This is a genomic window from Micromonospora antibiotica (assembly GCF_017599305.1).
GTDB lineage: Bacteria > Actinomycetota > Actinomycetes > Mycobacteriales > Micromonosporaceae > Micromonospora > Micromonospora antibiotica.
Window position 1 is genome coordinate 172,136 of record NZ_JAGFWR010000008.1, and the last position, 57,671, is coordinate 229,806.

The 57,671-nt window shown below is 74.4% G+C and carries 44 protein-coding genes and 2 tRNA genes (1 of these 46 cut by a window edge); 29 read left to right on the top strand and 17 right to left on the bottom strand.

Annotated elements, in window-relative coordinates:
• Positions 1-291: 291 nt before the first annotated feature.
• Positions 292-822: a M48 metallopeptidase family protein gene (locus JQN83_RS16700; RefSeq protein WP_208568143.1), complete on the top strand. Its 531-nt coding sequence runs from the start codon at positions 292-294 to the stop codon at positions 820-822.
• A 157-nt stretch (positions 823-979) separates the two neighbouring features.
• Positions 980-1,582, top strand: a complete 603-nt coding sequence (locus JQN83_RS16705; RefSeq protein WP_208568073.1) for a hypothetical protein — start codon at positions 980-982, stop codon at positions 1,580-1,582.
• A 108-nt stretch (positions 1,583-1,690) separates the two neighbouring features.
• Here the strand turns inward: JQN83_RS16705 and JQN83_RS16710 are convergent, their stop codons facing one another.
• Entirely contained in the window at positions 1,691-2,920 is a 1,230-nt protein-coding gene (locus JQN83_RS16710; RefSeq protein WP_504739805.1) for a zinc-dependent metalloprotease, read from the bottom strand.
• Positions 2,921-3,102: 182 nt separating this feature from the next.
• Between JQN83_RS16710 and JQN83_RS16715 the strand changes: the two genes are divergently transcribed.
• The 5 genes from JQN83_RS16715 to JQN83_RS16735 all read left to right on the top strand — a co-directional run bounded on the left by JQN83_RS16715 (position 3,103) and on the right by JQN83_RS16735 (position 8,539).
• The gene (locus tag JQN83_RS16715; RefSeq protein WP_208568075.1) at positions 3,103-4,116 is read left to right on the top strand and encodes a YlbL family protein; all 1,014 of its coding nucleotides are present in this window, start codon (positions 3,103-3,105) and stop codon (positions 4,114-4,116) included.
• Positions 4,117-4,233: 117 nt separating this feature from the next.
• Entirely contained in the window at positions 4,234-7,230 is a 2,997-nt protein-coding gene (locus JQN83_RS16720) for a UPF0182 family membrane protein (protein ID WP_208568076.1), read from the top strand.
• Between the two features lie 245 nt (positions 7,231-7,475).
• Positions 7,476-7,549 (top strand) — tRNA-Met (locus tag JQN83_RS16725).
• A 392-nt stretch (positions 7,550-7,941) separates the two neighbouring features.
• A tRNA-Met gene (locus tag JQN83_RS16730) sits at positions 7,942-8,015 on the top strand.
• Between the two features lie 254 nt (positions 8,016-8,269).
• Positions 8,270-8,539: a hypothetical protein gene (locus JQN83_RS16735; RefSeq protein ID WP_208568077.1), complete on the top strand. Its 270-nt coding sequence runs from the start codon at positions 8,270-8,272 to the stop codon at positions 8,537-8,539.
• Positions 8,540-8,570: 31 nt separating this feature from the next.
• Here the strand turns inward: JQN83_RS16735 and JQN83_RS16740 are convergent, their stop codons facing one another.
• The gene (locus JQN83_RS16740) at positions 8,571-9,893 is read right to left on the bottom strand and encodes an ABC transporter substrate-binding protein (protein ID WP_208568144.1); all 1,323 of its coding nucleotides are present in this window, start codon (positions 9,891-9,893) and stop codon (positions 8,571-8,573) included.
• A 154-nt stretch (positions 9,894-10,047) separates the two neighbouring features.
• Here JQN83_RS16740 and JQN83_RS16745 point away from each other — a divergent pair, with 154 nt between their 5' ends.
• Positions 10,048-10,881, top strand: a complete 834-nt coding sequence (locus JQN83_RS16745) for a phosphoribosylaminoimidazolesuccinocarboxamide synthase (RefSeq protein WP_208568078.1) — start codon at positions 10,048-10,050, stop codon at positions 10,879-10,881.
• A gap of 45 nt (positions 10,882-10,926) precedes the next feature.
• On the opposite strand, the gene JQN83_RS16750 is transcribed toward JQN83_RS16745, so the two are convergent.
• Both JQN83_RS16750 and JQN83_RS16755 read right to left on the bottom strand, forming a co-directional pair.
• Positions 10,927-12,960, bottom strand: coding sequence for a WXG100 family type VII secretion target (locus JQN83_RS16750; protein ID WP_208568079.1), 2,034 nt, complete (start codon positions 12,958-12,960; stop codon positions 10,927-10,929).
• Positions 12,961-12,976: 16 nt separating this feature from the next.
• A complete protein-coding gene (locus tag JQN83_RS16755; RefSeq protein ID WP_208568080.1) occupies positions 12,977-14,032 on the bottom strand; it encodes a WXG100 family type VII secretion target in 1,056 nt (351 codons plus the stop codon).
• A 248-nt stretch (positions 14,033-14,280) separates the two neighbouring features.
• Between JQN83_RS16755 and JQN83_RS16760 the strand changes: the two genes are divergently transcribed.
• The 13 genes from JQN83_RS16760 (at position 14,281) to JQN83_RS16820 (ending at position 29,972) form a co-directional block, all read left to right on the top strand.
• Positions 14,281-14,640: a WXG100 family type VII secretion target gene (locus JQN83_RS16760; protein ID WP_244252578.1), complete on the top strand. Its 360-nt coding sequence runs from the start codon at positions 14,281-14,283 to the stop codon at positions 14,638-14,640.
• A 79-nt stretch (positions 14,641-14,719) separates the two neighbouring features.
• A complete protein-coding gene (locus JQN83_RS16765) occupies positions 14,720-15,010 on the top strand; it encodes a WXG100 family type VII secretion target (protein WP_088644222.1) in 291 nt (96 codons plus the stop codon).
• Positions 15,011-15,119: 109 nt separating this feature from the next.
• A complete protein-coding gene (locus tag JQN83_RS16770) occupies positions 15,120-15,521 on the top strand; it encodes a YbaB/EbfC family nucleoid-associated protein (protein WP_208568081.1) in 402 nt (133 codons plus the stop codon).
• Positions 15,514-15,885, top strand: a complete 372-nt coding sequence (locus JQN83_RS16775) for a hypothetical protein (RefSeq protein WP_208568082.1) — start codon at positions 15,514-15,516, stop codon at positions 15,883-15,885. The genes JQN83_RS16770 and JQN83_RS16775 overlap by 8 nt, the downstream gene beginning before the upstream one ends.
• Before the next feature lie 48 nt (positions 15,886-15,933).
• Positions 15,934-25,581, top strand: coding sequence for a glycosyltransferase (locus JQN83_RS16780; protein ID WP_208568083.1), 9,648 nt, complete (start codon positions 15,934-15,936; stop codon positions 25,579-25,581).
• Positions 25,582-25,641: 60 nt separating this feature from the next.
• The gene (locus JQN83_RS16785) at positions 25,642-26,001 is read left to right on the top strand and encodes a hypothetical protein (RefSeq protein ID WP_208568084.1); all 360 of its coding nucleotides are present in this window, start codon (positions 25,642-25,644) and stop codon (positions 25,999-26,001) included.
• Positions 26,002-26,013: 12 nt separating this feature from the next.
• The gene (locus JQN83_RS16790; RefSeq protein WP_208568085.1) at positions 26,014-26,382 is read left to right on the top strand and encodes a hypothetical protein; all 369 of its coding nucleotides are present in this window, start codon (positions 26,014-26,016) and stop codon (positions 26,380-26,382) included.
• An 83-nt stretch (positions 26,383-26,465) separates the two neighbouring features.
• Positions 26,466-27,026 carry a hypothetical protein gene (locus tag JQN83_RS16795; RefSeq protein ID WP_307799352.1) on the top strand — a complete coding sequence of 187 codons (561 nt, stop codon included), beginning with the start codon at positions 26,466-26,468 and terminating at the stop codon, positions 27,024-27,026.
• A gap of 64 nt (positions 27,027-27,090) precedes the next feature.
• A complete protein-coding gene (locus JQN83_RS16800) occupies positions 27,091-27,750 on the top strand; it encodes a hypothetical protein (RefSeq protein WP_208568086.1) in 660 nt (219 codons plus the stop codon).
• Positions 27,751-27,873: 123 nt separating this feature from the next.
• Complete coding sequence (locus JQN83_RS16805) at positions 27,874-28,536, top strand: hypothetical protein (RefSeq protein ID WP_208568087.1); 663 nt, start codon at positions 27,874-27,876, stop codon at positions 28,534-28,536.
• Positions 28,537-28,639: 103 nt separating this feature from the next.
• Positions 28,640-28,870 (top strand): hypothetical protein, encoded by a 231-nt coding sequence (locus tag JQN83_RS16810; RefSeq protein WP_208568088.1) that lies wholly within the window; start codon positions 28,640-28,642, stop codon positions 28,868-28,870.
• Positions 28,867-29,427, top strand: coding sequence for a hypothetical protein (locus tag JQN83_RS16815; protein WP_208568089.1), 561 nt, complete (start codon positions 28,867-28,869; stop codon positions 29,425-29,427). The genes JQN83_RS16810 and JQN83_RS16815 overlap by 4 nt, the downstream gene beginning before the upstream one ends.
• The gene (locus JQN83_RS16820; RefSeq protein ID WP_307799354.1) at positions 29,424-29,972 is read left to right on the top strand and encodes a hypothetical protein; all 549 of its coding nucleotides are present in this window, start codon (positions 29,424-29,426) and stop codon (positions 29,970-29,972) included. The genes JQN83_RS16815 and JQN83_RS16820 overlap by 4 nt, the downstream gene beginning before the upstream one ends.
• Before the next feature lie 20 nt (positions 29,973-29,992).
• On the opposite strand, the gene JQN83_RS16825 is transcribed toward JQN83_RS16820, so the two are convergent.
• Positions 29,993-30,463, bottom strand: a complete 471-nt coding sequence (locus tag JQN83_RS16825) for a hypothetical protein (protein WP_208568090.1) — start codon at positions 30,461-30,463, stop codon at positions 29,993-29,995.
• A 127-nt stretch (positions 30,464-30,590) separates the two neighbouring features.
• Between JQN83_RS16825 and JQN83_RS16830 the strand changes: the two genes are divergently transcribed.
• The 3 genes from JQN83_RS16830 to JQN83_RS16840 are packed head-to-tail and all read left to right on the top strand — an operon-like array spanning position 30,591 to position 34,028.
• Positions 30,591-31,625 carry an SseB family protein gene (locus tag JQN83_RS16830; RefSeq protein ID WP_208568091.1) on the top strand — a complete coding sequence of 345 codons (1,035 nt, stop codon included), beginning with the start codon at positions 30,591-30,593 and terminating at the stop codon, positions 31,623-31,625.
• Positions 31,622-32,602: an SMI1/KNR4 family protein gene (locus tag JQN83_RS16835; protein WP_208568092.1), complete on the top strand. Its 981-nt coding sequence runs from the start codon at positions 31,622-31,624 to the stop codon at positions 32,600-32,602. The genes JQN83_RS16830 and JQN83_RS16835 overlap by 4 nt, the downstream gene beginning before the upstream one ends.
• Before the next feature lie 19 nt (positions 32,603-32,621).
• Positions 32,622-34,028, top strand: coding sequence for a S8 family serine peptidase (locus JQN83_RS16840; RefSeq protein WP_208568093.1), 1,407 nt, complete (start codon positions 32,622-32,624; stop codon positions 34,026-34,028).
• Positions 34,029-34,115: 87 nt separating this feature from the next.
• Here JQN83_RS16840 and eccB read toward each other — a convergent pair whose 3' ends face one another.
• Positions 34,116-35,510, bottom strand: a complete 1,395-nt coding sequence (gene eccB / locus JQN83_RS16845) for a type VII secretion protein EccB (RefSeq protein ID WP_208568094.1) — start codon at positions 35,508-35,510, stop codon at positions 34,116-34,118.
• A 7-nt stretch (positions 35,511-35,517) separates the two neighbouring features.
• Complete coding sequence (gene eccD, locus JQN83_RS16850; protein WP_208568095.1) at positions 35,518-36,927, bottom strand: type VII secretion integral membrane protein EccD; 1,410 nt, start codon at positions 36,925-36,927, stop codon at positions 35,518-35,520.
• Positions 36,928-37,115: 188 nt separating this feature from the next.
• Between eccD and eccCa the strand changes: the two genes are divergently transcribed.
• Positions 37,116-41,069, top strand: coding sequence for a type VII secretion protein EccCa (gene eccCa, locus JQN83_RS16855; protein ID WP_208568148.1), 3,954 nt, complete (start codon positions 37,116-37,118; stop codon positions 41,067-41,069).
• Positions 41,070-41,198: 129 nt separating this feature from the next.
• A complete protein-coding gene (locus tag JQN83_RS16860) occupies positions 41,199-41,951 on the top strand; it encodes a HEAT repeat domain-containing protein (protein ID WP_208568096.1) in 753 nt (250 codons plus the stop codon).
• Here the strand turns inward: JQN83_RS16860 and JQN83_RS16865 are convergent.
• The 8 genes from JQN83_RS16865 to glpK form a co-directional block, all read right to left on the bottom strand.
• Positions 41,902-43,164 (bottom strand): hypothetical protein, encoded by a 1,263-nt coding sequence (locus tag JQN83_RS16865; RefSeq protein WP_208568097.1) that lies wholly within the window; start codon positions 43,162-43,164, stop codon positions 41,902-41,904. The genes JQN83_RS16860 and JQN83_RS16865 overlap by 50 nt on opposite strands.
• Positions 43,161-44,396 carry a type VII secretion protein EccE gene (locus JQN83_RS16870; protein WP_208568098.1) on the bottom strand — a complete coding sequence of 412 codons (1,236 nt, stop codon included), beginning with the start codon at positions 44,394-44,396 and terminating at the stop codon, positions 43,161-43,163. Before JQN83_RS16870 ends, JQN83_RS16865 begins: the two co-directional genes overlap by 4 nt.
• A gap of 257 nt (positions 44,397-44,653) precedes the next feature.
• Positions 44,654-45,652, bottom strand: a complete 999-nt coding sequence (locus tag JQN83_RS33150) for a glycoside hydrolase family 26 protein (RefSeq protein WP_208568099.1) — start codon at positions 45,650-45,652, stop codon at positions 44,654-44,656.
• Positions 45,649-47,523, bottom strand: a complete 1,875-nt coding sequence (locus JQN83_RS16880; RefSeq protein ID WP_208568100.1) for a glycosyltransferase family 2 protein — start codon at positions 47,521-47,523, stop codon at positions 45,649-45,651. Before JQN83_RS16880 ends, JQN83_RS33150 begins: the two co-directional genes overlap by 4 nt.
• Positions 47,520-49,085: a glycosyltransferase family 39 protein gene (locus JQN83_RS16885; RefSeq protein ID WP_208568101.1), complete on the bottom strand. Its 1,566-nt coding sequence runs from the start codon at positions 49,083-49,085 to the stop codon at positions 47,520-47,522. The genes JQN83_RS16880 and JQN83_RS16885 overlap by 4 nt, the downstream gene beginning before the upstream one ends.
• Positions 49,086-49,090: 5 nt before the next feature.
• A complete protein-coding gene (locus JQN83_RS16890) occupies positions 49,091-50,767 on the bottom strand; it encodes a right-handed parallel beta-helix repeat-containing protein (RefSeq protein ID WP_208568102.1) in 1,677 nt (558 codons plus the stop codon).
• A 90-nt stretch (positions 50,768-50,857) separates the two neighbouring features.
• Entirely contained in the window at positions 50,858-52,270 is a 1,413-nt protein-coding gene (locus JQN83_RS16895) for a hypothetical protein (RefSeq protein ID WP_208568103.1), read from the bottom strand.
• Between the two features lie 71 nt (positions 52,271-52,341).
• Complete coding sequence (gene glpK / locus JQN83_RS16900; protein ID WP_208568104.1) at positions 52,342-53,826, bottom strand: glycerol kinase GlpK; 1,485 nt, start codon at positions 53,824-53,826, stop codon at positions 52,342-52,344.
• A 63-nt stretch (positions 53,827-53,889) separates the two neighbouring features.
• On the opposite strand from glpK, the gene JQN83_RS16905 reads away from it, so the two are divergent.
• Positions 53,890-54,828 (top strand): ribose-phosphate diphosphokinase, encoded by a 939-nt coding sequence (locus JQN83_RS16905; RefSeq protein WP_208568105.1) that lies wholly within the window; start codon positions 53,890-53,892, stop codon positions 54,826-54,828.
• A 78-nt stretch (positions 54,829-54,906) separates the two neighbouring features.
• Here the strand turns inward: JQN83_RS16905 and JQN83_RS16910 are convergent, their stop codons facing one another.
• Positions 54,907-55,341 (bottom strand): ATP-binding protein, encoded by a 435-nt coding sequence (locus JQN83_RS16910; protein ID WP_208568106.1) that lies wholly within the window; start codon positions 55,339-55,341, stop codon positions 54,907-54,909.
• Positions 55,342-55,462: 121 nt separating this feature from the next.
• Here JQN83_RS16910 and macS point away from each other — a divergent pair, with 121 nt between their 5' ends.
• Complete coding sequence (gene macS, locus JQN83_RS16915; RefSeq protein WP_208568107.1) at positions 55,463-56,593, top strand: MacS family sensor histidine kinase; 1,131 nt, start codon at positions 55,463-55,465, stop codon at positions 56,591-56,593.
• Entirely contained in the window at positions 56,590-57,261 is a 672-nt protein-coding gene (locus JQN83_RS16920; protein WP_208568108.1) for a response regulator, read from the top strand. The genes macS and JQN83_RS16920 overlap by 4 nt, the downstream gene beginning before the upstream one ends.
• 97 nt (positions 57,262-57,358) lie before the next feature.
• Here the strand turns inward: JQN83_RS16920 and JQN83_RS16925 are convergent, their stop codons facing one another.
• Positions 57,359-57,671 carry the 3' portion of a DUF5709 domain-containing protein gene (locus JQN83_RS16925; RefSeq protein WP_208568109.1) on the bottom strand. 260 nt of this gene lie beyond the right edge of the window, so only the last 313 of its 573 coding nucleotides appear in the window; the start codon falls outside the window, past its right edge; the stop codon is at positions 57,359-57,361.

A 57,671-nucleotide genomic window follows, 5' to 3' on the forward strand; every position in this document is an offset into this window, starting at 1 on the left:
AGTTTGCCGGGGACACGCCGTGTGGAGTGCCAGGGGAGGTCCCCCGGACGGGGGTGCGGCGACGCTACCGGAGCTGATCAACTACGGTGGAGGTCGCGCCCGGTGGGGGGTGGTCGGTCTCGCCACGAAGGGTGACGAGGGTCCAGCCTCATGGTCACCACCAGTTTTTTTCGGACTCCTTACTACTAACCCCCATTTTCTGGGCGCGTGTCGGGGTGTTGACCCTTGCGGACCCCTGGTCAGTACGCATTAGCTTTCCCTCGTGGCAGGAAACCACGGCTGCGCGGCCCACTGATGGCGGCGCGGAAGCCAGTCGTCGAGGTACGGCGCAGTCAGCGCCGGCGACGGACGGTGTCCGCCTACCGGGACGGCGAACGGGTCGTGGTGCTCATCCCGGACCAGTTCTCCCGCGCCGAGGAGAGCGAGTGGGTCGACCGGATGCTCGCCCGGCTCGCCGCCCGGGAGGGCCGGTTGGCCCGCAACGACAACGAGCTGCTCGACCGGGCCCTCCGCCTGATCAACCTGTACCTGTCCGACCAGGGCGGAGAGACCCTGCCGGCCAGCGTCCGGTGGGTCACCAACCAGAACGGCCGATGGGGGTCCTGCACCCCCGCCGACCGGACCATCCGGATCTCGCACCGGCTCCAGGACATGCCCGAGTGGGTGCTCGACTACGTGCTGCTGCACGAGTTGGCGCACCTCATCGTGCCGAGCCACAACGCCCGCTTCTGGGCCCTGGTCGGCCGGTACGCCAAGACCGAACGGGCCCGGGGCTACCTGGAGGGCGTGGCCGCCGCCTCGGCCGTCCCGGTGGCCGGCTGACCGCCACCCCCGTCGACCGTCCGGCCGTGGGTCGATCGACTCCTCCAGGTGCAGATCGACTCGTCCAGGTGCAGGTAGCGGGGTCCGCCGGGCGTCGACGCCACCACTTCGGCCCACAGGAGTCGATCACCCACAGGGTGCCCACTACAGTCGGGGAATGCTCCGACGGGTGGTGGTGGCGTTGCTCGCTCCGGTCGCCTGGTCGCCGCCCGGCGTCGAGCTGACGCGCTGGCGTACCGCGCTGGCCGAGGACGTGGTGGACCTGTTCGCCACCCTCGCCGAGGTGGAGACCGCGCTCGCGGTCACCCCGGCCGACCGCTGGCTGGCCGACGCGGTGCGCTGGCCCGACACCCCCGTGTACGAGGTGCCCGAGCCGACCGTCGACGCCGTGCTGGCCGCCCTCGACGGGTACGACCAGGCTGCCGTGGTCGCCGCCGACGCCCCCGACCTGCCGGGGCTCACCCTCGGCAAGCTGCTCCGACCGCTGACCAGTCGACCCGTCGCCGTCGCCCCGGTCGAGGGCGGCGGCCCCGGGCTGCTCGGCGTGGCGTGCCGGTTACCCGTACCCGGCTGGCTGCCGGCGCTGGACCTGGACGCCGCCGGGCCGGCGGACCTGCGGCGCGCGGCGCCCGCCCCGACCGACGTGGCGGTCACCCCCGGCTGGCACCGGCTGCGCGGCCCGGCCGACCTGGCCGCCCTCGACCCGGCCGTCGAGGGCTGGGAGGCGACCCGCGCCCTGCTCTCCGGCCACCGCACCTGACCGGCCACCGCACCTGACCGGCCACCGCACCTGACGGCCAACGGCGACCGGCCGGGCCTGCCCGGGGATCGGGCGGGTCCGGCCGGTGTCGCGGCTGGTCCGCAGCGGTCAGGGCCGGTCGGTGTCGCCGTCGGTGTCGTCGGGGCGGGGACGGTTGCCCGGCGCCTGCTCCTCGGGGCCGCCGGGGGCGGTGAAGTCGAAGGTGGCCAGCTCGTCGTCGAGATCCGTCGAGGTGGTCGCGAAGGCCACCGGGTCGGCGAAGTCCGCGTCCGACGGGAGCAGGTCGGGGTGGCCCCAGACCGCGTCCCGGCCGGCGATGCCCCGGTGCTCGGTCAGCGCCGCCCAGAGCGCCGACGCCTCCCGCAGCCGGCGCGGCCGCAGCTCCAGGCCGACCAGCGCGGCGAAGGTCTGCTCGGCCGGCCCGCCGGCCGCCCGGCGGCGACGGAACGCCTCGCCGAGGCGGACCACGTTGGGCAGCCGGTCGGCCGCCGCGCTGTCCACCACGTGGCAGACCCAGCCCTCGACCAGCGCGAGCGCCGTCTCCAACCGGGCCAGGGACGCCTTCTGCGCCGGGGTGTCCTCCGGGGTGAAGATCCCCTCCAGGGCGATCGCCTGCATCGACTCCGGGTCGGTCGGGTCGACCCGGCCCATCGCCTCCTCGATCGCCTCCCGGTTGACCCGGATGCCCGACGCGTAGTTCTCCACCGCGGTCAGCACGTGCCCGCGCAGCCACGGGACGTGCTCGAAGAGCCGCTGGTGGGCCGCCTCCCGCAGGGCCACGTAGAGGCGTACCTCGTCCTCGGGCAGCTCCAGGCCCTCGCCGTACACCCGGATGTTGGCCGGGATCAGCGCGGCGGTGCCGGCCGGGCCGAGCGGCAGGCCGATGTCACCGGCGGAGAGCACCTCGGCGGCGAGCTGCCCGAGGGCCTGACCGAGCTGGCCGCCGAAGAGCGCGCCACCCAGGGTGGCGACCATCGACTGCATCGGGCCGAGCTGGGCGCGGGCCTCCGGCGGGACCAGGTCACCCATCGCGCCGACCATCCGGCTGGCGACCGGGTCGCAGAGCTTGCGCCAGACGTCGAGCGTCTTGTAGATCCACTCGTTGCGGTTCCACGCCACGGAGAGGCGGATGCCGGTCGGCCAGGCCGACGCCGGCTCCAGCCAGAGGTCGGCCAGCCGCAGCGCCTCCTCCACCGCGTGCCGCTCGTAGGGTGAGGCCATCGGGTCACCCGTGGCCGCGAGCTGGCTGGCGGCCACCTGGCGGGCCAGGTCCCAGTTGACCGGCCCGCTGCCCGGCGCGGAGAGCAGGTGCTGCAACTGCGACATGAACTGCTGTATCTGCGCGGGATCGTTGGGGTCTGGTGGTTGCCCACCCGGGAGCGCGAAACCGAACGGAATATCAGGCACGACGTCTACGGTACGCGCGCCGCGCCCCTGGTAGCCGCCGTCGGCGTTGCGCTGAGGGCGAAGTCCGCCGTAGCCTGCCGGACCCGCCGCCCCCGGTCGGTACGCTCTGCCGCATGAGACGTCGTGGCGTGACCGTCCTCCTCGGTGCTCTGCTCACCACCCTGCTGAGCATCGGCGTGCTCGGAGCGCCCATCCCGTACGTGGTGCTCGGCCCCGGGCCGACGGTGAACACCCTCGGCACCTCCGACGGCCGGGAGGTCATCCAGGTCACCGGCCGGGAGACGTCCACCTCCGCCGGTCAGCTCCGGATGACCACGGTCGGCGTGCAGCCGACGGTGAAGCTGCGTGCCGCGATCGTCGGTTGGCTGTCGAAGGACGAGGCGGTGGTCCCCCGGGAACTGGTCTACCCGCCGGGCGAGTCGCAGGAGGAGGTCGAGAAGCGCAACGCCGAGGACTTCCAGAACTCGCAGAGCAGCGCCGAGACCGCCGCGCTGGTCAAGCTCGGCTACCCGGTCGAGGTGGTGGCGAAGGAGGTCGCCGCGGACGGGCCGGCGGCCGGCGCGCTCAAGGCCGGCGACGTGGTCACCACCGTCGACGGCGCGAAGGTCACCTCGGCGTCCCGGCTGGTCGAGCTGGTCCGGGGCAAGCCCGCCGGCACCGCGCTGACCATCGGGTACGTCCGCGACGGCGCCCCCGGCACCGCCACCGTGACCAGCCGGGAGTCCGACGGCCGACCCCGGATCGGGGTGGTCCCCGACCAGCGGCAGCCGCACCCGTTCACCCTGAAGATCGACCTGAAGGACATCGGTGGTCCGAGCGCCGGACTGATGTTCGCCCTCGGCATCATCGACAAGCTCAAGCCCGAGGACCTGACCGGTGGGAAGGTCATCGCCGGCACCGGCACCATCGACGACGAGGGTCGGGTCGGCCCGATCGGCGGCATCGCCCAGAAGCTGGTCGGGGCGAAGAAGGCCGGGGCCAAGGCGTTCCTGGTGCCCGCCGACAACTGTGCCGAGGCGGTCCGCAACCCGCAGCCCGGCCTGCCCATGCTCAAGGTCGGTTCGCTGGACGAGGCATTGACCGCGTTGGACGCCCTGCGCGCCGGTGCGGAGCCGGCCCGCTGCTGAGGGCGGGCACGCCGGACCGGCCGGGCACGACCTGACCCGTGACGTTCAGGAACACCCCGTACTCTGGGTGCCTGTCCGGAGCCGATCACATCGAGCGTGCGGAGCCAAACAGTGGCCATGCGTAGCAGCCCCCTGCCGAGGATGAGTCGGCGCGGACGCGTCACCATCGGCGTCCTGGTCGGGGTGTTCCTCCTGTTCACCCTTCTGGGCTGGGGGGTGCAGGCGTGGACCGACTGGCTCTGGTTCGACGAGGTCCGCTACACCCAGGTCTTCACCGGTGTGCTGCTGACCCGGACGCTGCTCTTCCTGACCGTCGGGCTGGGCCTGGCCGCGTTCGTCGGCGGCAACCTGTGGTTGGCGTACCGGCTGCGGCCGACGTTGCGCCCACACTCGCTGGAGCAGGCCACCCTCGAGCGGTACCGGATGCTGCTCGCCCCCCGGATCGGCACCTGGATCAGCCTGACCGCCGTGGTGCTCGGCCTGTTCGCCGGGCTCTCCGCGCAGGGCCGCTGGACCCAGTGGCTGCTGTTCCGTAACGGTGGCGACTTCGGCGTCAAGGACCCGGAGTTCGGCATCGACGTCGGCTTCTACGTCTTCCAGTTGCCGTTCTGGCGTTACCTGCTCGGGGTCGGCTTCACCGCCGTGGTGCTGGCCCTGATCGGCGCGCTGGCGGTGCACTACATCTTCGGCGGGGTGCGCCTGCAGGGCGTCGGCGACCGGATGACCAACGCCGCGCGGGCCCACCTGAGCACGCTGGTCGCGGTCTTCGTCCTGCTCAAGGCCATCGCGTACGTGCTGGACCGGCGGGCCATGCTGCTGGAGTACAACGAGGGCGCCAAGCTGTACGGCGCGGGCTACGCCGACGTCAACGCGTTGCTGCCGGCGAAGGAGATCCTGGCGTACATCTCGGTGGTGGTGGCGATCGCCATCATCGTCTTCTCCAACGCGGTGATGCGGAACCTGGTCTGGCCGGGCATCTCGCTGGCCCTGCTCGGGGTCTCCGCCGTCGCGATCGGCGGCATCTACCCATGGGCGGTGCAGACCTTCGAGGTCAAGCCGAGCGCCCGGGACAAGGAGGCCCCGTACATCCAGCGCAGCATCGACGCCACCCGGGCCGCGTTCGACATATCCGAGGTGCAGACCAAGGGGTACGCGGCCAGCAACCTGGTGCCCCCGCCCAGCCTCGCCACGGACACCTCGGTGGTGCCGAACGTCCGGCTGCTCGACCCGCAGCTGGTCTCCGAGACGTACACCCAGCTCCAGCAGGTCCGGGGGTTCTACGACTTCGGTCCCAAGCTGGACATCGACCGCTACTCGGTGGAGAACAAGACCTCCGACTACGTGGTCGGGGTCCGGGAGATCAACTACGGCGAGCTGACCGACCAGCAGAACAACTGGATCAACCGGCACACCGTCTACACCCACGGCTACGGCCTGGTCGCGGCCCCGGCCAACCAGGTGGTCTGCGGCGGGCAGCCGTACTTCGTCTCCGGCTTCCTCGGCGAGAAGGCCCAGGAGGCGTGCTCCTCGCAGGCCGAGCAGATCCCGGCCAGCCAGCCGCGGATCTACTACGGCGAGCGGATGCAGGCCGACGACTACGCCATCGTCGGGCAGACCGAGAAGGGCAAGAACGCCGAGTTCGACCGGCCCACCCCGACCACCGGCGGCGAGCAGTACTACACCTACACCGGTGAGGGCGGCGTCGAGATCGGCTCGTTCACCAGGCGGCTGCTCTACTCGATCAAGGAGCAGGAGACGAACTTCCTGCTCTCCGAGGCGGTCAACGACAACTCCAAGCTGCTGTACGTGCGTAACCCCCGGGACCGGGTGGAGAAGGTCGCCCCGTTCCTCACCCTGGACGGCGACCCGTACCCGGCGGTGGTGGGCGGCAAGGTCCAGTGGATCATCGACGGTTACACCACGGCGGCGACCTACCCGTACGCCGAGCGGATCAACCTCCAGCAGGAGACCACCGACGAGCTGACCAACCGGGGCACCTTCCAGCTGGCCCGGGAGAACGTCAACTACATGCGCAACTCGGTGAAGGCCACCGTCGACGCGTACGACGGCACGGTCCGCCTCTACGAGTTCGACGACGGCGACCCGGTGCTCAAGGCGTGGAACAAGGCGTTCGGCGGGGACCTGGTGCTGCCCAAGAGCGCCATCCCGGCCGACCTGGCCGCGCACTTCCGCTATCCGGCTGACATGTTCAAGGTGCAGCGCAACCTGCTCACCAAGTTCCACGTCACCAACCCCGGCGACTTCTACTCCGGCCAGGACTTCTGGCAGGTGCCCAACGTGCCGGACGCGCCGGACAGCGGGCAGAAGCAGCCGCCGTACTACCTGTTCACCCAGTTCCCCAACCAGGACGCCCCCCGGTTCCAGCTGACCTCGGCGGTCACCCCGAACGGCCGGCAGAACCTCGCCGCGCTGATCTCCGGGTCGTACGTCGACGGGCAGCCGAAGCTGGAGGTGCTGGAGCTACCGGACCAGACCCGGATCTCCGGCCCGGTGCAGGTGCACCAGCAGATGACCAACAACGCGACCATCCGGACCGAGCTGAACCTGCTCTCCTCCAACCAGGCGCAGGTGCAGTACGGCAACCTGCTGTCGTTGCCGTTCGCCGACGGGATGCTCTACGTCGAGCCGGTCTACGTCAAGAGCAACCAGCAGGACGCGTACCCGCTGCTGCAGAAGGTGCTCCTGTCCTACGGCGACGGCGGCTCGTACGTGGTCCTGGCCAACAACGTCAGCGACGGCATCAAACAGCTCGTCGAACAGGGCAAACGGGCCGGGCAGGGGAGCACCCCGCCGCCGAGCGGCGAGACGCCACCCCCGCCGACCTCCCCTTCGGCGTCGCCGTCGGCCTCACCCTCGGCCGGGGCGGGCAGCCCACCGCCCAGCGGTGACCTGGCTGCCGCCGCCCAGCGGGTCCAGACGGCGATCGCCGAGGTCAAGGCCGCGCAGGCGTCCGGTGACTTCGAGCGGTACGGCCGGGCGTTGAAGGCGCTGGACGAGGCGATCACCGCTTTCCAGCAGGCTCAGCAGGGCAACCCGGCGGCTCCGTCCGGCGGCAACCCACCCGCCACGCCGGCACCGTCCTCCGGCGGCTGACCCACCCGCTCCCGCGTCGACGGGCCCCACGATCCGAGTCGGGATCGGGGGCCCGTCGCCGTTGCGGCCGGTCGCCCCGCCACCGGCGACGCCGCTGCCCGTCCCCGGCGCAGGTGGTACGCGACGCGGAGGGCGACGGCCGGTGTCGGTCGAGCTGCGCCGGGCCTGATCCGCAGGGCCCACGGTGACCCGTCCGGGGCCGTTTTGCGGGCCCGGGGGTCGGTGCGCTACGGTTAACCAGGCGACGCGGGGTGGAGCAGCTCGGTAGCTCGCTGGGCTCATAACCCAGAGGTCGCAGGTTCAAATCCTGTCCCCGCTACTGTTCGACAGGCCCCGGAGTTTCTTCTCCGGGGCCTGTCGTTTTCTCTCTGCGGGTTCCCTCGTCGACCCACCGGTCTGTGGGTCTTCCACCGGTTCTGCGGGGCCGTTGCCGGCTCCCCTCGTTCGTTGCCGGCTCCCCTCGTTCGTTTCCGGGTTCACGAAGTTGCCCGTCGGGGGTGGGCAGCCCGATCAGATTGCGTTTACGCGCATCCTCATGGGCCTGTCGACTCTCCAACGGCAATCTGATCCCGCTGCCCGGTGACCGTGCCCCGACACCCTGGAGCCGTGGAGCCGTGGTGCGGCGTGGTGGGCGGGGGTGAGCTGGGCGGATGGCGGATTGGGGGGCCGGCTGATCTCCGCCTGGCGGGTGGGTTAAGCTTATCCAGCCGACGCGGGGTGGAGCAGCTCGGTAGCTCGCTGGGCTCATAACCCAGAGGTCGCAGGTTCAAATCCTGTCCCCGCTACTGTTACGACAGGCTCCGGAGTTTACCCTCCGGGGCCTGTCGTCGTCTGTGGCCCGTCTCCGGCGACCCGCCCGTCGCCTCCGGCACCCCGGCCCAGCCCCCAGGCCCAGCTCCGCCCGGGCGGAGCGGGCAGCGGTGGGCGGAGCTCAGCCCGGGCAGCGGCGGGCGGAGCTCAGCCCGGGCGGTGCTGGCAGCGGCCGGGTGGGCGGGTGCTTCGGGGTGCCGGACTTGCTCTCCTCGGTCAGGATGAGGGCATGTCTACTGGGATCAACAAGTCAACTGCCGTGACGTGGTGGGGCCGGCTGAGCGCGGTGTTCGGCGCGGTCGTCCTCTCGGTCTTCGTGCCGGTGGCCGCGTGGGCGTCCACAGGCACCGGCGAACTGGTGGTGGAGGCCGCCCGTCGCCGGTCGAGGGGCGGTGGATTCGGCGTCATCGGGCTGCTCTGCTGCCTGGTGGTGGTCGGCGGCATCGTCCTGCTGGTGGTCCTGCTGATGCGCAACCGCCGCAGCCGTCCGCCGCGCTGATCCGTCACCGGGCCCAGGCGGCCCTGACCCGTCACCGGGCCAGGGCCGCCTGGGCCCGGGCCATGAACTGGGTCGTCGCCGCCCGCGCCCCGGAGCGCCCCGCGCGGATGCTCCGGGCCGCCTCGGTGAGCAGGTCACGCACCTCGCCGTGCCCCTTCGGCGGCGGTTCGGGTGCCGGGCCCACCTGCTGGCGCAGCGCCTCACCGAGGGCGGCGACCTGCTCGGCCAGCGGATCGTCGATGGTCTGGACCACCGCCTGCCGCACCGTCAGGCTGGCCGGCAGCCCCCGTTCCACGCCGAGCAGCCGGCCCACCTCCACGCTGCTGGTCAGGAAGTCGACCACGTCCGCCACCACCTGCGGATGACGGGTGCCCCGGAATCCGGCCCAGTACATCGACGCCCGGTCCCACTGGGCGGCCCGGGGGCCGGGGAAGCCGACCAGGGCCAACTCGTCGTCGCAGTAGCGCTGAAGCTCGGGAAACTGGTGGGACCAGGCGAACGACGCGGCGGTGTGCCCGGTGACGACCAGTTGCCGGGCCGGCTCGCCGCCGTCGGCCCGGTCGACCAGCGCTGCCGCCGGAGTGGCCTGCTGGCTGCGGGCCCGTTCCCAGAATTCGAACCAGTCCAGCAGCGCCGCCGAGCCGAAACCCAACTGGCGTCCCTGGTAGAACTTGGTGCCCAGGCCACGCAGCCAGAGCCACAGTGCGCGGTGGTCGCCCGACGGGTCCATCGAGCCGGCGACCCGGCCGCCGCCGGCCCGGGTCACCCGGGCCGCCCAGCTCAGGTAGTCGGCCCAGGTCATCGCGGCGGTCGGCGCGGGCTCCCCGAGCCGGCGGAGCAGAGCGCGGTTGAACACCACGGCGGCGTGGGTCTGCGCGGCCGGCACGCCGTAGACCCGGTCGTCGATCTTCCCGTAGTCCACCAGGCCGGGCGGCAGGGTGTTCAGGTTGATCCGGCCGTCGTCGACGTAGCCGCCGAGGTCCAGGAGGATGCCGCGCTGGGCGTACTCGCCGAGCATCGAGTCGTCGATCTGGAACAGGTCGGGCACGTTACCGCCGCCGGCCTGGGTGGCGAGCCGGTCGTAGTAGCCGCCCTGCCCCTGCCAGGTCACCCGGAAGGTGACCAGCGGGTTGCGGGCCGAATAGAGCCGCAGGGCCCGTTCGGTGGCCTCCGCCCGCTTGGTGCCGCCGTACCAGAAGACGGACAGCTCCACCGGGCCGTCCTGCACCGGTGACTCCTCCTCGACGCCGCACCCGCTGAGTCCGCCGGTGGCCAGCACCGGCAGCCCGAGCAGTGCACCGAGCAGCCGCCGGCGGGCCGGGTCGATGCCGGGTCGGGGCAGCGGGGGACGCACAGCGGGCAACGGGTGCTCCTGGGAAGGGGTGGGCCGGTAGCCGGATCATTCACGCAGGTGGCGCAGGTGGGTGTCAACGGGCCGCGGCCTGCTGGCCGCCCTGGCTCCGGGTGGGCGCACCGGCGGGCCGGGCACCCGTGGTGTACTAGGGCGCGTGGAACTTCTGCACTCGGGCAAGGTCCGGGACGTCTACACCGACGGCGACGACCTGATCCTGGTCGCCTCCGACCGGATCTCCGTCTACGACGTGGTGCTACCCACCCCGATCCCGGACAAGGGTCGGCTGCTCACCGCCCTGTCGCTCTGGTGGTTCGAGCAACTCGCCGACCTGGTGCCGAACCACGTCATCTCCGCCACCGAGGTGCCCGCCGAGTTCGCCGGTCGGGCGATCCGCTGCCGCCGGCTGGACATGGTGCCCGTCGAGTGCGTCGCCCGGGGCTACCTGACCGGCGGTGGCCGCACGGAGTACGAGCGCACCGGCGCGGTCTCCGGCGTGCCGCTGCCGCGTGGCCTGGTCGAGGCGTCGATCCTGCCGGAGCCGATCTTCACCCCGTCGACCAAAGCGCCGGCCGGGGAGCACGACGAGCCGATCACCTTCGCCGAGGTGGTGGACAAGGTGGGTGCCGAGACCGCCGAGCGGCTGCGCCAGATCACCCTCGACGTCTACCGGCGGGGCGCGGAACTCGCCGCCGACCGGGGCATCCTGGTCGCCGACACCAAGATCGAACTGGGCTGGGCGGCGGACGGCACCCTGGTCCTCGGCGACGAGGTGCTCACCTCCGACTCGTCCCGCTACTGGCCGGCCGAGTCGTACCAGCCGGGTCGCACCCAGTTCTCCTACGACAAGCAGTACGTCCGGGACTGGGCGACCGGCAGCGGCTGGAACAAGCAGCCCCCCGCGCCCGAGGTCCCGGCCGACGTGGTCGAGGCGACCCGGGCCCGCTACGTCGACGTCTACGAGCGGCTCACCGGCGAACGCTGGTCCTGACCCACCGTTCCCGGCCGGCGCTGCACGGGCCGGCCGGGAACAGGGTCAGTTGCCGCCCAGGGCGGTCTTCGGCTCGGCCCGGTAGGAACGGTCCTCGGCCTGCTTGCCGAGCACACCGCCACCCGGGGTCTCCACGCTGAACGCCTGCTCGTCGGTGACGATCCCCGGGCCGTCGCGGCCCTCGTCCCGGTCGTCGTGCCGCGCGGCGGTGGCCCGCCGGGGAGCCAGCTCCGGCGGCACCGGCTGCCCGCCCCGTGCCGGTCGGGGTGCCGGCCCGGCCGACGGGCGACCCCGCAACGCGCCCGGCACCTCCTCCAGCCGGGACACCCGCCCGCCGGACGGTGGCGCGGCCGGCGCGTCCAGCACCGGTGCGGTCGCCTCCGACCGGCCGTCGGCCAGCCACTCGCCGCCCGAGGCCGCCGGGCGTGCCGCGTCGCCCCGGTCACGTCGCTTCGACCGGGGCGTCCCCGGCACCGCGACACTCCTGGCCGGGCTGCCCAGCACGGACGGGGTGGTGCCCGGCCGGGTCGCCGCAGCGGCGTCGCCGGCCCGCTCCCCGGTGGCGCGGCCACCGCCGGCCGTCCGTCGACCCTCCGGACGACGGCTGTGCAACACCGGTGCGGTGGTCTCACCGGCCGGCCGGCCGAACAGGTCGGCGTCGCCGGCACCCGGGCGGACGGACCCGTGTCGCGCCTCGTCCTCCCCCTGCTCGGTGCCCGGCCGGCGGGTGCCCGGCGAGTGCGGCGCCCCCGTCGTCGAAGGGCCGCCGGCACCCCGTACCCCCGGCGGTGGGGTCGCCGCCGACGGGGCACCGGGCCGGCGAAGCCCGCCCGGCGGCGCGGCCCGGCCGCCCGTCGGTGGCGGGGTGGCGTTCGCGCCGGGGGAACGCAACGACGCCTGGGGCGGCTCGGTGACTCCCGGCGCTCCGGCACCACCGCGCAGCACCCCGCTGCGCAACCCACCCCGCTCACCGGTGAGCCCGTCCAGACCCGGCGGCCGGGCCAGCCCGGCCCGGCCCACCCCGGCGGCGTTGGCATTGGCGTTCACGCCGCTCAACCCGGGTGAACCGGTGGGCAGGCCGGGTGGCGGCGCGACCAGCGGCGGCGCCACCACCGGCGGCGGCGTCACGGCGGGACCCGCCCGCCCGTCGGTGCCGGGCGTCGGGACCGGCGCCCCGGTCTCCGGCGGCGGCCTGAGGGTGTCCAGCACCTGCCGGGCCAACTGATCCGGATCGGTCGGGGTGGGTCGGGGCACCGCCCGCACCGGAGTCGGGGGCTGGTTCGTCCCGCCGGGCGGACGCACACCGGGCGGCCCCACCGGTGGCGGCACGCCGACCGGCCCGCGCCACGGCGGGTGACCGACCGGGTTGAGCACCGCGTCCATCGGGAAGAACGGCGGACCGTGCCCGCCGCTGACCTTGCTCAACGTCCCGACGTAGTCGTCGGCGGTACGTCGGGCCAACTCCTGCGCCCGGCGGTTGAACTCCTGCTGTTTCTCCTGGACCGCCTCGGCCTCGGCCGCCTGGATGCCCTTCTCGCCGTCGTACAGGCCCAGGGTGAAGCCCTGCTTGAAACCCTCGGAGAACTGCGTCCAGCCGTCGGAGTTCTTCGCGTCGTCGAGGGCCTCCCGGTATTCCGTCCAGAGCCGCTCCATCTCCGCCCGGGAGTCGCGGGCGATGCCGACCATCGCCCGCAGCGCGGTCACGTTGTGCTGGGCCGCGTCCATCCACTCGTCGAGGTACGCCAGCGTCTTGCCCGGCCCCGCCTTGAGGAACGCGTCACGGGCCTGCGGGGACTTCCAGTGCTCGTCGTGCAGGGTCCGGCTGGCCGACAACAACTGCTGGTGGATGCTCTGCAACAGGTTGTAGGCGTTCTGCCACTGGTCGGCCAGCGCCGAGATGTCCTCCGGGTGCTGCCCCAGCACCTGCTGGCGGACCGCCTCGATGGTGGCCCCGCCCTCGCCGCCCGGTGCCGGGGTGAACTTCAGGTCCGGGTTCTCCGGCGGCATGACGTACCGGGTGCCCTCGCCCCGCGGGCCACCGTGCGCGTACGTGGCCTGGGCACCCCAGTAGTCGGCCATGGTGTCCTCCCCGGGCTCAGATGCCGTAGTCGTGCTGCTTGATCTCGTCCAGCGCCCGCTTGGCGGGGGATTCGGTCAGCTCGGCCGGGTCCACGCCCTCGGTGTCCTGACCGATGTGCAGCTCCTGCGTGACGGTGCCCTTGCCGTCGGTCGTGGTGACCGTGCGCGTGCCGTCGGCGTGCTGCGCGTCTACCCGGGTGGCGGTCGGCTTGTCTGCGGCGTCGAGCTGCTCGCTGGTCACCGTGTGACCGCCGTCGACGCCGTACGACGTGGTCTCCCGACTGCCGCCGGTGCGCCGGCCCTCGGCGTCGGTGTTGGTGGTGGTGACCACCGTCGAGTTGCCGGTGACGACCGTGGTCGTCCGGCTGGTGCTGCTGTCGAGCACCTTGCCGGTGGCGTCGGCCGTGGTGGTGACCGTCTCGGTGCCCACGCCACCGGGCAACGACCGCTGCACGATGGTGCGCACCACGCCGCCGGGGCCGAGCGCGGTGAAGGTGATGCTGCCGTCCGGGGCGACCCGGGGCTGGCCCTGGTCGACGAACTGCTCGGGGGTCGGCGCGGCGTTGGCCTGACCGCTCGACACCGTTTCGAGGTACTGGTCCCACCAGGTCTTGCCGGAGACGAACGGCGGTAGCCCGGCCGGACGTGGCGCGTCGGCCTCGCCGAAAGCGAACCGGACCGCGTCCAGCGAGGCCGCCGACCAGCCGTCGGTGTTGGCGTAGGCGTCCGCCACCGTCTGCGCGGCCATGCCGATGTTAGTCAGCGCCGTACCCAGGTAGGTCAGGTACTGCTGGAACTCGGCGTAGTTCAGGGTGAGCTGGGTGCGGACGTAGACGCCCTCGGGTAGCGCGGCGCCCTCCCAGGCGCGGTGCGGCAACTGGCCGAGCTGGCTCAACCGGCCACCGTGGCTCTGCAGGTTCTCCTGGATGACGACCATGTTCTTGCCGTAGTCGACCAGCCCGTCCGGATCGACGTCGACGGGTTTCTGATCGCCCAGCCAGTCGGTCCGGGTGTTCTGTTCGGTCTCGTACTGGTACGGGTTGCTGCCGCCCGTGCCGTCGTCCTCGGCCACCGAACCTCCCCTGGTGCGGCGGGCCCCCGCCCGAGTGTCACCGGAAAACGCCCCGAGCGTAACCGCTGCCGACCACCGCCGGGACCCGGTATCGCCGCTGTCACCACCCCGACCAGCCACTCTGGACGTAGTGAGGTAGCCCGATTCGTTACGGGGCGCTACCGTCAGGGTCGGCCACGACGGCCACCACCATCAAGGGGACGCTTCCCTGACCGGGGGGCGCAAGCAGAGGAGCGGGTGAGTCCACCTTGACCGACACTCCTGGACTGGGTCAGGTTCACGCCACCCAGGATCAGCTGAACCAGATGGCGACGCGCTGCAACGACACCGGAGAGGGCCTCGCGCTGGGCATGGCACGGCTCATCGAGCGGGTGCAGGCCCTGGGCGGCAGCGGCATGCGCGGCTCGGCCAACAACGCGCTTCAGGACGTCTCCGTGCAGCTCAACGACGGCCTCAAGAAGATCATCTCGGCGCTCGACGAGCTGTCCGGCAAGATGACCAGCGCCGCCACCCAGTACGGCATGAACGACGAGGACGCCGCGACCGAGATCCGCCAGGCCGCCGCCGAGACCGGCGACGCCAGCGTGATGAGCATCCTGCGCGGCTGACGCCGCCGGTATCCGCCGCGGCCGAGTCGACCCTCCCGGGCGGCCCGTGCCGCTGTGACCAGCGAAAGGTGACCTTCCAGTGAGCAGTCCCATCACCTACAACTTCGCCCAGATCTCCGACGTGGCCACCGCCATCGGCACCTACCAGGGCCAGATGGACGGCAGCCTCCAGGACCTCTACACCCAGTTCACCCAGCTCTTCGCGCAGGACTGGCAGGGGCCGGCGGGGCAGGCGTGCGACGAGGCCCGGCAGAAGTGGAACCAGGGCGCCACCGAGATCAAGGAGGCGCTGACCCGGGTCGGCGTGAAGCTCGGCGCGTCGGCCGAGCGGATGCAGCAGGTCGACCAGCAGATCGCCGCCGGCATGTGACCGCCCGGTCCGACGCCCTCCCGGCCGGAGGGCGTCGGACCGGCGGGGCGGCCGGGGCCGGGTCGGCCCGGTTAGGCTGCCCGGCGGAAGGGACCTCGGGGGAGGGACGATGGAGGAACGACCGAACTTCGGCGCGTTGACCGCCATGATCGGTGACCTCAAGAAGGCCTGGTCCGGAATGGACGACGTGCAGCGTCGGATGCTCCGGGTGACCGGCACGGCCTGGTCGGACGACCGCACCGTCAAGGCGGTCGTCGGCCCCCGGGGGCACCTGCTGGAGCTGGACATCGACCCCCGGGTGTTCCGCAACCCCAACTCCAAGGCGCTGGCCGCCACCATCGTGGCGACCGTCCGGCTCGCCGTGGAGGACGCCGCCGAGCAGTCCAAGGAGATCCTCGACGGCAGCATCGCCCCCGACCTGCGGCGGATGGCCCCCGGTGGGGCCCAGCTGGAGAAGCTGCTGCACAGCCACGACGCCGACGTGCGCCTGAAGGGGGACGACGATGAGTAGCTTCGTCGAGATCAGGACGAGCGTCGCCGACATCCTCGGCATCGCCAACCGGCTCCGGATCAACGGGCAGTCGATGTCCACCGCGATGGACGGCAAGCTCGGCGCGATCACCACGCTGGAGGCCGCGCCCGGGACGCTGCCGCGCGACGAGTTCACCGAGGAGTTCCTCAAGACGTACCACAAGTCGGTCGAGGTCTCCGGCGGTGGTGGGCAGCAGATGAACGAGGCGATCAAGGCCACCGTGCCCAAGCTCGGCGAGGCGATGGACAAGCTCGGCGCGTACGTGGCCGACGCCATGTGGAGCTACACCGGCACCGACGACGACAACGCCACCGACATCGACCGGGCCGGTGGCCGGCGCTGACCCGAGGCGGCCGGCCGGGGGACCCGACGGTGCCGGGGAGGACCCCGCGTGAGCGAGAGTGACCACGCCCTCGCCGAGATCCTGGAGTGGTTCTCCGACCTCGAAGCCGCCATCCCGGGCGTCCGCTCCACCGTCGGTGAGATCCTCATCGGCAAGATCCCCGAGTCGGACATCGACGCCGTCTATGAGCTTTCCGACGCCTGGGGTGCCGCGACGCAGGAACTCGCCGCCTTCTACGAGGAGGCGGTGCACGCCGCCGACGGCATCCTGACCAACTGGAGCGGCGACGGGGCCGCCGAGGTGTTCACCCGGGAATGGTTGTCCTACCTGGAGTCGCTCGCCGGCACGGTCGACACCCTCGCGTCCATGGAGGAGGCGGTACAGAGCTTCGGCCTCCAGGTCGAGCTGATGAAGTTCATGGCCCTGCTCGGCCTGATCATGCTCGCCGTCTCGCTGTTCATGCTGGTCGCCGCCGCCATCCCGTCGCTCGGCCTGTCCACCGCCGGCATCCCGGGGGCGTTCGCCGCCTGCCGGGCCGCGATCGGGGCCGCCGCCACCAACGCCGTACGGGCCATCGGCAGCATCTCCGTCCGCGCCGCCCTCGCCGAGGTGACCGCGCTGCTGACCCGTACCCTGCCGACGCTCGTGCGGACCCAGTTGCCGAACCTGGTCCGCACCCAGGTCCCCCGGCTGGTCACCACCCAGCTGCCGCGCTTCGCGCGGACCCAGGTCCCCGCCTTCGTCCGGCAGACCCTGCCGACGGTGATCCGGCAGGGCGCCGGCACCCTGGCCCGCAACACCCTGCCGCGCAACGTCATCGCCCGGTCGGTCGCCGACCGGATGGCCGGTCAGTGGCTGCGCGGCGTCACCAACCGGGAACTGCTGCGTCAACTCGGCCGGGAGGCCGGGCTGGAATCCCGACGGCTGGCCGGGCGGAGCCTGCTCGCCGCCCGCAACCAGCTCGCCCGGGAGATCGAGGAACAGTTGCTGCGCAGGTTCGGTGCCCGGGTCGGCACCGACCTCGCCACCCGTGGCGGCGTACGCCTGGCCGGCACCGAGGCGTTCGAGCAGCTCAGCCGGGCCACCCTGAGCCAGTACGCGACCCGTGAGATCGCCACCACCACCTTCGGCCGGGAGCTGACGAAGTACCTGGGTCAGCGGGTGGCGTTCGGGGCGGGATTCATGGGCGGCGGCAACCTGCTGGGCCAGATGTACCAGATCGCCGGGGGCGAACGGGCCAGCCTCGACCTCGGTCAGCTCGGCGTCTCCACCGTCCAGGGTGGGCTGTTCGGGGCGTCCATGTTCGGCGGTATCCCCGGCCACGTCATCGGCGGTGGGGTCACCGGCGCCCTGGTGACCGGTGCGACCGACGCCGCGCAGGGGAAGTTCGACCTGCAGAACATGCTGCACGGCGGCGCGGAGGGGGCCAAGGCCGGCGTCATCTTCGGCGCGCAGAACAAACTGGACACCGTCCGGGTCGGCGGGACGAACCTGCGGATCGGGCGCGACGTGATGGTGCTCCCCGAGGGGATGGCCGCCGTCGACCGGGCCGCCGGCCTGCGGGTCACCTACAGCGAGCGGTGCGCGGTCTGGGCCCACGTCGACGGCGACGGCCAACGGCTCGACGGCGGGGCCATCGCCGCCGACGGCACCGTGCTCGCCCGCGACGGCGTCCGGTCGCCCGACCCGACGGTGGTCGACGGCGACGGGCCCACCCCCGGCGGCCCGGGTGGCCCGCACCCGCCGCGACCCGAGCTGCCCCCGGCCGACCTGCCGCAACGCACCGACCTGGCGGGCGGCACCGGAGGCGGGGACGGCGGCGGCCCGCGCCAGCCCGCCCACCCGACTCCGGTACGCAGCCCGGAGGCGGGGGCCCGCCTCGCCGACCCGGCCCGCCCCTCTGTGGACCCGGCCCGGCCGTCTGCCGACGTGGTGCGGCCCGGGGGTGAGCGGACGCCTGGGGAGTGGTCCCGCCCGGGTGGCGACCGGGTGGTGGGGGAGTCGACCCCGCCGACCGGCGAGCGGGCGGCCGGTGAACCGGCGACCCGGTCGACGCTGCCCGACACCGCGCCGCCGCACGGTCCCGTCGACGGCGGTCCCACCCACCCCGACAGCCCGCCGCCCGGCCGCGACGTCGACCCCGGCGGCCGCGACCCCGCGTCGCCCGCCCGCGACGTCGAGCCGGTCCGCCGTGACGCCGACCCGGGACACCGCGACGCCGAGCCTGTCCGGGCCGACACCCGCCCGGACCACTCCCGCCCCGGGGACCGCCCGGCCACCGCCCGGCACCCGCAGGACCGGCCCCCCGAGGATCGTGGGGCGGAGAACCGGTGGCCCGAGGAGCAGGACGCGCAGACCGGGGCCTCGATCCGTCCCCGGGTCGCGCCCGGCCGGACCGGAGAGGACCTGGACAACTCGTGGCCGAGGAGAACCGGTGATGGCGATTCTGGTGGACTTCGAACTGGTCCGGAAGGACAGTCGGGAGGTCGAGTACAGCTTCGGCTACCCGGAGAAGGACCGTCGGCTGGCCATCCAGAAGGCGTCCCGGGAGGGGCAGATGCTGGACGGGCCGGCGGACATGCAATACCGGAAGGCGTACGGCAGGATCCTGCGGATGCAGGCCGAGGCGGCGAGCTGGCCGCCGGGGGGCAGCTACGCGGCGTAGCGCAGGGACACGTTCCGGTAGAGCTGGTGCCGGCCGGGTCGCATCCGGTCGGGCCCTCGGTGCCGTTGCCCGAGGTGGTGCGGTCGACGTTCGACGGGCACGTCGGTCAGCTGCTGGCCGGCCGGGACGCCGGCCCGGTGGACCAGCCGCACCGGGCGAGCTGGGACGAGTCGTCCCGGCTGCTCACCGTCGAGTACCCGGACGGGCTACGCGTCGGGGTGGTGCTCCAGGTCAACTCGGCGCTGCCACCCGGGCAACCGGTGGTGCTGCGGCCTGGAATGGCGGTCGAGCACGGGCAGTGGGTGCAGCGGGAGCCGGCCGGGGTCGTGCTGCCGGAGCACCTGCCCGCAGACCCGGCCGCGCGGGCCGCCTTCGTCGACCGGCAACTCGGCGACGCCTGGCGCACCCTGCACCACGAGATCCACCAGGTGCTCGACCGTCCCGTCGATCCCGGCCGGTCCGGGGTGCCGACGGACGGCATCCCGGCGGACGGCGTGCCGGCGGAGGGCATCCCGGCGGAGGGCGTGCCGGCGGACGGCATACCGGCGGAGGGCGTACCGGACGGGGGACGGGACGGGGCGACGCCGCCGGACGGGCCGACGCGACCCGGACCGGCGTGGACGCCGCCGGAGCCGTCGCTCGCGGCGCTGGAGGCACCGGTGCGACCCGACCCGCCGGTGCTGGACGCCGACGCGGTCGGTTTCCGGGACGCCACCGCCCCCGCGCCGGCACCGCCGACGCCGCTGACCCCGGACACCGTGCGCGGCCTGCTCGCCGGCGACCCGGCGACCCCCGGGCAACTGCGGGACTGGGCCCGGGAACACCTCGCGGTACGCCAGCAGGACGGCTCCTACCTGCCGCGCAGCCAGGCGGAGATCGACGCCGTGGTGGCCCGGCTGCGCGCGGAGACGACCGCGCTGGTCGCGCAGCGGACCCCGGCCGACCCGAACGCCACGCCGCCCGCCGGCCCACCTCGGGTGGGCGACGAGCTGCCGATCAGCCAGGAACTCGCGCCGAGCGGCAACTTCCCCGCCCACCGCACCCGGACCGGCGCGGAACTGCCCGAGCAGGTGCACGAGCTGGTGGACAGGGCGAAGGAGCACCTGCTCGCCCGGTACCCGCAGGCGGCGGTCGCCGGCCGGCTCGCCGACCTCGACGCGGTGGCCGGGCAGGCCGACCGGTTGCAGGCGGCCGCCGACCGGGCCCGCGACGGCGGCCCCCTCGGTGACGTTGTCCGGGAGGTACGCGCGCTGAGCCGGGCGGTCGACGGGTACGCCGACCGCTACCGCGACTGGCGGGACTTCTCCCGGGGCGGGGAACACGCCGACCCGGGCTGGCGGGACCTGGACGGGGTGGACCCGCTCAACTCCGTCGAGATGGCGCACCGGGTGGTCAGCGTGGACCCGGTCACCCACCGGTTCCACGCCATCGACCAGGCGATCGCGGTGGCGAAGATCGGTGACGTGCTCGGGCCGGCGTTCGAGCGGCACGCGGCCGACACCTTCGACCGCGTCATCCCGAAGGCCCCCGACTCCGCCCGCGCCCTGGTGCCGGCCGAGGCGTACACGCCCGCCCTCGAACAGTGGATCGCGCAGGGCGCGCGGGGCGGTTTCGACTCCCGGCACGGACTGACCTTCGTCGCCGCCGAGGACGGCGGGCGACCGCGACCGATCAGCGCCCTCGCCGCGACCGTGCTGCACGAGGGCATGCACCGCCTCCAACCGAACCCGGACCACATCGGGGCGCACCTGCTCGAAGCGGTGGCCGAGGGCCGGCTTCCGCGTGCCGCGCGGGACGCCGCCCTGGTCGGCCTGCGCTTCGAGGGCGAGTTCCAGGCGTTCACCGTGCAGCAGCAGTTCCTGCGGGGACTCGCCGGATTCCGGTCGACCGACCATGCCTCGGACCCGCGCCTGCCGCGTTCCGACGGCTACCGGTCGCTGGCCGACCTCACCCCCCGGGAGCTCCAGGAGTACGTCGCCAGCCGCTACGTCGCGCCCTCCAGCCGGTCGGCGCTCTCGCCGGACATGCTCCGGCGGCTCGCCGAGCTGCCACCGGAGAGCTTCGTGGAACGGGCCCGGCATGCCATTGAGGAGGCCACCCACCCACTCGCGGAGCAGCGACGACAGGGCACCCTCCACGGCCCGATGAGCCGCGACGTCGCCGAACGGTACGGCCTCGACCTGGACACCCTGGGCAGGGAACAGGCGGGACGGGTGGAGCCGCCGCTCCGCGACCGGGGCGGCCCCGCCCCGACCGTCCCCCCGGATTCCGCCGGACCGCCGCCGCTCGCGGAGTGGGGTCCCGGGAGCCCGGCGGACCGTCCCGGGTTCCGACCGTCCGATCCGGTTCCCGAACGGCCCCGGGGTGGGCTGCGGCGCATGGTCGACCGGGTCGCCGGTGTGTTCCAGACGGCGGAGGCCCCGCAGGCGCGGCCCTGGGGCGACGATCCGCAGGACGCTCCGGTCGACCGGCCGCCTCCCGGTGACCCGCGACCCTGGGCGTCCGACGGACCCTGGTCGCCGGGGGAGGTCGGGCCTGCCCGGGGTGGGCCCCGGCCGCCCGTCCCGGCGGTGGACGCCGCCACCCTGCTGCGGGCCGAGGAACGGCGGTACGCGCTGGAGGAACTGCGCGCCGCGACGGACCCGATCGACCAGGCACGGCTCCGGGCGGAGCTGGACCGGTTCGACGCCGACCTCGCCCGGCGCGGTTACCCCGTCCACCAGCTGGAACCGGTCCCCGAGGCCGCCCGGCCGCAGGACGGGCCGTCCGTCGACGGACGCGACCACTCCCGTCACGACGAGCTCTGGACCGACCGCCGGTGGCGGCAGGAGGACCGCCGACCCTCGCTGGACGAACTGCTCCCCTCCTCCGACGAGGAGGTGGCGGCCTGGTCGGATGTCGTCCGCGCGGAGGTCGCCGCCCAGTTGGACGGGCGTGAGTTCGCCGGCCTGCGGCTCCGCCTCGACCTAGCCGACGAGTACAGCGTCAGTGTGCACCAGGACCAGGTGATCGTCCGGGCCGACATCGTCGATCCGGAACACGGCAGCGTCGGGCGGGTCGTGCGGGCGTTCCACCGCGACCACGACGGCAGTCTCTTCGTGGAGCACACCTCGCTGCGGCTCGCGGAGAGCGTGCAGGGCAGGGGCTTCGCCCGGGAATGGAACGCCTACCTGGAGGACTGGTACCGGGAATCGGGCGTGCAGCGGATCGAGGTGCACGCCGCCTCCACCGTCGGCGGGTACGCGTGGGCGCGCGACGGGTACGACTGGGCGCCGGACACCGGGCACCGGGCGAACGCCGTGCTGGACCGGCTCCGGGCCGAACTGCGCGAGGTGGACGCCGACATCGCGCTGGCCGGCCGCTCCACCGACGGCCCCGTCGACCCCGACCGGCTCCGGGCGCGGTACGGCACCACCGATGCGCAGCGGGTGCTCGCCGAGGCGTACCGGCAGCGGGAGGCGGGGCGGGAGATCCTGGACCGGGCGGCCCGGCACCCCTTCGGCAGCAGCCGGTATCCGACCCCGTTCGAGATCAGCCAGGCCGGCTGGGGCGAGCACCACCGGGGGCGGGACGCCTCGTGGATCGGCAAGCGGGCCCTGCTCGGCGCGGACTGGAAGGGCGTCAAGCCGGTCAGCGACACCGGCCCGCTGCACCCCCGCTCGGCGTACACCGTCGGGTTGCCCCGGGTGCCCGACCCGTCGGCGATCCACGGCCTGCTCAGCGGCGGCCATCCGCCGGTCACCGCCGCCCGCGTCCCCGACGCGCAGTTCCACGGGTACGGCCGGGAAACCCCCGAGCCGGAGCTGGTACGGCAGCTCGGCGACGACGCCCTGCGGCAGACCATGGGCCGGTTGCCGGCCGACAGCCCGCTGCGGGACGTACGGCTGGAGTTGACCGCCGTGCCGGCGGACGCGCTGCCCGACGGCGCGGTGGCCCGGTCGGTGCCGGTCGACGCGGCCGGCCGGGACCTGCCGCACGGCATCGTCCCGCCGGACGGGGGCGGGTGGCGGATCGAACTGTCCGACCGGGCGGCGGACGTCACCGTGGCGCGGGCCGTCGCCCACGAGGCCGCCGAGCTGACCGCGATCAGCGAGCGGGCGGCCGGTGGGCTGGACCCGTTCGCGCCGGCCGCGTTGACCCCCGGGGCGCTGGCCGACGGCGTCGGCCTGAGCCCGCACGACCTGGGCCGGCTGGCCGAGGCGGAGGTGCTGGCCGACCTGCTGCACGACCCGGCGCAGGCGGCGTACGCCCGCACCGAACTGCGGGCCCTGCGCGACCATCTCGGGCTGCACCCGGACGATCCGGGCCTGGCGGCCCGGCTGCGGTTGCTCGACGGGCGGCTGAGCGACGCCGGCCGGGAGGCGCTCGTCGGCGCCGACCCGCCGGCCCGGACTCCGACGCTGCGGATGCTCGGCTTCGCCGAGGGGGTCGCCCCCGGCGGGACGGTGCACCGGGTGGCCGAGGCCCTCGGTGGGCGCGGCGACGAGCTGAGGATCCGGGTGCCGGGGGCGCAGCCGTCCACGCCGGCCCCCGGGGTGCGGGTGTTCGGCGCCGATCCCGTCCCGGGCGTCACCGGGCCGCTGAGCCCGCTGCTGCGCCCGGACGGGCTGCCCGGCGACGTGGACGTGCTGGTCGGCCACGGGCAGACGGCGGGCATCGCGGACGTCCGGCGGGACGCCTACCCGGACGCCACTGTCGTGCAGCTCCTCGACCGGGTGCCGACCGACCCGGAACACCTGCGGGTGCTGTCCCGGGCGGACCTGGTGGTGGCCGTCGGCCCGGACGTGGCGGACGGGCTGCGGCAGGGACTGACCGGGCTGGGCGGGCGGACGCCGGAGATCCGCGAGGTGACGCCGGGGTTCGTGCCCCGCCCGGTGCCGCCCGCCGGTGACGGCCCCGGCGCAGGCCCGAGGCTCCTGGTGTACGACGGCGACTCGGCCGCCCACCGCCAGGCCGCCCGGGTGGTGGCCGAGTTACGGTCCCGGGGTCTGGACGGTGCCCGGCTGGTGGTGACCAGTGTGGAGTCCGACCCCGGCGTGCGGCAGGTGCTGAGCCGGGAGTTGAGCACGCTCGCCGGCACGTTCGTGGAGGTCCGTGCGCTGCCGACGGAGGCGGAAGCGGTCACCGCGACGTTCCACGCGGCGGACGTCGTGCTGGCGTCGTCCCGGGGCGACGGCTACGACCCCGGGTTCGTCCTCGCCGCCGAACACGGCGTCCCCGTCCTGGTCGACGGCGCGACCGGTGCCGGCCGGCTGCTCACCGACCCCGACCGGGTCCCGGCCGGCCTGGGTCGGGACTCCGTGGTCGACGAACCCCCGTCCGCCACCACCGCCTGGGCGGACCGCGTCCAGGGGCTGACCGACCACGCCGTCGCCGGCCGCGAGCGCGCGCTGGAGCTGCGGGGGCACCTCACCGGACGGTTCGGGCCGGAGGTGACCGCGCAGGTCGTGCACGACGGTCTGGCGGCGGCCGGGGTGCGGGCCGGCCGGGTCGCCGACGGCGACTGGTTCGGCGAACTCTCCCCGTACGAGGTGGTGCGTCGGAACCCGGCCCCGACCGGGGAGACCGCCGGGCGGCTGCGGGTGATGACCACCTGCACCGAGTGGCACTCGAAGCTCGGCGGGGTGCCGACGGCCAACCGGGAGCTGACCGAGGCGTTCGCGGCGGCCGGGGCGCAGGTGCACGCGCGGGTGTCCGCGGTCGACCCGGACCAGCCGGAACTGGTCCGGGAACGCGTCGCCGACAACCTGGAGGTGACGGGCGTACGGCCGGTGTGGGGGGTGCTGGACGCCAAGGGCCTGCCCGACACGAGGGCGCTGCTGATGCTCTTCGAGAACCTGCCGCCCGAGGTGGACGTCGTGGTCGGCCACTCGCGGTTCAGCGGTGGCGTGGCCCGGCTGCTGGTGGAGCAGCTCTACCCCGGGGCCCGCTACGTCCACGTGCTGCACACCGCGCCGGAGGTGCTCGACGGTCTGCGGGGCAACCCGGGTGAGGGCCTCGGACACGCCGAGACGGAACGTCGCCTGATGGCCGGTGCCGACCTGGTGACCGGGTTGGGTCCGCTGCTCGGTCAGGAGGCGGCCCGGCTGGCCGGGGAGGGGACGGCCCACCCGCCCCGGACCCACGAGATCGTCTCGGACATGCCCCGCCTGCCGGGCGAGCCGGCCGTCCGGCCGGCCGGCAAGGTGGGCTTCGACCTGGTCGTCCAGGGTCGCGCCACCGACCCGATCAAGGGCATCGACTTCGCCGCGAAGCTGATCCGTCACCTGCGTGCCGAGGGGGTCGACGTCCGGCTCACCGTGCGCGGTGCGCCCCCCGCCGACGTCGCGGCGCAGACCGAACGGCTCGCCCACCTCGCCGGGACCGGGATCCGGGTGCTGCCGTTCGTGAAACCGGGCAGCCCGGAGCTGATGACCGACCTGTACACCGCCGACCTGGTGCTGATGCCGTCGATCCACGAGGGCTTCGGCCTGGTGGCCAGTGAGGCCGCCCGGGCCGGGGTGCCCGTGCTGGTCGGCGAGGGCACCGGCGCGGGACTGTTCTTCGGCGACCCGAGGTACGTGCCGGCCGCCCTGGGCGAGGCGGCCACGGTACGGGACGGGGTCACCGTCGCCGCGTGGCGGAGCGGACTCGCAGCGATCACCCGTCCGGACGGCACGGTGGACCCGGCGGACCAGCGGGCGCTGCTGGACCGGGTGGCCGACGAGCGGGTCCCGGTGTGGGCCGGGCACGTGCGGCGGCTCCTGGGCGAGCTGTCGACCCAGCGTGACCGGGCGCTCGACCTGCGCCGCTACCTCGACGCCAGGTATCCGCCGGGCAACGCGGCCCGGGAGCTGCTGGAGGTGTTGACACGCCCGACGGAAGCCGGGTCCCGCCCGGGGCCGGTGTCCCGCCCGGACGCCGGGTCCCGTCCGGATGCCGGGTCCCGCCCTGAGTCCGCCGGCACCGGGTCCGGGCACGACGGCGACGCCGACGCGCCGACGCCCGACGTGCCGTCTCCCGACGTCGACCGTCCGGCGTCGGGCCGCTAGCGTGAGGACGGAGCCGACCGGCCGACCGTGCAGGTGTCGACGAGGGAAGGGCGCAGCCTGATGACCGACGCTGATCCGGACCGGGACGCCGCCGTACACCTGCTCACCCAGTACGACCACGGGCCGGCCGGCGACGGGCCCGGCGTACGGCGGCCCATCGGGCTGGCCGAGGCGGCCGACCTGTGGCGGCGGGCCCTGGAGTCCGGTCGGGCGGCCGAGTCGACGGTGGACGCGCCGGAGGAGGGCGACGACGTGATCGCCTTCTCGACCGCGCGGGCGCACGTGGTGGCGGCCCTGCTGGAGGAGTTCGCGGCCCGGGTCGAGCCGGGTAGGTCCACGCCGGCGGTGCGGGCCGACGATTCGCTGGCGGAGCTGGCGACGCAGCTCGCCCGGCACCTTGAGTCGGGCACCGGTTACTGAGGGGACGTGGTGATGAGCGACGACGACCTGACCGTCCCGGTCCCACCGGCCGACCCCACCCGGGAGCTGCTGATCTGGCCCGACTACCAGCGGGACGCCGGCGGTCGTACGACGGCGCGAAGGGTCGGGCTCGACGAGCAGGCCGCCCGGTGGCGGGCGACTGTCGACGCGGGACGCCCGACCGAGGAACGGCTCGGTCGGGCCGCCCCCGGGCTGGTGTCGATGTCGAGCGCCCGTGGCCTGGTCGTCGCGGCGATGCTGCGGGAGTTGGCGGCCCGGGTCCGGCCCGGATTCAGCTGTGGTCCGGTCCGCTCCGACGGCTCGCTCAGCGTGCTGGCCCGCGAGCTGGCCGACGACCTGCGTCGCCGTACCGACCGATGACCCCGGCCGGTGACGGGCCCGACCGGTGGCGGACGGCGGAGCCGGTTCCCCGACCGGACGGGACCCCGTACGGCGAGGGGGGCGTGATCCTGCTGCCGGCGCTGCGTACCCGCGACGAGGCCGACGTCTACCTCGACCTGCACCCCTGCCCGCGCTGCGGCTCGATGGAGACCGCCTGGCGGGACGGGCCCGTGACGGTCCGGTCGCGGCGGGCCCACCGGTACGCCGGCCCCTGCGCCGACTGCGGCGACAGCCGGGAGTTCCTGTTCGAGGTTTCCGGGGACGACGACGGACCGGCCGCGCCGGGGCCAGGCCCGAGGACCTGGTTCGGTGGGGACCGGCCCTCCCTGCTGCTCGATCCCGGCGAGTGGATGCTCGTCGCCGACTGGTGTGTCGAGGCGTGGTCGTCGTCGGACGCCCGGGGGGACGACACCGGGGCGGCGGACTCACTGTGGACCGCCGTGGCCGCGATCGAGGAGGTGCGCAAGTTCCTCCCGGCCGACGCCGACACCGTGCCCGAGTCGGTGTTCTGGTCGGTGCGGGGCCGTACGGTCTACCACCGGGAACCCGGCCGGTTCCGGCGTCGCCGGTTGCAGGTCCTGGTGGACCTATACCTCAACCGGATGCCCTGGGTGCCGTCGTGACCGGGGCGTCCGCCGCCGGGCGCACCGGCCTACCGATCGACCCCAGCCAGGTACGGAGGAGTGGATGGACACCCAACGGGTGATCGACATGCTCGAACGTGCCGTCTTCACCGCCGACGAACGGGTGAGGCGGACGTTCGGCGGGCCGGCCCTGCTGGGGGTGGAGACGGCCCAGATGGGCTACGAGGCGCGGCCGGCGGACTGGGCGGTGGCCCGGGAGAGCTGGGTCGACGAGGTGATCGAGGTGGTCGGCACGAACGGTGCCGTGACCACCACCGTCGGCCTGCTGTTCCCCCGTGCCGGTGCGGGTCTGGTGTTGAATTCGCCGGCCACGATGGCGGCGCTGGGCCGACGGGTAGGGGTGGACCTCGATCCGGTGGCGTACGCCGAACTGCTCGCCGTCCTCTACTCCGGCGCGACGCTCGACGGCCGGTTCGGGTACGCGTTCTCCGCGACCCCCGGGTTCCCGCCGGGCTGGCTGATCCGCGACCCGGACCACTTCCGCACCGCTTTTCCGGTGCCGTCGGCACCCCCGGTCGGGCCCCCGACGTTCGCCGGTCGGGCCGACGGAAGCTGGACGCTGCGCTTCTGGTCGCACGACTACCACCTGTTGGAGGCGCTGGCGGCGGCGGTCGACGTCCACGAGTGGGAGGTGACCGGTGGCCCGGCCGGACCGGCCTCCTGGTCACGCCGGACGGTCGGCACCCGACTGCCGCTCGCCTGAACGACGACGACGGCGGTGACACCGGTAGGACGCGGTGAACCCGGCAGGGCGCCGCGCGGGCCGACTCCTGGCGGGTCGGGTGGCAGAATGACGTGCGCCGACGGCCGGACGGGGAGGTTGCTGGTGGACACGGAGTGGACGACCGGGGCGCTCCAGCGGTACGTGCTGGCCTCCGACGAGGCCACCGGACAGGTGTGGGTAGGCCCCGAGTCGGTCACCGTGAAGACCGACCGGTTCCGTTACCGGGCCCGGCCGGCACAGTGGGCCGTCGTCGACGCGGACTGGCTGGCCGAGGCGGTCCGGGTGGTGGCGGCACGGCAACCCATGTTCGTCACCCATGGCCTGCTGCGCACCACGTCGGGCGGGACGCTGCACCTCAACCGGCCCGGGGTGATGGCCGAGCTGGGCCGCCGGGTGGGTGCCGGGCTGGAGCCGTCGGCGTACGCGGAGCTGCTGGGTGAGCTGTACTCGGCGTGGACGATCGACGGCTCGGTGGTGCGCCCCTTCTCGGTGACCGAGGGCACCCGCGCCGGCTGGCTGATCCGTGACCCCGACCATTTCACCCAGGTGCTCGCGGTGCCGGACGCACCGCCGGTGATGCCCCCGACCTTCGTGCCCGACCCGGACGGGGGCTGGACCTTGCGGTTCTTCTCACACAACCACTACCTGTTGGAGATCCGCTCCGCGGTGGACGTGTACCGGTGGACGGTGACGGGTGGACCGGACCGGGCGGCGACCTGGGTCCGGGAGACGGTCGCCGAGCGGGTGGAGCGTCCGCTGCCGTGACCGGTCGGAGCGCCGGCAGCGGCCGGCCGGCAGAGACCAGCCCCGGCCCGTCGGTCCGGGCGGGCGGTCCGCCCGGTGGCGGACGGCATCCGGAGGTGACCCGATGGCGATGACCGACGACCCGGAGCGGCAACGCCGGCTGCGCGCGCTGGCCGACCTGCACGCCCGGTGGCAGGCCACGCACCAGGTGGACGACGTCGACTTCACCCCCGAGGGCGCCGACTCGGCGCAGCGTCGGTCACCGTCGGCACAGGCGCAGCGCGAGTACATGCGCCAGGCCCGGGAGATCATGGACCTCGACCCGGACACCGGCCACTACCGGGACACCGAGTGACACTGCTGCCCGCCGTCCGGACCCGGGACGAGGTCGACGTCTACCTGGAGCTGCACCCGTGCGGCCGGTGCGGGTCGATGGAGGTCGCCTGGACCGCGACGGCGACGACGCGGGAGTCCCGACCGGCGTACCGGTACTCCGGTCGGTGCGCCGAATGCCACGAGCAGCGCGAGTTCCTCTTCGCCCTGCCCGAGGGGCGCACGGCACCCGCCGACGCCGGTCCGCACCCCCGCAGCAGGTTCGGCGGCCCGCAGCCGTCCGCCCTACTCGACCCCGGTGAGTGGCTGCTCGTCGCCGACTGGTGCGGGGAGGCGGCGGAGGTGGCCGAGCGGCAGGGCGACGACGCCGAGGCGGCGGACCTGCGGTGGACCGCCGTGGCCGCCCTGGAGGAGGTCCGTAAGTTCCTGCCTGAGACCGGCGACGCGGTGCCGGAGGCGGCCTTCTGGTCGACCCGGGGGCGGACGGTCTACCAGCGGGAGCCGGGGCGGTTCCGTCGTCGCCGGATCGAGGTGGTCCGGGACTTCCACCTCGACCACATGCCGTGGAGCCCGGCGTGACGCCGCTGGCCGCGCGCTCCACCCACGAGGCCCACCTCTACATGGACCTGCAACCGTGCGGCTGCGGGCAGGGGCGCTTCCCGCGCGCCTCCACCGTGCTCACCCTGCCCGACGGCGACCTGGCCCGCCGCTACACCGGCGCGTGCCAGGGGTGCGGCGCGGCCCGCGAGTTCCTGTTCCGGCTGCCCGCCGCGCCCGTCGACGTCGAGGAGGGCTTCCGGTACGGCGGCCCGGAGCCGTCCCGGCTGATCGACGCCGGGGAGTGGCTGTGGGTGGCCGAGAACCACGCCCGGGCGGTGCCGGCCGGGGCGCGGACCCTGCCGGAGGCGGACCGTCGGCGGTGCCGGTCCCGGCTGACCGCCGCCGTCGCCGCGCTCGACGAGGTGGTGAAGTTCGTGCCGCCCGGCGGGGCCCGGGTGCCGTTCACGGCGGTCTGGACGGCGCTGGGCCGCACGGTCTACCAGCGCGAACCGGGCCGGTTCCGGGCCGGCCGGCTGGTCGCGGTGCGGTCGGCGTACGTGGGGGCGCTGCGCCGCCTGGGCTGAGCCGTCGGGGGTGGACGCGGTCAGTCGGCGGTGCCGCCCGACCGCTGCGCGGGGGTGGCGGCCCTGCCGGCCGGTGGGCTGGCCGACAGGTTCGCCTCGCACGTCGGGGAGATGCTGGTCTGGTCCTGCACGATCCGGTCGTCGAACAGGATCGTGCAGTGCAACGTCGGGATCCCGCCGGCGTACGCCAACCGCTCGTCGACCCCCGGCCGGGCCTGCGGCGTCGCCGACACCCACACCCGTTCGACGTCGGGATGACGCAGCGTCACCGCGTGGGACCAGGCCCAGGTCAGGCTGGTGGCGGACTGTGTCTTCAGCGCGCTGTGCCCCCAGGTGACCGCCATCCCGAACAGCCCACCCCCGCCGCCGACCACCTCGACGGTGAGCGTGACGACGTACTCCACCGGGGCCGGTGCGGGGGCGGGCGACGGGCCGGCGGAACAACCGGCCACAGTGGCGGCCACAGCGGCGACAGCGGCGACACGTCGCATGGAACCTCCTGCGGAACGTCGGCGGACGGCGACCGGCCCGTAGCCTAGCGTGCGCCCGCTGCGGGTCCCGCCCGCCGGTGGGACATCGCTAGGCTCAGGTCGGCACCGGGCAGGGAGGAGACCCGTCGTGGACGAGTCGTGGCAGCCGGCCAACGACACCGAACGGGCGTTGCTGCGCGCGGCGCGCGACGACGACCGCACCGGGTTCTTCCGCATCCTCACCCGGGCCGAGCTGTTCCTGCCGCAGTTGCGTGCCGACGACCCGGCCGACGGCGGTCAGCGGTTCGTCACGATGGACCTTTTCGGACAGCCGTTCCTGCCCGTGTTCACCTCGCTGGAGTCGATGGTGCCGCAGGTCGCCGGGGTCGCCGACGCGTACACGGTGACCGGGTACGACGAGCTGTGCGAGCGGTGGCCGGTGGCCGGGTGGCGGCTGGCGGTCAACCCGGGCACCCCGCTGGACGCGTACCTGCCGGTGGAGGCGGTCCGGGCGGCGGCGGACGGGGAGCTGGCGGTGCCCGCCGGGGCGGAGCTGCTCACCGAGCTGGCCGAGGCGGCGGCTGACGACGAGATCGCCGCCGCGACGGCCGACGGGTCGGACGATCCGGCTGCTGCCCCCGCCCCACCGGCACCCGCCCCGGGCCCGGCGGACGAGCCGGACACCGCCGCGCTGTTGCGGGACGCGGCCGAGCGGGGCGACTCCGTCGGTTACCTGGATGCGCTGCTCGACGCGCTGGTGGTGCTCCCCACCGGTGCCCCGGTGCCCGACCCGGCCCGACTGGTCGACCCGGACTTCCCGTGGCGTGCGGTCGACGCGGGGGAGACGCCGGTGATCGAGGTGTTCACCGCACCGGAACGTTTCGCACGGGCCTACCCGGACGGCACGCCGAGCCTGCGGGCCACGATGGCCGCCCTGCTCACCGTCTGGCCGCCGGGGTACGCCCTGGCCGTCGACCCGGACTCCCCGGCCGGCATCACCGTCCCCGCCGACCAGGTGCCGTTCCTCCTGCTCTGGCCCACCCCCGACGGGACGGGCCCCGACGAGGTCACCCGCGCCGGGGCCGCCCCCGACGACCCGGACTCCGCCGGGGCCGCCACCGACGAGCCGAACTCCGCCGGGGCCGTCGCCGGGCGGCCGGCCGATGCCGGGTGGGGCCGGTGAGCGGGGCGACGCTGATCCCCGGTGCCCGGTACGCCTTCGGGGTGGTCCATCCGGTTGCGCCGATGCTGCGGGTCCGCTATCGGCAGGGGGTGCCGGTCGACCCGTACGGCTTTCCGGACTGGACGCCGTACGCGCGGGCAGTGGTCGAGCTGCCGCCACTGCCGCCGGGCATCGGGGTGGACGCGGCCCGGGTGTTGGACGTACTCACCGCCAACCTGGCCGTACCCGACCCGGCCGACCCGGACGCGTCCGGGCGTACCCCGGCGGGGTGGGTCTGGGCGCATCTGGCACGCAGCCGGCGGGTGGCGCTGGTGCCGGCGGAGTTGCACGTGGCGCTGCGGCACCTGGGCGGGGTGGGCACCGGCGACGCCGACCCCCGGCGGCGCGGGCTGCCGGTGGAGACTGCCGAGCCGCCGCCGCTGCGGTTCGCCGAACGGCTCAGCCCACCGGCGGTGGCCCGCGTCGAGCAGCGGCTCGGCTGCGCCCTGCCGGCCGGCTACCGGGACTTCCTGGCCCGCACCAACGGTGGCTGGCCGGACTGGCCGGCGGTGCACCCCCGATTCGGCTTCGTGGTCGACCAGCCGCTGTTCGGGGTGGCCCGCGCGGACCGGATGCAGGACCTGTGCCACGCCAACGCCTGGTTCACCGACCGGTTCACCGCCGACTGGCTGGCGGTCGGGCACGTGCAGGGTGGGCTGCTCGCCGTCCGGGTGGCCGGCGGCGACGAGGGGTCGGTCTGGTACTGGGACGACGACGACCCCCGGGCCCGCGACGACGACACCGCCGCCGACGTCGGCAACCGGCTGCTGCACCGCTGCGCCGACAGCTTCGGCGTCTTCTGGCACGCCCTGCGGGCGGTCCCGGGTCCGCTGCGTGACCTGGCCGTGAAGGCGGTGGCCGGGGGGCGGGTGACCCGGGTCGAGGACGAGCGGACCGGGTCGGCGTTGCCGCCGGCCCGCCGGCGGCCGGCGGCGTGAGGCCGGGACGGAGGAACACATGACGGGGTACGGACGGCGCGGGCGACAGCCGGACGCCACGCAGGTACGGGGCCGGACGGTCATCGCCGACCCGCACCGGTCGGGCGGTCCGGCGACCGGCGGCGTGACCCGGTCGGGTGGTCCGGTGGCCGGCGGTGTGACCCGGTCGGGTGGCCCGGCCCGGTCGGTCCGGCGTCGGGTGGCGGGTGGGGTGGTCGTCGGGCTCGCCGCCGGACTGCTGGCCGGGCCGGTGCCGCCCGCTGCGGCGGCACCCGACTGTGCGCAGGCCGGTGGGCAGGTCGCCGCGCCGTCCTGGGCCCAGCAGGTGCTCGCCCCGGAACAGGTGTGGCCGTTCAGCCAGGGTGCCGGGGTCACCGTCGCGGTGCTCGGCTCCGGAGTGGACGGTGACCACCCGCAGTTGCGGGGGCGGGTCGAGCCCGGCTACGACGCGGTCCGGGGCAGCGGCCGGGCCGACACCGACTGCACCGGCCAGGGCACCCGGGTGGCCGGGCTGATCGTCGCCCGGCAGGCCGGCCCGTCGCCGTTCGCGGGGCTCGCGCCGAGCGCCCGGGTGCTGCCGGTACGGGTGGTCGACGACCGGGCGTTCGGTGCCGCCCCGGTCGACCCGGGGGTGCTGGCCCGGGGCATCGACTGGGCCGTCGACCGGGGTGCCCGGGTGGTCGCGGTGACCGTGGCCGCCGACCGGGACAGTGCGGCCCTGCGGACGTCGGTGCGGCGGGCCGTCGTCCGGGGTGTGCTGGTGGTGGGTGCCAGCGGCGACCGGGGCGGGGACGGCAACCCGGTGTCCTACCCGGCCGGCTACCCGGAGGTCCTCGCCGTCGGGGCGATCGGCCCGGACGGGCGGCGGTGGCCGAAATCGCAGTACGGGCCGTACCTGGACCTGGTCGCGCCGGGCGTCGCCGTCACCACCACCCAGCGCGGCAGCGGGCTGGTCGAGGCCGCCGACGGCACCGCGTTGGCGTGCGGGTTCGTGGCCGCTGCGGTCGCCCTCACCCTGGCCAAGCGGGGCGGTGCGCCGCGCAGCGAACTGGTCCGGCTGTTGACGGTGACGGCGGTCCCCGGCGCCGACCGCGCCGAGTACGGCCACGGGACGGTCAACCCGTACGGGGCGCTCAACGACCAACTGCTGCCGCAGGCCAGACCCGCCCCGCTGCCCCGGTTCCGGCCTGCCGTCGACCGGCCCGACCCGGCGCTGCGGGAGAGCCGGCGGATCGCGCTGGCCGGTGCCGTGCTCGCCCTCGGCACCGTCCTGGTGATCTGTGCGGTCGCACTGACCCTGCCCAGGGTGCGCCGCCGCCGGTGGCGGGCCGCCGTCGCGCCGGCACCCGCCCGGTCGGCGCAGCCCACCGAACCGGGCCCCCCGGTGCAGCTCTTCGACGACCCGGAACCCGGCCCCGGCCGATGAACACCGCCCGCAGTTCAGGGCCGTGCCCGGCCGGGGCGGGCCGCCCGGGACAGCGGTCGGGCGGGCCGGTACGCCCGGTGGGGTCGGTCAGCCCCCGACGGTGACCGGGGCGGGACGGACCGCGCCCCGTGGGTCCAGGGTCGGGCCGGTCGGGACCAGCATGGTCAGGCTCGGCGGCACCACCAACGCACTCTCCGCCGGGTAGCCGAGCAGGCGCAACGCCTCGGCCGACGGCACCGCGTACCGGATGCCCAGGTCGGTGACGATGCTGTAGGCCCCGGGGCTGCCGAGCAGCTTCAGCACGGTGACCCGGCCGGCGGGGGCGGCGATCCGGTCGGCGAGCGGGACGCCGTCCGGGGAGACGGATCCGGTCGGCGCGGCCCGGTCCGCGCCGGGCAGCGTGCCGCCCACGGTCAGTGCCGGCGGGGTGCCGGCGTCGGAGGTGGCGGCACAGAGCTGCTGACCCGGCTCCGGGCCGAGCAGCTTCGGTGGGGTGGCGGGCGGCTGGCCCCGGTCCGCCGGGCGGGGTAGCTGCCCGCTCTTCGGCAGCGCCGTGACCGCGGAGACGGCGACCGGCGCCGGTTGCCGCCCCGACTGGCCGGTCTGGATGGCCTGCTGCACCGGGGTGATCGGGGCGACCCCGTCGGTGAGCACCAGGTAGTGCTGCGGGCCGGAAGCGGTCTGGGTGACCAGCACGTCACCGTTGCGGCGGCCGGGCACCTCCCGGGACGGGTCGTCCCGGTCGGCGACGGGCAGGGCGGCGAGGTCGACCCCGGCGGGCAGCGCGTTCAGCCAGGCGGTGCCGACGGGGGTCGGGGTGACCGCCCCGAACAGGGCGGGCACGACCACCCGGGAACCCTGCACCAGGTGCCGGCGGCCGTGCCAGACCAGGTAGTTCATGCCCAGCGTGGCGTCCTTGACGAGCAGCCCGTCGTCGCCGACGCCCCGCCCGTCGACCGGGCGGGCGGCCAGCGCCAGGGTCACCGTGTCGGTGGTGCGGCCGGTGTCGTCGGTCGCCGGGGCGGAGCAGACCGTCCACGGCAGACCCGCCTGCCGGTCCGCTGCCGGCAGCGAGGCCGGGGCGTTCGGGATGCCCATCGTCACACCCCGGGGGACCGCGCTGAGGGTGCTGCTGGAGACGCGTACCACGGGGGTGCCGGGGCGACCGGCGGCCAGCAACGCGGAGGCGTAGTTGAGCGTCGGGTGCAGCCGGCCGTCCAGATAGACGTAGGTGGCGCCGGTCTCCTTCTCGACCACCACCGAGCCGGGCTTGCGCCAACTGTCCCCGCCGACCTTGGTGAGCAACCCGTAGATGCCCACCCCGGCGGCGACCAGGACGGCCACCATCAGGCCGCCGAACAACGCGCCGATGCCCCGACGCAGCGGCGACTGCTGCGGGTCGGTCTCGCGCATCACGAACGCGGACATCACCCGCTGGGTCATGAACTGGTAGGACTGGAGCTGGTCGCGGCGGGTCGTCATCGTCGCCTCACCCGCCGATCGAGGCGAACATCCCCCGGATCGCCCCGAACAGGCCGATGACCGCGCAGGCCAGCGGAATCAACGCCATGATGGCGATCACGTCGGCGATGTCGGCGGCCCGGCCCAGATAGGGTGACGGCCGGCGACGGCTGTAGAGCAGGCCGGCGACCAGGGTCACCGCCGCCACGGCGACCACACCGAGCCCGATCAGCATCCGGTCACCGCCCGACGTGGTGGCCAGCAGCGCGGCGACGGTCAGCGCCGACAGCCCCGACAGGCCACTGACCAGCAGCGGCACCCGCTGCGCGGCGGTCGGGAACAGCCGCCCGCGCAGCAGCAGCGCACCGGCACCGCAGAGCGCCAGCAACACGCCGGCCGGGGTGCGGTCCTCGGTCAGCAGGAACGCGATGGCGAGCGCGCCGCAGACCGACGCGGACAGCAGCATCCCGGTGAGCAGCTCGGTGGCCCGCGCCACCGTCACGAAGACCCTCGCCCGCTCGGGCACCGGCCGGTCCTTGAGGATCTCCTCCGGCCGGTCGGGCAGCTCCGGCACCGGCAGCCTGCCCAACCAACCGGCGATCAACGGGTAACCGGGCAGCAGACCGATCACGGTGGTCAACGTCGCCGCCGCCGCCCCGGCGGGGGAGACCCCGCCGTAGCAGAGCAGCGCGGCCAGCACGCCGGTCAGGCCGGCGGCCGCCCCGGCCATGAACAGCCGCTGCACCCCGCCCACCGCCGCGTACCCGGCGATGCCGAAGACCAGCAGGGCGGCGGAGCCGAGTAGCAGGCTCGGTGCGCCCAGGTCGACGATCCGCACCCCGTCCGGTGCGGCGAGCAACGCCCCGCCGAGCAGGGCGTAGGGCAGGCCGGCGGCGGCGACCACGGCACCGGCGGTCGCGTCGGGCACGGCCCGCGACAGCACCGGCCCGGCGACCGCCAGCAGCGCCGCTACCCCCAGCGCCAGCAGGCCCGGGGCCCGCCACGGCGAGCCGACCGCGAGCAGGGCGAACAGCCCGAATCCGAGCAGCGCGGCGGTCACCGTCAACCCGGCCCGCCGGGTGGCGTCGTTGCTCCACGACCGACCGGTCCGGCGCGCGCCGCTGGCGATCACCTCGACCACGTCGTCGTACGCCAGCTCGGGCCATTCGTCGCGGCCCGGCGTGAGGTGCAGCAGCTCGCCGTCGCGGACGCCCTGCACGGCGAGGTTGCGGGTGGCCTCCAACAGGGTGCCGGTGGCCCGTCGGAGCACCCAGCCGCCCTGCTGCTCACCGACGTCGCCGAGACCCTCCCCGGCATGGCGCAGCAGGTGCGGCAACAACTCCCCGACGAGCATGCCGTCGGGCAACGCCACGTCCATCCGCCGCTGGGGAGCGGCGATCGTCACCCTGGCCAGACTGAGACCGCCCGGGGCCGTCACGCTGGTCACCTCCCCGTGTGCCACGCGTCCGCGCGGTCGCCTCCTGGGCCCTCCGCGGCGGTCAAGGTAGCACGGCGGGGCGGCCCGTCGGGGGGGTCCGGCCGACGGGCGGACGGCGGTCCCTGCCAGGGGTGACCGGTCGATAGAGTGGGCCGCCGGTGACCTATGTGGTGGGAGGTACGGGGGAGATGTCGTCGTTGGTGGTCGTCAAGCGTCCACCCCGCCGGCCGGCACCCCCGCTGCCGACCGGGGAGGTGCTGCTCGACCCGCCGCCGGAGGTGCCGGCGGCCGGCGGCCGGGGCTGGACCCGGATGCTGATGATCCTGCCGATGGCGGCCGGTGCCGCGGCGATGGGCCTGATGATGGGCATGCAGCGCGGTGGCGTGATGACCTATGTGGTCGGTGGCATGTACGGGGTCTCCATCCTCGGCATGATCGCGGTGATGGTGGTCAACCAGTCCGGGCCGGGCAAACGCGAGATGATCGAGGCACGCCGGCAGTACCTGCGCCGCCTCACCCAGCTGCGGGCCCAGGTCCGCAACACGGTCCACCAGCAGCGGGAGGCCATCCACTACCGGCACCCCGACCCGGACTCGCTCTGGTCCACGGTGACCAGTGGCCGGCTGTGGGAGCGTCGGCGGGGCGACGCCGACTTCAGCGTGGTCCGCATCGGGCTCGGCCCGCAGGAGGTCGCCACCCCGCTGATCCCGCCGCAGACCCGCCCGGTGGACGAGTTGGAGCCGCTGTGCGCGGTGGCGCTGCGCCGGTTCGTCGCCACCTACTCGGTGGTGCCCGACCTGCCGGTGGCGATCGCCCTGCGCGACTTCTCCCACGTCCACCTGCGCGGGGCCGACGACGCCGTACGCGGGTTGGTCCGCGCGGTGGTGGCCCAGTTGACCACCTTCCACGCCCCCGACGACCTGCTGGTCGCGCTCTGCGTCGACCCCGACCGTCGGGCCGGGTGGGAGTGGGCGAAGTGGCTGCCGCACGCCCAGCACCCGACGAAACTCGACGCGGTCGGGCCGATCCGGCTCTTCGCCCCGACCGTGGTGGCGCTGGAGGCGATGCTCGTCGACGTGCTCGCCAACCGGCCGCGCTTCGACCCGTCGGCGACGGCGACCGTCGCGCCGTACGTGCTGGTGGTGATCGACGGCGGGCAGATCGCCGGCTCCGACCACCTGATGACCGAGGGCGGGGTCGCCGGGGTGACCCTGCTGGACCTCACCGGTCACCCCCCGCGCCTGCTCGACGAGACCTCCGTGGTGCTCGACGTCGCCGAGGACGGCACCATCTCGGGCACCACGATGGACGGCAGCACCCGGGTCGGCCGGGCCGACACCCTCGATCCGGCCCGGGCCGAGGTGCTGGCCCGGGAGTTGTCCCCGCTGCGGCTGTCCGCCGCGTCGTACGCCGACCAGCCGACCGTCGCCGCCGACCTGGGGTTGGCCGACCTGCTCGGCCTCGGTGACCCCTACGAGCTGGACCTGGCCACCGCCTGGGGCAGCCGGCCCAACCGCAGTCGGTTGCGGGTGCCGATCGGGGTCAACGAGAACGGCCGGCCGATCGAGCTGGATCTCAAGGAGTCCGCCCAGGAGGGGATGGGCCCGCACGGGCTGCTCGTCGGCGCGACCGGCTCCGGCAAGAGCGAGCTGCTGCGGACGCTGGTGCTGGCGCTGGCCGTCACGCACAGCCCGGAGATCCTCAACCTGGTGCTTGTCGACTTCAAGGGCGGTGCGACCTTCGCCGCGCTGGACCGGCTGCCGCACACCAGTGCCGTGATCACCAACCTGGCCGACGAGTTGTTCCTGGTCGACCGGATGCTCGGGGCGATCCAGGGCGAGATCACCCGTCGGCAGGAGCTGCTGCGCCGGGCCGGCAACTACGCCTCGCAGCGCGACTACGAGCGGGCCCGAGCGGCCGGGGTGCCGCTCGCTCCGCTGCCCAGCCTGCTGATCGTGGTGGACGAGTTCAGTGAGCTGCTCAGCGCCCGACCGGACTTCATCGACATGTTCGTGCAGATCGGGCGGGTGGGCCGGTCGCTGGGCATGCACCTGCTGCTGGCCTCGCAGCGGCTGGAGGAGGGGCGGCTGCGGGGCCTGGAGACGCACCTGTCGTACCGGCTGGGGTTGCGGACGTTCTCCTCGATGGAGTCCCGCGCGGTGCTCGGGGTGGCCGACGCGTACGAGCTGCCCCGCTCGCCGGGGCACGGCTACCTCAAGGCCGGCACCGAGGGGCTGATCCGGTTCAAGGCCGCCTACGTCTCGGGGGCGGTCCGGCAGCACGGCGGGGTGCCCACCGTCGGTGGCCGGCTGATCGACCCGGTGCGCGACTACACCACCGACTACGTCCCGCTCGCCACCGACGACGAGCCGGACGAGCCGACGCAGGCCCCGGTCGACGAGCATGTCGGGGAGAGCCTGCTCGACGTGCTGGTGGCGCGGATGCAGGGGCACGGGCCGGCCGCCCACCAGGTCTGGTTGCCGCCGCTGGAGGAGCCGCCCACCCTCGACGCGCTGCTGCCACCGGTGCAGGTGTCCCCGGTGCGGGGCCTGACGATCGCCGCCGAGGACCGGCACGGCGCACTGCACGGTGTCGCCGGCATCGTCGACAAACCGTTGGAGCAGCGCCGCGACCCGCTCTGGCTGGACCTGGCCGGGGCGGCCGGCAACGTGATGGTGGTGGGCGCACCGCAGACCGGCAAGAGCAACCTGCTGCGTACCCTGATCACCAGCCTGGCCCTGGGCAACACCCCGCGCGAGGCGCAGTTCTACTGCCTCGACTTCGGCGGCGGCACCCTGGCCGCGCTGGCCGGCCTGCCGCACGTCGGCGGGGTGGCCAGCCGGCGTGAGGTGGACAAGGTCCGGCGGACCATCGCCGAGCTGCACGGGTTGATGCAGGCCCGGGACGCGTTGTTCACCACGCACGCGGTGGAGGGCGCGGCGGCCTACCGGCGGGCCCGCCGGGAGGGCCGTTTCCAGGAGGACCCGTTCGGTGACGTGTTCCTGGTGGTGGACGGCTGGGCGGCGCTGCGGGCCGAGTTTGAGGACCTGGAACCCCTGGTCACCGAGCTGGCGAATCGGGGGCTCGGCTACGGCATCCACATCCTGGCCGCCACGAACCGGTGGATGGACGTCCGCCCGGCGGTCCGCGACATGTTCGGTGCCAAGGTGGAGCTGCGCCTCGGCGAGCCGGCCGACTCGGTGATCAACCGGCGGGCCGCGGTGAACGTGCCGGAGCAGCACGGCCACGGGCTCACCCCCGACGGCCTGCACTTCCTCGCCGGCCTGCCCCGCCTCGACGGCCGGCCCGTGGTCGACGACCTGCCGGACGCGCTGGCCGACCTCGTCAGGCAGGTGCAGCAGCACTGGACGTCGGCAGGTGCCCCGGCGGTGCGGCTGCTCCCCGCCGAGCTGCCTTTCGAGGCGTTGCCCGCCGCGCAGGGCGGCCTGATCCCGATCGGCATCGCCGAGACCGACCTCCAGCCGGTACGCCTCGACTTCACCGCCGAGCCGCACCTGCTGCTCTTCGGGGACGTCGAGTGCGGCAAGAGCACCTTCCTGCGGGGGCTGGCCCGCAGCATCGTCGAGGGCAACGACCCGGCGCAGGCCCGGATCATCCTGGTCGACTTCCGGCGTAGCCTGCTCGGCGCGGTGGACTCCGAGCACCTGATCGGCTACGGCACCTCCCCGCAGGTCACCGCCGACCTGGTCAAGCAGGTGTCCACGGTGATGGGGGAGCGGTTGCCGGGGCGGGACGTCACCGCCGAGCAGCTGCGCGACCGCAGCTGGTGGAAGGGGCCGGAGCTCTACCTGCTGGTCGACGACTACGACCTGGTGGCCGGGGCGGCGGTCAACCCGCTCGCGCCGCTGCTGGAGTACCTGCCGCAGGCCCGCGACATCGGCCTGCACCTGGTGCTGACCCGTCGGATCGGCGGTGCCGGACGGGCCATGTTCGATCCGATGATCGGGCGGATCAGGGAACTGGCCTCCCCGGGCATCATGATGTCCGGGCCGCGGGAGGAGGGCGCGCTGTTCGGCACCGTCAGGCCGCAGCGGCTGCCCGCCGGCCGGGGTTGGCTGTTCACCCGTCGCCACGGCGCCCAGCTCGTCCAGCTCCCCCTGGTGCCGCCCCAGGTCAGCTGACCCGCCCGGCCCACCTCCCCGGGGTGCGACGGGACGCGCGAGGACGCGTTGCCGCTCATCGTGACGCACGGGCCGGCCGGGTGCGGCCAGGCGACCCGCCGTGGTCGTCACCCGGGTTACGCTGCGGTGGTGAGCCGGCGCGAGCGGTATCGGATCGAGTTGCGGGTGTCCGACCCCGCGCGGTGGCCGGCATATCTGCGGGAGCATTCGGGGCTGCCCGGGCCACGGGCCAACCTTGAGCTCGCCCAGGCCGTCGCCGACGAGGGCGGGCCCGCCTCGTTCGACCATCTGATCGGCACCGACGACGAGTATCTGGTGTTCTGCGGGGTGCTCGGTCTGGGTCGTCTGCTGGCGGCCGGCGGGCGGGCCCCCAGACGCATCGAGGCACGCCTGCACGACCACGCCACCGACCCCCGCTGGCGGGTACGCGAGGCGGTGGCCCTGGCGTTGCAGCGGCTCGGCGACGCCGACCTGCCGCGCCTGCTCGACCTCGGCACGGCGTGGGTCGGGGACCCGCACCCGCTGGTCCGGCGGGCGGCCGTCGCGGCCGTCTGCGAACCGCGGCTGCTGACCCACCCGGAGGCCGCCGCCCGCGCCGTCGCCCTGTGCGACCGGGCGACGGCGGGGCTGGCCGCGCTGCCGTCCGGCCGTCGCCGCGACGACGACGTCCGGGCCCTGCGTCAGGCGTTGGGTTACTGCTGGAGTGTCGCGGTGGCTGCCGATCCGGCTGCCGGCCTGCCGCTGTTCCGGGCGCTGGCCGGCATCGACGACGGCGACGTGGCCTGGATCGTCCGGGAGAACAGCCGGAAGAAGCGCCTGGCCGGGCTGCTCGTCAGCGGCGGGGTGCGCCCAGCAGGTGCTGCTCGACCGATGTCTGGCTGATCCACAGGTGCCGGTCCGTGCCGCCACCGACCAGGGTGAGCATGTCGTCGGCCATCACCTGGAGGAACCGGCCGCTGTCCGGGGGCAGCCGCAGCGCCCGCTGCGCCGTCGCCGACTCGTCGGCGGAGAGCCGTTGCAGCACGCAGAGATCGCTGTCGCGCAGGGCGGGCGCGGTGCCGGCATCGAGCCGCCGCAACACGGTCAGCTCGGCCTGCCACACCCCGGGGGACGCCGTCCCGGACGCGGTCGGGTCGGGGGACGGCGACCCGGGTGTGGTCGGGGCGGTCGCGCCGGGCGGTAGGTCGCGGACGATCAGGACGGGCTGCTGGGCGGTGCCGGCGGTGGGCAGCGGGCGGCCGTCGGCGTGTATCTGGACCCGGTCGGCGGCCCGGCCGAGCGCCACCGTGCCGAATCCGGCCCAGCCGGCCGGGTCGGCGGTGAGCACGACGACCCGGGCCCCCAGGGCCAGCGCCCGGAAGGCGACGAGCTGCCCCGCCCACACCCCGCCGACCAGGGTCACCCGGGTCGGTTCCGGGCGGAACAGCCGGATCGTGACCGCTGCCCGGCGGCGGTCCGCCCCGAGCACCAGACCGGCCGGCAGCGGGGTGGGGCTGAGCCGGGCGAGGGCCGCCGGGGAGACCGCGTGGGTGCCGATCCGCAGCCGGGGCAGCCGCCCGGACGGCCCGCCACGGCCGGGGACGTCCTCGGCCCCGAGGCCGCGGGTCGGCGGTGGCCCCGGTGGAGCGGGTGGATGGCTTTCCGGGGCGGCCAGCGGACTGGCGAGGGCCCGGGTCAGCGGGTCGGCGGTGGCCAGCGCGGTGGCGGTGGCGGTGCCGGCCGCGTCGGCGTCGCCACCGGTCCGGGCGCCTGAGGCACCCAGCACCGGTGCGTCCGCAGCGACCGGCGGTGCGGTGACCGGCGGTGCAGCGACCGGAGTTGGTGCGGCGGCAGCGGCGACCGGTCCGCCCGGGTACGCCCCGGCAGCCGCCGGCCCCGGGCGATACGCCCCACCGGCCTGACCCGGGGAGCGAGGTCCACCGGTCGAATCCCGCGGATACGACCCGTCGGCCGGGCCCTGCGGGTACGGCTCACCGGCCGGCTCCGCCGGGTACGGCTCACCGGCCGGCTCCCGGTACGGCCCGGCCGGCCGGGCCGGGGACGCGCCGAAGGTGGCCGGCACCGTAGTGCGTCGTTCGTCATCCGGTCCGGTCATCCCGCGCCACCCCCCGTCGGTGCCGACGCGTACACCGCCGGGCCGTGTTCGCCGTCGAGGGGGAAGAGTTCCCCGCCCGCCTGCCGTACCCCGTCGACGGCCGGCCCGCACAACTGCGGCAGCAGCTCCGTCGGCCCGGTGACGCGGACCAGCCCCCGCAGGTCGAGATCCTCCCCCGGCCCGTTGGAGGCGGCCGTCAACGACACCGTCACCAGCGAGGCGGGCAGGGTCTCCAGCCAGCCGAGCATGGCCGCCGCCCGGTCGACGGGTGGCCAGCGGCGGATCCAGAACGAGCGGTGCGCGAGCGGGCCGCAGTGCCACGCCGACCACTCCTCGCGGACCGGGGTCGCGCCGAGCGGGACGCCCGGGGTGAACCCACAGGACCGGCCGACGGCGGCGAGCAGGCCGTGGGCGTCCAGCAAACGGTGCTCGACCCCGCACCGGCGTAGTGACCTGCCGACCTGGCGGGCCAGCGCGGCCACCACCGACGGGGCGATCCCCAGGTCGACCGCGTAGTCGCCGATCGCCTCGGCCAGCGCGCGGGCGTCCAGCCGGACCGCCACCCAGGTCGCCCGCGCCCCCGGGACCGGACCGCCGTCGAGGCCGGCCAGCAACTGCCGGTAGGACTCCCGGGCCGGGGCGGCCGGGTCGTCACCCGGCCCGCCGGCCGGGACGGTGCTGGTCACCACCTGGAGCACGGCGCCCGGCTGCCCGGACTCGGCCAGTGCGGTGGCCAGCACGTCCAGCGGCAGGCCGCCCGGCGGGTCACCGGTCGGCCCGGACCGGTCGACGGCGGCCACCGCGAACCAGCCGGCGTCGTCGCGGGCCACCCCGATCCGGGTCCCGTCGGCCAGCGCCACGGTGCCCACCGACAGGCCGGGGGCGAGTCGTTGCAGGGCGTCCAACCCCGGGTCGGCGGCCACCGGCACCGCCGCGGCGGCCCGCCGCCGGTGGTGCCGGGCCAGCGACCGCTGCTCCAGCCACCAGCGGCCCCGCGAGCGCAGGAACACCACGGTCAGCAGGAGTACGCCGCAGAGCGCGGCGACGACCAGCACCGGCATGCCGAACAGTCCACTGGCGAGGACGCCGATCAGCACCGCCTCCACCAGGAGCAGTTGCAGGACGTGCAGCTCACCGATCCGGCCGGGACGGCGACGGGGGGCCAGGTGCAGGCGGGCGTCGGAGTGTTCCGGCCGGAGGGTGGTGTGTCCCGGTCGTGGTGCTCCGGTCATCTCCGGCTGCCCCCCAGACGCCTCGACCCGTGTGGCCCACTCACGGTGGGCCGCCCTCATCATAGGAACCCGCCGCCGCCACCCGGGGCCCGTGGGGTCGGCGGCCGGGTACCCGCCGCCGGGCCGCCGAGGTGGTCGGTCCGTTGCGGGTCGACTCGTCCGCAGGCCGGCTCGTGGCGGGCCCGATCCGGTCCCTGTCCACAGTCGACCGTGGGGTCGAGGGCGGAGTCTTCCAGGGCCGGGAATTGGGCGGCCTGTCAGTTCACCCGGAAACCGATCCGGGGGTCGGCGGTCACCCCGGCCCGGTACGCGGCCACCGCCGGCCGGTCCGAGTCGATGACCCAGTCGCCGGAGCCCTTCTGGTTGAAGTAGACGAACCCCAGCAGGTCGGGTCGTTTCCGCATCGCGGTGAAGAGTTCGTCGACCGCGCGGCGGCGCATCGTGCCCGGCTCGGCCCCGGTCTCCACGATCAGCAGTGGTCGGGCGGTGAACTTGCGGACCTGCCTGATGGTGGGTGCGAAGAGGTCGTCGAAGGTCTGCTCGCCGCGTCGGGTGAAGTAGCCGTCGACGCCGACCCAGTCCACGTACGCGTCGCCGGGGTAGAGCGGGGCGAGCTTCACCGAGGGGACCGGGTTGATCACGTTCGGGGTCCAGGTCCAGATGACGTTCGTGGCGTCGGCGCGGGCGAAGACGGCGTGGATGTGCCGCCAGGCGGCGACGAAGTCCTTGGCTGTGTTGTCGTGCGCGCCCCAGGAGTACCAGTGGCCGTTCATCTCGTGCGCGATGGTGAGCGCCACCGGCAGGTTGAGCCGGCGTACCGCGACGGCGAACTCCACCAGGTACGGGTCGTGCCGCCCGGCGGCGATGTCCTTGAGTTTCGCCTTGAACGGTTCCCAGCGGACGATCGGCAGTGCTCCGTACTGGTGGACGCGGCGGACCTCGGCGGCGGCGAACTCGTCGTCGAAGCTTTCGTAGATGGTGATGATGTTGGGCTTGCTGCCGACCAGGTCGGCGAACCGGTCGACCCGGCTCATGTCCTGCGGCGCCCCGCTCAGCGCCACCCCCAGGTAGCGGCCCTGCGGTTGCACCAGCGGCCGGACGTCGTACGCCGGGGGCGGGCCGGTGGGGGAGGGCGACGCGCTGGGTCCGGTGGCGAACCGGGCCGGGCGGCTGGCCGGGGCGGGCGCGAGCGCGGCGTAGCCGAAGACCCCGATCACGAACATCGTCACGATGGTGAACAGTTGGCGGGAGGTCACCGGGAACGCTCCGGCCGGATGTCCCGCGCCGGCTTCACCAGCAGCGCCTGCAACGCGACGGCCAGGTAGAACGCTCCCCCGAGGAAGGCCGGCGCGAAGGTCCACAGCTGGTCGGTGATCATCCGGTGGGCTGCCAGGCCGGTCCACAGTGCGCCACTGCCCGCCGTGCAGACGGCCATTCCCCACCACAGTCGACCCGTCCTGTTCTTCCGTCCCGTGCCGCCGGTGGGCTGCCAGCCCATGCTCTGCCCGCGCAGCAGGTCCCAGATCGCGAAGGCGTGCGACCAGCCGTAGACCATCTTGACGGTCCACGCCTCCACCCGGTAGGCGCACCGGTGCCAGAGCGGGAACACCACCAGGTTGTAGATCAGGCTGGGCACGATCCACAGGTAGTTGGCCGGGGCCACCGACTGCGGGAACCAGGCCAGCAGCACGATCGGCACCAGCGGCCCGACGAAGGTGAACAGCGCCGTGTGCAGGTAGTAGCAGAACCCGGAGAGGTACGACAGCCGGGTACGCAGCCGCATCCGGGTGTTCCAGAACTTCGTCGACCCGAGCAGGCTCATCGACCCGGCGCACCAGCGGTACTGCTGGGTGAAGAACGAGCTGACGTCGGCCGGGCACAGCCCGGTCGCGAGCGGCACCGGCAGGTAGCGCAGCCGCCAGCCACGCCGCCGCATGTCGAACCCGGTGTGGACGTCCTCGGAGTGCTCGATCAGCGTGGAACCGCCGATCGCGTCGAGCGCCTCCCGACGGTAGAGCGCGCAGCTGCCGACGCAGATCGCCGCCTCGTGGTGCTGCCGGGACACCTGCACCATCCGGTAGAACAGCTCCTGCACCGCCCCGGCCCCGCGTTCCAGCCAACCCTGGCCGGCGTGCACCCGGAAGTACTGCGGGGACTGCACGATCCCGAGATCCGGCTCGGCGGCCAGGTAGGGCACCATCTCGTCGAGCATGTCGTGCCGGGGGGTGAAGTCGGCGTCGAGCACCAGGATGTGCTCGCCCAGCGTGCGCTGGTACGCGTACCGCATGTTGCCGGCCTTCTTGTACCAGCCCCGGTTGGGGCGGCGCTGGTAGACGAAGCCGAAGGCGAGCGCCATCGCCTCCCGCTCGTCGGTGGCCGAGTCGTCGAGCACGTAGACGTGCACCCGGCCCGGGTAGTGGTCGACCATCCGGCTGACGTGCTCCCAGGTGTTGCGCAGCACCTCGGTCGCCTCGCCGCACACCGGCAGGAACACGTCGACCGACGGGTGGACGGCCGGCCGGAAGTCGCGGACCAGCCGCCGGTGCCGGTCCAGGTCGAACCCGGGCGTGCCGATGTTCACCGTCGCCGAGATCAGGTAGTAGAGGACGGTGAAGCCGAACAGCGGCAGCAGCGCCAGCAGCCAGGGTGCCATCCGGACGAAGAGCAACTGGCTGGTGAGCAGCCCGGTGAAGCTGACGAACGAGGCGATCATCAGCACCGGTAGCCGGCGGTGCCGGTAGGCGGCCTTCTCGTCGTCGTCCGGCGGCAACGGCAGCGCCGGGTCGACGGTCGTCGGGCGGCCCAGCGCCGCCGGCGCCACCACCTGCCGCGCCGTCGGTGCCCGTGGCGTCGGCACCGCCGCCGGCTCGCGGCCGGCCGGCACCACCGCCGGTGTCCGGGCCGCCGGCATCCGGCCACCCGGCACCGCCGTCGGTTCGCGGGGCGTCGGCACCGCCGCCGGCCGACCCGGCGCGCCCGCCCGTCCCGGCCACGCCGGGGGCACCGGCCCCCGCTGCGGAACCGCCGGCCGCTGCGGGGGCACCGCCGACCCCTGTCGGGCTGGCGGCACCGGGCGGTGGAACTCCGTCGTCTCGTCGGTGCGGCCCCCGCCGGCCCGGGTGCTCACTTCGTCACCTCGGGTTTGCGCACCAGCAGCCCGATGCTGAAGCCCCGGACCCGCCAGGTGCGCTCGACGGCGTACGGCTTGAGCGCGGCCTCCTTCGCCGCCCCGATCCGCTGCACCGGGTTGTCGAACGCCCCCTTACGGACGATCCACACCCGCTCCGGGCGACCCAGGCACACCGGGACGTCCCGGTCGGCGCACTCCCGCGCGCCCAGGGTGCCCTGCCGGCGGGCCGGTACGGTCATCAGCACGTCCCGGGGTCGCCAGCTCTCGTCGACGTACCGGTTCACCGCGTCCCGGCTGGTGCGCTGGTCACCGGCGTCGAACGGGCCGTACACCAGGATGTCGCCGGGGCGTGCGTGCGCCCGCAACACGGCGGCGATGTCCTTGGTGCCCTGGCTGTGGCCGGTGACCCCACGGATCTCCACCTGCGCCGGGATGCCGAGCAACCCGACCGCCAGCATCGCGGCGGTGCCGCGCAGCAGCGAGCTGCGGCGCAGGGCCAACGAAGCGACCAGCGCCCAGGCCGGCACCGTGAACAGCAGGTAGCGGGGCAGCCAGAGCGGGGTGAGCCGGGCGGCGACCAGCAGGCCCAGGGCGGGCAGCACCAGCCAGGTGGTGGCCACCGCCGACCGCTCCCGCATCGACATGCCGAGGAAGGCCAGGGCGAGCACCGCACCGGCGAGCAGCGGCCCGCCGAACAGCGCCTCCGGGGTGTCGACCAGGCGGTCCAGGGTGACCGGCGGAATCCAGTTGATCTGCGTACCGGTCTGTTGGCGGCCGAACCAGAGCACCGGCAGGACCGGCAGCACACCGGCCGCCGCCGCGCCGAGCCAGCCGACGAGGGAACGCCGTCGCTGCGCGCCCCGCCAGGCCACCACCGCGTGCGCGGCGAGCAGCAGCAACCCGACCAGGTGCAGCAGCCCCAGCAACGCCACCACGGCGGAATATCCCAGGTAGCGCAGGAACCGGGGGCGCTCCAGCAGCCGGATCAGCAGCAGGGTGGCCAGCGCGGCGGCGCACACCGCGAACGCGTACGGCCGGGCCTCCTGGGCGTACCGGGAGGTGGTCGGCAGCACCGCGAACAGCAGGCCGGCGACCAGCCCGACCCGTAGCCCGCCGATCCGCAGGCCGATCGCGGCGACCAGGCCGGCCGCCGCCGTCATGGCCAGCAGCGACGGCACCCGCAGCGCGACGTCGGAGCTGCCGGCCAGCGCCACCCACCCGCGCAGCAGCAGGTAGTACGGGCCGATGGAGGCGTCGACGTTACGCAGCACCGCGACGAAGTCGTCGAACCCGACGGTCACCATGCCCCAGGTGGCCAGCTCGTCCTCCCACAGGCCGGGCCGGTTCAACCCGATCCCGCCGAGGACGGCGACGACGGCCATCGGCAACAGCCGGGCCAGGTGACGCAGCCAGGGCGCGTCCAGCGGCTCCGGCGGGGCCGGCTGGTCGGCCTCGGTGGGCCGCCACGGGGCGGCCGGCTCGGGTGGCGCGTCGCGGACCCGGACGATCAGGGCGGTCGGCGCGTCGCTGCGGGCACCGGTGCCCCCGGTGGGCGACATCCCGGTCACCGGGTGGCGGCGAGCAGGTCGTCCAGGACGAGGGTGCGCAGGTCGTCCCGGCTCGGCATCCGGCCCAGCGCACGCAGCCGCCCGGACTGCGCCTTGCGCATCCCCTCCAGCAGCTTGCGGGCCTCCCGGGCGTTGCCGAAGTTCTGGTCCCGTTCGATCTGGCCGAACCACTCCAGCAGGCCGTCGGCCAGCCCGTCGGCGAGCAGGTACTCGTCGTTGCGGGCGATCCGCCCGACGATGTCGACCAACTGGACCGGGCTGTAGTTCTCGAACTCCAACGTCTTGGCGAACCGGGAGGCCAGCCCGGAGTTGGCGTCCAGGAAGGCGGCCATCTCGGTGGTGTAACCGGCGACGATCACCGCCACCTGCTCGCGGTGGTCCTCCATCAGCTTGACCAGGGTGTCGATGGCCTCCTGGCCGAAGTCGCCGCCGGCACCACCGGCCCGGGACAGGGTGTACGCCTCGTCGATGAACAGCACCCCGCCCAGCGCCTCGGTGAACACCGACGAGGTCTTCTCGGCGGTGTGCCCGATGTACTGGCCGACCAGGTCCCGCCGGGACACCTCGCGGAACTGGCCGTTGGGCAGCACCCCGAGCGCCTTGAGCAGCTGCCCGTAGACCCGGGCCACTGTCGTCTTGCCGGTGCCCGGGGCGCCCGTGAAGATCAGGTGGTGGCTCACCGCGCCCACCGGCAGGCCGGCGTTGCGCCGCCACTCGTTGACCTGGATCTCGTCGATCAGCGAGCGCACCTCGGCCTTCACCCCGGCCAGGCCGATCATCGAGTCCAGCTCGGCGAGCAGCTCCTCGACCTTGTGCTCGTCCTGCCCGACCGGGCCGCCACCCGCGCTGACCCCGGCCAACGGTCGCCCGCCCGCCTCGGCCGCCCGGAACACGGTGGTCGACCCCTCGGCGAGCCGGACGCCCGGAGCGGCGGTCCGCTCGGTGTGGCTGCCCTCGATCGTCCCACCGCAGCCCCGGCCGACGTCGATGCCGACACCCCGGGTGTCGTGCACCCAGCAGTCCACGATGGTGGGGCTGCTCTGCAACGCCACCACGATCCCGGCGTCGCCGGTGCCGGAGACGTCGCAACGCTCGATGGTGGGCCGGGCCGCCTGGTAGACGTACACACCCCGGAAGCCGGTGTTGCCGACGGTGCAGTTGCGGATGGTCGGGTCGGCACCGAGGCGCACGATGATCCCGTCATCGGTGACGTCCCGGATCTCGCACTGCTCGACCGTGCCGCCCGCGTCGGAGACGACCAGCCCGTGCTGTCCACCGGTGACGGTCACCTCCACGGCCTCGATCCGGGCCCCGTCGCGGACCGACACGGCTGCGGCATAGCCCGCGCTGGCCCGGCACTTCTCCATCCGGAGCCGACCGCCCACGGCGTCCACGGCCGGGTGGTCGGCGGCCTGGATGACCAGCCCCTGCAACAGCACCTCACCACCGTCGCAGGCCACCGTCGGTCGACCGGTGGCCCGACCGTCCACGGTGACCGAACCGGCCTCACCGGCGGCCACCAGGCGGACCCGTCGGCCGGTCAACCGGAGCGCCTCGGGGTAGACGCCGGGCTCGATCGAGACGACCGCGTCGTCCGGCGCGATCTCCAGCGCGTCCGTGATGGTCGGACAGGCACCGGGTCGGTCAGGGGAGACAGTCAGCATGCGCACCATGGTCCCGCTCGGTCGTGGAAGGACGGACCGGTTCGTCGTCGACGTCCGGTCGAAGGGTACCGGTCGAGTGGGGGTGGTCTCGCCCCCGCGTCAGATGGTGAAGGTGGCCTCGCGCACCGAGGCGGCCACCTTGCGTACCTCGTCCGCACGGTCCAGGGGGGCGGTCATCCGCAGCACCAGCTGCCTGTCGATCGCGTCCTCCGGCACGCTGCGCCAGTAGGAGAGGTAGACCAGGCCGTAGCGGGACGCGCCGTCCACCCGGGCGGTCTCGGCCCAGGTGGTGAACTCGCCACTGCGTACCCACTGCAACCCCCATGCCTCCTCCTGCCGGCGCAGCGCGGTGCGGCGCTCGTCGGTGCAGAGCCGGGGGCACTGCCGGACGACCAGGTCGCCACCGATGATCGACCCGTCGGCGGCCGGGACGCCGCACCGGTAGTGCGCCGAACCGCTGGTGCGGCCGGCCTCGGTGCAGCTCCACCCGGTGGGCACCCGGAAGCTGAAGTCGACCCCGGCCAGGCCGGTGATCTCCCGGGTCGGGTCGGTGGCGGCGAAGGTCGGCGCACCGGTCGGCCAACCGCCGCCGACCGGTGGTTCCACGCCCGGCTGACGCGGCGGTGTGCCCGGTAGCCCCAGGTCGACGCTCGGGGTCGGTGCCGCCGTGGCGGCGACGGTCGTCGGGTCGTCGGCGGACCACCTCGCGACGCCGAACCCGCCGGCCGCGCCGATCGCCGTCGCGCCCACCGCGACCAGCGCCACCAGCGCCAACCACCAGCCGGTACGCCCCCGGCCGCGGGCCGCGCCCGACGGGTAGGCCCCCGGGTACCCGGCCGGCGCGGGTCGGGGCGCGACCGGTGGCTGCGGGTAGGGCACCAGGGCTGCCCGCTGCCCGGCCGGCACCCCCTGCTGCGGCGTCGTCCGGGGCGGGGCCGGCGGTTGCGGGGCCGGCCGGGCGGCGGGCGAGGTCGGCCCCGCCGACCGGGGTACGCCGGCCGGGGTCGCGGTGCCGTCGGTGACCGGCCCGGCGGAGGCGGCCACAGCCGTCGCCGTGCGTGACCCGTCCACCGGGGAACCGGTCGCGCCACCGTCGGCACGCCCGGCCGGCGGGCCGGTCACCGGTGCCGCGCCGGCCGCCGGGCTCACCGGGGCGGTCGCACCGGGCGGGCCGGGCCGCTGCGACCCGACCCCGGCCGGGGGCTCCCCGGCCGGGACGAGGCGCTGGCCGAGGGCGAGGAAGACGTGCGCGGCCCCCGCGCCCTGCTCGGCGGCGCAGGCCACCCAGGGGACCGGTCCGGTGTGGTTGGCCCCGGTGATCGGCAGGCCGTCGGACCGGGCCAGCGTGTTGGCCGCAGCGGCGAACGCCTCCCGCCAGCCGCCCTCGGCGGCGGCCGGCGCGAGCACGGCCACGGTGAACGGCCGCTCGGCGGTGTCCCGCGCGGCCCACACCTCGCCCAGCTCGCACGAACTGAGCTTGCGGTGCAGCGCGTACGGACCGACTGTCTGCATGTGGCATCCCCCCGACCGATCGTATCGGTCGGGGCGTCGGGAACCGATCGACCGGCGGGTCGCCGCGGGGGTCAGTCGACCCAGTCGAGCGTGCGGGCGACCGCCTTGCGCCACCGGCCCAGTTCGCGCTGCCGGTCCGCCGGGTCCATCCGGGACTCCCACTGCGCGTCGGAACGCCACTGGGCGCGCAGGGTGGCCAGATCCGGCCAGTAGCCGACCGCCAGACCGGCCGCGTACGCCGCGCCGAGGCAGGTGGTCTCGGTGATCCGGGAGCGGACCACCGGCACCGCCAGCACGTCGGCGAGGAACTGCATCAGCAGCCCGTTGGCGGTCATCCCACCGTCCACCCGCAACCGGCGCAACGCCACGTCGGAGTCGGCGTTCATCGCGTCGACCACCTCGCGGGTCTGCCAGGCCGACGCCTCCAGCGCCGCCCGGGCCAGGTGCCCCTTGGTGATGTAACCGGTCAGCCCGGCGATCACCCCCCGGGCGTCGGGACGCCAGTGCGGCGCGAACAACCCGGAGAAGGCGGGCACCACGTAACAGCCGCCGTTGTCGTCCACGCTGGCGGCCAGCTCCTCGATCTCGGCCGCCGACGAGATCAACCCGAGGTTGTCCCGCAACCACTGCACCAGCGAACCGGTCACCGCGATCGCCCCCTCCAGGGCGTACGCGGCCGGCTGGCCGTCGATCCGGTAGGCCACCGTGGTCAGCAGGCCGTGGGTGGACGGCACCGGGCTGGCCCCGGTGTTGAGCAGCAGGAAGCTGCCGGTGCCGTAGGTGCACTTCGCCTCGCCGGGCTGGAAACAGGTCTGCCCGAACAGGGCGGCCTGCTGGTCGCCGAGCGCACTGGCCACCGGCACCCCGGCGAGCACCCCGTGGGCCGTCCCGTAGACCTCCGCCGAGCTGCGGATCTGCGGCAGCATCCCGGCCGGTACGCCCAGCGCGTCGAGCAGCTCCGGGTCCCAGTCGAGGGTCTCCAGGTCCATCAGCATGGTCCGGCTGGCGTTGGTCACGTCGGTGACGTGCCGGCCGGTCAGCTTCCAGATCAACCAGCTGTCCATGGTGCCGAAGAGCACCTCGCCCCGCTCGGCACGCCCGCGCAGCCCGTCGACGTTGTCCAGCAGCCAGCGCAGCTTCGGGCCGGCGAAGTAGGTGGCCAGGGTGAGGCCGGTCCGGGCCCGCAGCTTCTCCTCGCCGTACGACCCGGCCAGGTCGCGCAGCTGCGGGCCGGTGCGGGTGTCCTGCCAGACGATGGCGTTGGCGACCGGCCGGCCGGTGGCCCGGTCCCAGACCACGGTGGTCTCCCGCTGGTTGGTGATGCCGACGGCGGCCAACCCGTCCGAGCCGGTGCCGGCGGCGGCCAGCGCGTCACGGACCACCTGTTCGACGTTGGCCCAGATCTCCTCGGCGTCGTGCTCCACCCAGCCGGGCCGGGGGAAGATCTGCCGGTGCTCGCGTTGGGCGACGGCGACGATCCCACCGGCCCGGTCGAAGACGATGCAGCGCGACGAGGTGGTGCCCTGGTCGATGGCGGCGACGTACTCTCCGGTCATTTCGGCACCGTACCGGCCGGGTGCGCTCCGGAGAACCACGGTGGCTCCGTACGATCTCCAGACGTGCGCGACATCGCCGTGTTCAGTGGAACCGCCCATCCCGACCTCGCCGCCGAGATCTGTGCCCACCTGGGGGTGCCGCTGCACCCGGTGCGGGTGTCCCGGTTCGCCAACGACTGCCTTGAGGTGCAGTTGCAGGCGAACTGCCGGGAGCGGGACGTCTTCCTGATCCAGCCCCTGGTGCCGCCCGTCCAGGAGAACCTGGTCGAGCTGCTGCTCATGATCGACGCGGCCCGGGGGGCGTCGGCCGGTCGGATCACCGTGGTGCTGCCGCACTACGCGTACGCCCGGTCGGACAAGAAGGACGCCCCGCGCATCTCGATCGGGGCCCGGCTGGTGGCCGACCTGCTCACCTCGGCCGGCGCCCAGCGGGTGCTGGCGATGACCCTGCACTCGCCGCAGGTGCACGGCTTCTTCAGCGTCCCGGTCGACCACCTGCACGCCCTGCGGGAGCTGGCCGCCCACTTCCGGGGGGACGACCTGGGCAACACGGTGGTGGTCTCGCCGGACCTGGGTAACGCGAAGGAGGCTGCGGCGTTCGCCCGGATGCTCGGCACCCCCGTCGCGGCGGGGGCCAAGCAGCGGTTCAGCGACGACCGGGTCACCATCAGCACGGTGATCGGTGAGGTGACCGACCGGGACGTGATCGTGCTGGACGACGAGATCGCCAAGGGCAGCACGGTGATCGAGCTGATCGCCCACCTGCGGGAGCGCAACGTCCGGTCGATCCGGCTGGCCTGCACCCACGGCCTGTTCTCCAGCGGCGCGTTGGAGCGGCTCAGCGCCACCGAGGGGGTGCGCGAGATCGTCTGCACCAACACGGTGCCGATCCCGCCGGAGAAGCGGGTGCCGGAGTTGACGGTGCTCTCGGTGGCCCCGGCGCTGGCCGAGGCGATGCGGCGGATCCACAACGGCGAGTCGGTCAGCGCCCTGTTCGGCTGACCGGCCCGGCGGCCGGCCCCAGGTGCGGCTCTGCGCGCCCGGCCCAGCTCAGCCCGGGCGGAGGGCCGCCCGGTGGGGTCAGTTGGCGGCGGCGCTGATCCGGACCGTGGTGCCGGCCGCGCCGCTCTCGACCTCCATCGCGTCGCTGAGCTCCCGGGCCAGCCACAGCCCCCAGCCGCCGGCGGTGTCCGGGGCCGGCCGGCTGCGGTCGTCGAGCTGTTGTTCGCTCATGCCGTTGCCGTGGTCGGCGACCTCGCAGACCAGCTCGCCGGGGCGTCGCCAGAGCCGCAGCCAGCCCTGACCGCCGCCGTGGCGGACGGCATTGGTGATCAGCTCGTTGACCGCCAGCACGAAGTCGTCGAGGCGTTGGCCGGACAGCCCGGCGGCGTGCGCGCAGGAGCTGACCGAGTGTCTCAGCTCGGTCACCTGCGCCTGGTCGAACGCCTCGGCGATGAGAAGGGAAGGTTCGATGGGCACCACCGTACGCGGTGTGGGAAGTTCTGCGTTCGTCATGGGCCCTGTCCCGGCAGCGATCTCGGAGTCTTTCGCGCTGTTTCTACCGTACGTCAGGGTTGTCCGTGCCGCACCGGCCGGCCCGGCGGGTCACCGGGGTGGCTGTGGCATGGTGACGCCCATGCCGTCGTCTCCGCCGGGTGGTTTCGAGGTCCCGCTCTGGCGCTCCGTCGCGGTCTTCCGCTTCGCCTCGCTGGCGTACGTCGGGCTGCTGGTCCTGCGCGACGCCGACCGGTACGCCCACCCGGTCGCCGCCGGTGGCGTACTCCTGGTGATGCTGGCCTGGTCCGGGGTGACCGCGGTCGGCTACGCCCGGCCGGCCAACCGGGGCTGGCCGCTGCTCCTGGCCGACCTCGGTGTGGTCCTGTCGATCCTGGCCGTCACGCCGTGGGTGGTGGGCCGTCCGGCGCTGGCGTCGGGGGTGCCGGCCCTGGCCGTGGCCTGGCTGGCCGGGCCGGTGCTGGCCTGGGCGGTGTCCGGCGGACGGCGGCGCGGCACGGTGGCCGCCCTGCTGGTCGGCGGCACGGACCTGGCCACCCGGGGCCGGGTCGGCCCGTCCTCGCTGACCGGGGTGACCCTGCTGCTGCTCGCCGGGGTGGTGGTGGGGCACGTGGCCCGGTTGGCGGTGACCGCCGAGCAGCGGTTGCAGCGGGCGGTGGAGCTGGAGGCGGCGACCCGGGAACGGGAGCGGCTGGCCCGCGACATCCACGACTCGGTGCTCCAGGTGCTGGCGTTGGTCCAGCGGCGCGGGGCACACCTGGACGGGGAGGCCGGTGAGCTGGCCCGGCTCGCCGGTCAGCAGGAGGTGGCGCTGCGCGCGTTGATCTCCGGTGCGCCGCCGACCTCCCCCGCCGACCCGGTGGGCGAGGTGGACCTGCGCTCCCTGCTGGCCGGGTACGCCTCGGCGGCGGTGCAGGTCTCCGCCCCGGCCACCCCCGTGCCGCTGCCCGCCCCGGTGGCCCTGGAGGTGGCCGCCGCGACGGCGGCGGCGCTGGACAACGTGCGGCGGCACGCCGACGGGCGGGCCTGGGTGCTGGTCGAGGACGAGGGGGAGACGGTGACCGTGTCGGTCCGCGACGCCGGTCCGGGCATCCCGCAGGGGCGGCTGGCCGAGGCGGCCAGGCAGGGGCGGCTGGGGGTGGCCCAGGCCATCCGTGGTCGGATAGCCGATCTCGGGGGCGAGACGCGGATCGTCTCGACGCCGGGGGAGGGCACCGAACTCGAACTGATGGTGCCGAGGAGGAACCGATGACCGGGACCCGGGTGATGGTGGTCGACGACCACCCGATGTGGCGGGAGGGGGTGGCCCGGGACCTCACCGAGGCCGGCCACCTGGTGGTGGCGACCAGCGGCGAGGGCCGCCAGGCGGTCCGGGTGGCCGCCGCCGCCCGACCCGACCTGGTGGTGCTCGACCTCCAGTTGCCGGACATCTCCGGGGTGGAGGTGATCCAGGGGCTGCGCGCCGCGCTGCCCCGGGTGCGGGTGCTGATGCTGTCGGCCAGCGGCGAGCAGCAGGGCGTCCTGGACGCGGTGAAGGCCGGGGCCACCGGTTACCTGCTGAAGTCGGCGGGTCCGGCGGAGTTCCTGGACGCGGTGCGCCGCACGGCGGCCGGTGAGCCGGTCTTCACCCCCGGACTGGCCGGCCTGGTGCTGGGTGAGTACCGGCGGCTCGCCGCCGACCCGCCGTCGGCCGGCGGTTCGGCCGACGGCGGACACGACGCGGCACCCCGGCTCACCGAACGGGAGACCGAGGTGCTGCGGCTGGTGGCGAAGGGGCTGTCCTACAAGCAGATCGCCGGGCGGCTCGGGTTGTCGCACCGCACCGTGCAGAACCACGTGCAGAACACGCTGGGCAAGCTCCAACTGCACAACCGGGTGGAGCTGACCCGCTACGCGATCGAGCGGGGCCTGGACGACTGATCAGTGCGGTCCTGGGCGACTGAGCAGTGCGGGGCCTGAACGGTCGGGGCAGTGCTGGGTTGGGCGACTGAGCAGTGCGGGGCCGGGACGGCCGGGGTCAGTGCGCCTCGGGCGGCCGGGTCTCGTGGATGGCCAGTTCCTCGGCGCTCGCGCCGCCGCCGGCCGCACCCGCGTCGTACGCGATGCTGTCGGTCTCCTGGTCGGTGCGGGCGCCCTCGTCCGGTTCGACCAGGCGGCCCACCTGGGCGTCGGCGACCGTGCCGAGTTGACCGTGGTCATAGAGCGAGACCGGGGAGTTCGGGTCCGAGGTGGGGCCCGGGTTCAGCACGTCGGCGTCGAGTTGGGCCTGCGCGGCGGCCTCCTCGTTCTCCGCCTCGGCGGCGATGTCCGGGTCGACCGGGCCGGCGAGC

Coding starts and splice junctions, on each gene's coding strand:
- JQN83_RS16705 (WP_208568073.1), top strand. CDS start 980: ATGCTCCGACGGGTGGTGGTGGCGTTGCTCGCTCCGGTCGCCTGGTCG.
- JQN83_RS16715 (WP_208568075.1), top strand. CDS start 3,103: ATGAGACGTCGTGGCGTGACCGTCCTCCTCGGTGCTCTGCTCACCACC.
- JQN83_RS16720 (WP_208568076.1), top strand. CDS start 4,234: ATGCGTAGCAGCCCCCTGCCGAGGATGAGTCGGCGCGGACGCGTCACC.
- JQN83_RS16735 (WP_208568077.1), top strand. CDS start 8,270: ATGTCTACTGGGATCAACAAGTCAACTGCCGTGACGTGGTGGGGCCGG.
- JQN83_RS16750 (WP_208568079.1), bottom strand. CDS start 12,960: ATGGCCGACTACTGGGGTGCCCAGGCCACGTACGCGCACGGTGGCCCG.
- JQN83_RS16770 (WP_208568081.1), top strand. CDS start 15,120: ATGGAGGAACGACCGAACTTCGGCGCGTTGACCGCCATGATCGGTGAC.
- JQN83_RS16775 (WP_208568082.1), top strand. CDS start 15,514: ATGAGTAGCTTCGTCGAGATCAGGACGAGCGTCGCCGACATCCTCGGC.
- JQN83_RS16785 (WP_208568084.1), top strand. CDS start 25,642: ATGACCGACGCTGATCCGGACCGGGACGCCGCCGTACACCTGCTCACC.
- JQN83_RS16790 (WP_208568085.1), top strand. CDS start 26,014: ATGAGCGACGACGACCTGACCGTCCCGGTCCCACCGGCCGACCCCACC.
- JQN83_RS16800 (WP_208568086.1), top strand. CDS start 27,091: ATGGACACCCAACGGGTGATCGACATGCTCGAACGTGCCGTCTTCACC.
- JQN83_RS16810 (WP_208568088.1), top strand. CDS start 28,640: ATGGCGATGACCGACGACCCGGAGCGGCAACGCCGGCTGCGCGCGCTG.
- JQN83_RS16825 (WP_208568090.1), bottom strand. CDS start 30,463: ATGCGACGTGTCGCCGCTGTCGCCGCTGTGGCCGCCACTGTGGCCGGT.
- JQN83_RS16840 (WP_208568093.1), top strand. CDS start 32,622: ATGACGGGGTACGGACGGCGCGGGCGACAGCCGGACGCCACGCAGGTA.
- eccB (WP_208568094.1), bottom strand. CDS start 35,510: ATGACGACCCGCCGCGACCAGCTCCAGTCCTACCAGTTCATGACCCAG.
- eccCa (WP_208568148.1), top strand. CDS start 37,116: ATGTCGTCGTTGGTGGTCGTCAAGCGTCCACCCCGCCGGCCGGCACCC.
- JQN83_RS16865 (WP_208568097.1), bottom strand. CDS start 43,164: ATGACCGGACCGGATGACGAACGACGCACTACGGTGCCGGCCACCTTC.
- JQN83_RS16870 (WP_208568098.1), bottom strand. CDS start 44,396: ATGACCGGAGCACCACGACCGGGACACACCACCCTCCGGCCGGAACAC.
- JQN83_RS16885 (WP_208568101.1), bottom strand. CDS start 49,085: ATGTCGCCCACCGGGGGCACCGGTGCCCGCAGCGACGCGCCGACCGCC.
- JQN83_RS16890 (WP_208568102.1), bottom strand. CDS start 50,767: ATGGTGCGCATGCTGACTGTCTCCCCTGACCGACCCGGTGCCTGTCCG.
- JQN83_RS16895 (WP_208568103.1), bottom strand. CDS start 52,270: ATGCAGACAGTCGGTCCGTACGCGCTGCACCGCAAGCTCAGTTCGTGC.
- glpK (WP_208568104.1), bottom strand. CDS start 53,826: ATGACCGGAGAGTACGTCGCCGCCATCGACCAGGGCACCACCTCGTCG.
- JQN83_RS16910 (WP_208568106.1), bottom strand. CDS start 55,341: ATGACGAACGCAGAACTTCCCACACCGCGTACGGTGGTGCCCATCGAA.
- macS (WP_208568107.1), top strand. CDS start 55,463: ATGCCGTCGTCTCCGCCGGGTGGTTTCGAGGTCCCGCTCTGGCGCTCC.
- JQN83_RS16920 (WP_208568108.1), top strand. CDS start 56,590: ATGACCGGGACCCGGGTGATGGTGGTCGACGACCACCCGATGTGGCGG.